The sequence below is a fragment of the Calothrix sp. NIES-2098 genome (genome assembly GCF_963875125.1).
Classification (GTDB): Bacteria; Cyanobacteriota; Cyanobacteriia; order Cyanobacteriales; family Nostocaceae; genus Aulosira.
Genome location: NZ_CAWNKJ010000001.1, coordinates 8,557,342 through 8,615,012, shown reverse-complemented (window position 1 = coordinate 8,615,012; position 57,671 = coordinate 8,557,342). Strand labels below are relative to the sequence as shown.

37 protein-coding genes and 1 CRISPR repeat array (2 of these 38 only partly in view) are annotated in these 57,671 nt (G+C 41.3%); of the genes, 19 read left to right on the top strand and 18 right to left on the bottom strand.

What is annotated here, in order from left to right; translation table 11 throughout:
• The 3 genes from AACU33_RS36170 to AACU33_RS36160 form a co-directional block, all read right to left on the bottom strand.
• Positions 1–1,821: the 5' portion of a CHAT domain-containing protein gene (locus AACU33_RS36170; RefSeq protein ID WP_096595042.1), read on the bottom strand. The gene continues 876 nt to the left of window position 1, outside the view; only the first 1,821 of its 2,697 coding nucleotides appear in the window; its start codon is at positions 1,819–1,821; the stop codon falls past the left edge of the window.
• Positions 1,822–1,898: 77 nt separating this feature from the next.
• Entirely contained in the window at positions 1,899–3,638 is a 1,740-nt protein-coding gene (locus tag AACU33_RS36165; RefSeq protein WP_096595041.1) for a ShlB/FhaC/HecB family hemolysin secretion/activation protein, read from the bottom strand.
• A 49-nt stretch (positions 3,639–3,687) separates the two neighbouring features.
• Entirely contained in the window at positions 3,688–7,359 is a 3,672-nt protein-coding gene (locus tag AACU33_RS36160) for a two-partner secretion domain-containing protein (protein ID WP_096595040.1), read from the bottom strand.
• Between the two features lie 142 nt (positions 7,360–7,501).
• Between AACU33_RS36160 and AACU33_RS36155 the strand changes: the two genes are divergently transcribed.
• The gene (locus AACU33_RS36155) at positions 7,502–8,020 is read left to right on the top strand and encodes a COP23 domain-containing protein (RefSeq protein ID WP_096595039.1); all 519 of its coding nucleotides are present in this window, start codon (positions 7,502–7,504) and stop codon (positions 8,018–8,020) included.
• A gap of 19 nt (positions 8,021–8,039) precedes the next feature.
• Here the strand turns inward: AACU33_RS36155 and AACU33_RS36150 are convergent, their stop codons facing one another.
• A complete protein-coding gene (locus AACU33_RS36150) occupies positions 8,040–11,006 on the bottom strand; it encodes a tetratricopeptide repeat protein (RefSeq protein ID WP_096595038.1) in 2,967 nt (988 codons plus the stop codon).
• 748 nt (positions 11,007–11,754) lie between these two features.
• Positions 11,755–14,727, bottom strand: a complete 2,973-nt coding sequence (locus tag AACU33_RS36145) for a methyl-accepting chemotaxis protein (protein WP_339376475.1) — start codon at positions 14,725–14,727, stop codon at positions 11,755–11,757.
• Positions 14,728–16,171: 1,444 nt separating this feature from the next.
• Here AACU33_RS36145 and AACU33_RS36140 point away from each other — a divergent pair.
• The 3 genes from AACU33_RS36140 to AACU33_RS36130 are packed head-to-tail and all read left to right on the top strand — an operon-like array spanning position 16,172 to position 18,684.
• Positions 16,172–17,170, top strand: coding sequence for a S1C family serine protease (locus tag AACU33_RS36140; RefSeq protein ID WP_096595037.1), 999 nt, complete (start codon positions 16,172–16,174; stop codon positions 17,168–17,170).
• A gap of 42 nt (positions 17,171–17,212) precedes the next feature.
• Entirely contained in the window at positions 17,213–18,055 is an 843-nt protein-coding gene (locus AACU33_RS36135; RefSeq protein WP_096595036.1) for a S1C family serine protease, read from the top strand.
• Positions 18,052–18,684, top strand: coding sequence for a response regulator transcription factor (locus AACU33_RS36130; RefSeq protein ID WP_096595035.1), 633 nt, complete (start codon positions 18,052–18,054; stop codon positions 18,682–18,684). Before AACU33_RS36135 ends, AACU33_RS36130 begins: the two co-directional genes overlap by 4 nt.
• 82 nt (positions 18,685–18,766) lie before the next feature.
• On the opposite strand, the gene AACU33_RS36125 is transcribed toward AACU33_RS36130, so the two are convergent.
• From AACU33_RS36125 to AACU33_RS36095, 7 genes are all read right to left on the bottom strand, one after another.
• Positions 18,767–19,525, bottom strand: coding sequence for a hypothetical protein (locus AACU33_RS36125; protein ID WP_096595034.1), 759 nt, complete (start codon positions 19,523–19,525; stop codon positions 18,767–18,769).
• A 435-nt stretch (positions 19,526–19,960) separates the two neighbouring features.
• A complete protein-coding gene (murJ, locus tag AACU33_RS36120; RefSeq protein ID WP_096595033.1) occupies positions 19,961–21,565 on the bottom strand; it encodes a murein biosynthesis integral membrane protein MurJ in 1,605 nt (534 codons plus the stop codon).
• A 282-nt stretch (positions 21,566–21,847) separates the two neighbouring features.
• Positions 21,848–22,186: a CRISPR direct-repeat array (repeat unit 37 nt; unit sequence GTTTCAATCCCCTTGCGGGGAAATGATTGATGGAAAC).
• A gap of 309 nt (positions 22,187–22,495) precedes the next feature.
• On the bottom strand, positions 22,496–24,649 hold the full coding sequence (locus AACU33_RS36115; protein WP_096595032.1) for a serine/threonine-protein kinase: 2,154 nt from the start codon (positions 24,647–24,649) through the stop codon (positions 22,496–22,498).
• 132 nt (positions 24,650–24,781) lie between these two features.
• The gene (locus AACU33_RS36110) at positions 24,782–26,461 is read right to left on the bottom strand and encodes a serine/threonine-protein kinase (RefSeq protein WP_096595031.1); all 1,680 of its coding nucleotides are present in this window, start codon (positions 26,459–26,461) and stop codon (positions 24,782–24,784) included.
• Between the two features lie 535 nt (positions 26,462–26,996).
• Positions 26,997–29,318, bottom strand: a complete 2,322-nt coding sequence (locus AACU33_RS36105; RefSeq protein WP_096595030.1) for a tetratricopeptide repeat protein — start codon at positions 29,316–29,318, stop codon at positions 26,997–26,999.
• Between the two features lie 60 nt (positions 29,319–29,378).
• Entirely contained in the window at positions 29,379–29,753 is a 375-nt protein-coding gene (locus AACU33_RS36100) for a hypothetical protein (protein WP_096595029.1), read from the bottom strand.
• Positions 29,754–29,908: 155 nt separating this feature from the next.
• Positions 29,909–30,307, bottom strand: a complete 399-nt coding sequence (locus tag AACU33_RS36095; protein ID WP_096595028.1) for a helix-turn-helix domain-containing protein — start codon at positions 30,305–30,307, stop codon at positions 29,909–29,911.
• Between the two features lie 112 nt (positions 30,308–30,419).
• Here AACU33_RS36095 and AACU33_RS36090 point away from each other — a divergent pair, with 112 nt between their 5' ends.
• Positions 30,420–31,940 carry a phenylacetate--CoA ligase family protein gene (locus AACU33_RS36090; protein WP_096595027.1) on the top strand — a complete coding sequence of 507 codons (1,521 nt, stop codon included), beginning with the start codon at positions 30,420–30,422 and terminating at the stop codon, positions 31,938–31,940.
• Between the two features lie 20 nt (positions 31,941–31,960).
• Here AACU33_RS36090 and AACU33_RS36085 read toward each other — a convergent pair whose 3' ends face one another.
• The 3 genes from AACU33_RS36085 to AACU33_RS36075 all read right to left on the bottom strand — a co-directional run bounded on the left by AACU33_RS36085 (position 31,961) and on the right by AACU33_RS36075 (position 36,157).
• On the bottom strand, positions 31,961–32,653 hold the full coding sequence (locus AACU33_RS36085; RefSeq protein WP_096595026.1) for a sugar transferase: 693 nt from the start codon (positions 32,651–32,653) through the stop codon (positions 31,961–31,963).
• 1,124 nt (positions 32,654–33,777) lie between these two features.
• Complete coding sequence (locus tag AACU33_RS36080; RefSeq protein WP_096595024.1) at positions 33,778–34,455, bottom strand: response regulator; 678 nt, start codon at positions 34,453–34,455, stop codon at positions 33,778–33,780.
• A gap of 175 nt (positions 34,456–34,630) precedes the next feature.
• Positions 34,631–36,157 carry a HAMP domain-containing sensor histidine kinase gene (locus AACU33_RS36075; protein WP_096595023.1) on the bottom strand — a complete coding sequence of 509 codons (1,527 nt, stop codon included), beginning with the start codon at positions 36,155–36,157 and terminating at the stop codon, positions 34,631–34,633.
• Positions 36,158–36,648: 491 nt separating this feature from the next.
• Here AACU33_RS36075 and AACU33_RS36070 point away from each other — a divergent pair, with 491 nt between their 5' ends.
• The 14 genes from AACU33_RS36070 to AACU33_RS36005 all read left to right on the top strand — a co-directional run bounded on the left by AACU33_RS36070 (position 36,649) and on the right by AACU33_RS36005 (position 54,295).
• Positions 36,649–37,872, top strand: a complete 1,224-nt coding sequence (locus AACU33_RS36070) for a glycosyltransferase (RefSeq protein ID WP_096595022.1) — start codon at positions 36,649–36,651, stop codon at positions 37,870–37,872.
• Between the two features lie 94 nt (positions 37,873–37,966).
• Positions 37,967–39,148, top strand: a complete 1,182-nt coding sequence (locus tag AACU33_RS36065; RefSeq protein ID WP_096595021.1) for a glycosyltransferase family 4 protein — start codon at positions 37,967–37,969, stop codon at positions 39,146–39,148.
• Positions 39,149–39,269: 121 nt separating this feature from the next.
• A complete protein-coding gene (locus AACU33_RS36060; RefSeq protein ID WP_096595020.1) occupies positions 39,270–41,483 on the top strand; it encodes a GumC family protein in 2,214 nt (737 codons plus the stop codon).
• A gap of 6 nt (positions 41,484–41,489) precedes the next feature.
• Positions 41,490–42,878, top strand: coding sequence for an oligosaccharide flippase family protein (locus AACU33_RS36055; RefSeq protein ID WP_096595019.1), 1,389 nt, complete (start codon positions 41,490–41,492; stop codon positions 42,876–42,878).
• Positions 42,868–43,815: a glycosyltransferase family 2 protein gene (locus AACU33_RS36050; RefSeq protein ID WP_339376474.1), complete on the top strand. Its 948-nt coding sequence runs from the start codon at positions 42,868–42,870 to the stop codon at positions 43,813–43,815. Before AACU33_RS36055 ends, AACU33_RS36050 begins: the two co-directional genes overlap by 11 nt.
• A gap of 68 nt (positions 43,816–43,883) precedes the next feature.
• The gene (locus AACU33_RS36045; RefSeq protein WP_096595018.1) at positions 43,884–45,173 is read left to right on the top strand and encodes an O-antigen ligase family protein; all 1,290 of its coding nucleotides are present in this window, start codon (positions 43,884–43,886) and stop codon (positions 45,171–45,173) included.
• Positions 45,166–46,284, top strand: coding sequence for a glycosyltransferase (locus AACU33_RS36040; RefSeq protein ID WP_096595017.1), 1,119 nt, complete (start codon positions 45,166–45,168; stop codon positions 46,282–46,284). The genes AACU33_RS36045 and AACU33_RS36040 overlap by 8 nt, the downstream gene beginning before the upstream one ends.
• Positions 46,268–48,187 carry a hypothetical protein gene (locus tag AACU33_RS36035; protein WP_096595016.1) on the top strand — a complete coding sequence of 640 codons (1,920 nt, stop codon included), beginning with the start codon at positions 46,268–46,270 and terminating at the stop codon, positions 48,185–48,187. The genes AACU33_RS36040 and AACU33_RS36035 overlap by 17 nt, the downstream gene beginning before the upstream one ends.
• Before the next feature lie 31 nt (positions 48,188–48,218).
• Positions 48,219–49,331, top strand: a complete 1,113-nt coding sequence (locus AACU33_RS36030) for a glycoside hydrolase family 5 protein (protein ID WP_339376473.1) — start codon at positions 48,219–48,221, stop codon at positions 49,329–49,331.
• A gap of 322 nt (positions 49,332–49,653) precedes the next feature.
• On the top strand, positions 49,654–50,880 hold the full coding sequence (locus AACU33_RS36025) for a glycosyltransferase family 87 protein (RefSeq protein WP_096595014.1): 1,227 nt from the start codon (positions 49,654–49,656) through the stop codon (positions 50,878–50,880).
• 73 nt (positions 50,881–50,953) lie between these two features.
• Positions 50,954–51,952, top strand: a complete 999-nt coding sequence (locus AACU33_RS36020; RefSeq protein WP_096595013.1) for a decaprenyl-phosphate phosphoribosyltransferase — start codon at positions 50,954–50,956, stop codon at positions 51,950–51,952.
• A gap of 40 nt (positions 51,953–51,992) precedes the next feature.
• The gene (locus AACU33_RS36015; RefSeq protein WP_096595012.1) at positions 51,993–52,607 is read left to right on the top strand and encodes a YqeG family HAD IIIA-type phosphatase; all 615 of its coding nucleotides are present in this window, start codon (positions 51,993–51,995) and stop codon (positions 52,605–52,607) included.
• Entirely contained in the window at positions 52,604–52,978 is a 375-nt protein-coding gene (locus AACU33_RS36010) for an SMR family transporter (protein ID WP_339376472.1), read from the top strand. Before AACU33_RS36015 ends, AACU33_RS36010 begins: the two co-directional genes overlap by 4 nt.
• 144 nt (positions 52,979–53,122) lie before the next feature.
• Positions 53,123–54,295 carry an ATP-binding protein gene (locus tag AACU33_RS36005; RefSeq protein ID WP_096595010.1) on the top strand — a complete coding sequence of 391 codons (1,173 nt, stop codon included), beginning with the start codon at positions 53,123–53,125 and terminating at the stop codon, positions 54,293–54,295.
• 340 nt (positions 54,296–54,635) lie between these two features.
• Here AACU33_RS36005 and holB read toward each other — a convergent pair whose 3' ends face one another.
• The 3 genes from holB to argS all read right to left on the bottom strand — a co-directional run.
• Complete coding sequence (gene holB, locus AACU33_RS36000; RefSeq protein WP_096595009.1) at positions 54,636–55,604, bottom strand: DNA polymerase III subunit delta'; 969 nt, start codon at positions 55,602–55,604, stop codon at positions 54,636–54,638.
• Positions 55,605–55,637: 33 nt separating this feature from the next.
• Complete coding sequence (tmk, locus tag AACU33_RS35995; RefSeq protein WP_096595008.1) at positions 55,638–56,279, bottom strand: dTMP kinase; 642 nt, start codon at positions 56,277–56,279, stop codon at positions 55,638–55,640.
• 257 nt (positions 56,280–56,536) lie between these two features.
• On the bottom strand, positions 56,537–57,671 hold the 3' portion of the coding sequence (gene argS, locus AACU33_RS35990; RefSeq protein WP_096595007.1) for an arginine--tRNA ligase. Its footprint extends 632 nt past the window's final position; 1,135 of the gene's 1,767 nt are visible here — the last part of the coding sequence; the start codon falls outside the window, past its right edge; the stop codon is at positions 56,537–56,539.

Here is a 57,671-nt window from a genome sequence, read left to right as displayed (position 1 = left end):
TTCTAATTCTTTGGGATTGGGGTTAGAAGTCGAGAGAATATTACGTGCAGAGTTATTAATACTCAGGTTGTCTAAATTATCGTACAGCCGATCTAAAGTCTCATTAACTTCCTTTTCGCTGATGGGAATTTTGACAGACTCCAAGGGTTTCCCCGATACGGAAAGGATAACTTCTAAGCGATCTGGCAAAACGATGGGATAGATAACAGCCGCATTAGCATCAATATTATCAATTTGCACTGCGACATTTGCTGTTTCCGAACAAGGGTCTTGAAAGAAGTTATCTAGTTCTGCTAATTGCAGAGATTCTACAATCTGGCGGGCTAACTCTAAACGTTTTTGAGAATTTTTCGTTTCCGTCTTTTCTTGTTTAATCCTCGGATCGAAGACTAACAAAGAATTTAATTCATCATCACCTAGATTTGATTTCAATAGCAAATCTGCTAATTCTAAATAAACAGGTCTAACTTCTTGGAGAAAGTCAAACTGCACATCTTGATTGTTAGCATTTAAATCGCTACGTAGAGATTGCAGCGTATTAAAGGCGGCAGTGTAAGCTGCGATCGCTCCTTTGGCATCTCCCTGTTTTCTGAGCAAACTACCTAACTGCGATTGCCAAAGATAAATAATTTCCCTAGCGTCCCCAGTAATATTTTGTTCTTGAGCTAAGATTAAAGCTTGCTGAGTCAGTTTGGTTGCTCGATCTAATTGCCCTTGTTTATGGTAGAGTTTGCCCAAGTAGCCTAGAGTGTAGGTTTCGGCTCGTCTATCTCCTAAGGTACGTGCCTGTTGCAACGCATTTTCTAATATCGGTGCAACCTGGTTTAATTGTGCGCTTTGCATCAAAGATTCAGCAAAATTAATCTGAGCGTAAATTGCGGCGCGACTGGGTGTAAGATTTGCCAGGTTAGATGTAATTTGACTTTGCAAATTTTGTGTATCTTGACTTAGTTGTAACTCTAACTGAGAGCTAAAATCTTTTGCTCTTTGAATTAATTTAGCTTCATTAAATCTCGACCAAGAAGCGATGCGGCGTTGCGTCTGTTCGCGCCACCATTTTTGCGTTTCTAGTAATAGCTGAAAGTGATTGAGTTGAGCTTGAATTTTGGGAATTGCTGGCGCTGATGCAATATTTACTGCTTGAATATAGTAGTTAACAGCTTGTTGGTAAGGTGCTAGCGCATCAGACAGAGATTTGCGATCGATAATGTCCGTCACTGCATCATAATCCCAGCGATCGCGAATTTGGTTTCCGAAAGTGCGTTCGGTGTTACCCAAACTCAGTAAGACAGCACTTTTCGCTGGCGATGCTGCAATTGATGACAGACTTAATTGCAAGATTTGTTGAGACTGTTGTAATAAACCTTGTCTGCGCAGAACATCACCGAGGCTTTGCAAACCAATCGCTTCAGTTAAAGAAAGGGAATTTTGTTTTTCTGCAAGGGTTTTGTAGACGCTATCGATTTGGGTTTGGCTACAATCTGGACTTTTAACTTCTAAAGCTTGAAGTAAGGTCTTGCAAGCTTTGGGATACAGTCCTAAATCTTGCAAAGCTTGGGACTTGTTAATTAGGCTTTTAGTTATACCCTCGCGATCGCCAATTTTTTGATAACCCTCAGCCGCTGTTTGCCATAACTTGATAGCTGCTTCCAATTCTCCAGCATTGTAGCGTTTTTCCCCTTCCCTCGCTATCTCTAAAGGACTGGCTGTGACTTGTAAACTAGAAGAATTCGACCAAGCAGGAATACTAAGACTTGATAACAGACCCAATAAGCCTGAAAAGATGAATATCAATAAACGACGATACTTTTTATAAATCATAATAAATTCAAAAGTTAATCAGAAATCTTGTTTTATCTTTGTGTCTTCGTGCCTTTGTGTTTAACTTTTGACCCTTGTTAAAACGCCTTATACTCCAATTGAAAATACACGCCATTTTCTTGCCATGTCCGCTTGCTAGAATCAATACTTACTAAAGGAATCCCCCAATCGAGGCGGGCTGTAAAGCGATCGCCCATTTGCCAAAGTAGCCCGAATCCCGTACCTGCAATGGTATTGGGTTTGGGATTTTCTCTTCCCGTGTTCCAGACAGTGCCAATATCAATAAATGGTGCGACTTGTAAAGTTCCTTGCACTTCGGGGAAACGGGCAATGGGTAATCGCAATTCTGCGGAGGCAAAAATACCATTATCGGTAAGCAAAGCATCTTGGCGATAACCCCGCACTGTTCCTTGACCGCCTAAACTAAACTGTTCGATGGAAAGCAGAGAATCGCTTGCCAATTGCATATTAGAACGCAACAACAGAGTAGGAGCGATCGCAGTTTGTCCTTTTGCTTGACTGAGGAGGCGCAAATATATTAGCTGTCCCCGCCAAAGGAAATATCGGCTATCTGGTTCGTTGTTATTAATCGTGGCGTTAAAGGCTCCAACCCCCAGGTTAAACTCCGAACGAGCTGCTAACACCTCCTGACGACTTCGCTGTAGCCATTCTTGCGCAAAACTCAACTCAGATATGCGCGTTTCTCCTTGGTTATCAGCCCCAGGAAATAGAGGAAAATCCACACCTTGAATCGAAGAATTGCTTTCCCGTCTAGCTGCGGTGAGACTTAGAGTGAGTTCTTGGCTAACTTCTGGTGTGGCTTTTTGCAGCACTGGCTGACGAAAAGACAATTCAAACTCGCGAGAATTGACTTCGATATCCAGATTGTTAAAAGGAGGTTCAATAATTCTATTGTCGGTAATGCGATAGTTAAAGCCAATACTGCCATTGCGGGCATTGATTGGTAGGATATAGCCACCCTCAAAACTATTGCTACCATCAGTATTTTTGTAAGCAAAAGTGAAGCGATCGCCTAATCCCAACAAGCTAGCTTCTGATATTGTAATCCCGCGCTCAAAACTACCAACACTGGGGTTGCGGTTATTATTCAGATTGAGTTGAGTAGTAAAAGTTCTCGCACCCTTAACTGCAACTGTCAGGGAATTTACACCTGGTCTAGTACCCGCAGTCAATTCCGCATCTAAGCTTTCAATTAAAGGATTGAGTTGCAGCAGTTGTAAAGCTTCTTGTAAGCGATTGATATTCAGGGGTTTGCCAGTAGCGATCGCAATTCGACTGCGCACATAATTAGGATGCAATCGTCCTTTGATGACATTAACTTGAATATCTTCCAAACTGCCTTCTACTACCTGAATTTTGACGATCCCCGAACGAAATTCTTGAGCTGGGATATAGGCTCCCGAAGTGATGTACCCCTTTTTTACATACAGTTCGGTAATTTGATTGGCAGCTTTGAGTAGTTCAGCAAAGGTAATTGGTTTGCCTGTAAAATTGGCGATCGCAGATTCTAACTCCCTTTGACTAAATGCCGTATTGCCCACAAACTCAAACTTTTGCACGGTAATAGTCCCTGGAATATCCTGCACTTCCTCCGGCGTTGGCGGTGCTGAAGGCGGTATCTCAATCGGTGCGTTTGTTGGAGGTAGGGGGTTAGGTGGAAGTTGTTCTGGAGGCTTGGGGGTGACAGGATTCGGCTGGGCGTAAGCAGAGTTTGTCGAAGACAGCACAAGTAAGAACAACAGATAAGGATATAAAACACTCAACCTAACACCAGATTTCAGACTACACTCTTGCATTCTTCTCTCTCTGCGACTCCGCGGCTGGGCGTGACATAAAAAATCTATTTCATTGACAATTAGCTGAACTTAACCCAGAACCATAAGGACTCGGAGTAGGCGCTTGGCTGGCGAGAACTACCACACCTTGGGCGTTCACATACCAACCTCTTGCAGGTAACGGTAGTTGCGAGCTATTTTGCACCTCGGTAGCAGCACTTGCACCAGCAGGCTCAAAACTAATCAAAGCACCACTACTTAACTGTTCGCTGGGTCGAGGTGGTAAGCCTCCGCGCCCAGTTATCGTAAATTCGCTTTCATTCTCTCTTCTGGAGGCGCGACAAGCCTGCGCTACTACTTGTTCTGGTTTCGCTACCTCTTGCGGTAAATCAATAACTTCAAAGTTATTTTCTGCCTCTGGTGTATTAATGCTGATTTGTCCAGCAACTCCCAGTTGGGAACTAGCAGTAATTTGGCAAGTCGGACAGACAAAGAATCCTCTGGTATTGATGCTGATATTTCCTCCCGCCCCCTGAAAAGCATCGGCTGTAATCTTACTGCCTTCCAGCAAGGCCACAAAGTTGGTAGGGCTAAAGCCAGTAATGTTGATATTGCCCCCGTTAGCATTTCCACCAGCAGTAGCAGATATCTGACTGTTATGACGCATCAGTAAGGAATGTGTTTGCAGAGAAATGTTGCCACCTTCACCAGATGTAGTAGCAGCAGATATGCTTCCTTGATTATCTAGCCGGATAGAGTTAGCAACGACTTTCAAATTGCCTGCATTTCCCTGGCCTAAACTTTCCACACCAATTTTTGCCCCATTCCGAACAATCAATTTGTCTGTAAACAAATTGATGTCACCAGAAGCACCCGTGACCTTCAGTTCTGGTGAGTTCACCCTTCCAGCCGCAGCTGATAAGCCACCTAGTGTCAAATTTCCGATTTGGGTGCCACTGAGTTCTATAGATTCGGAAGCGTTGACAGTTAAAGTTCCTCCTTGGCCAGCACCTAACGTCGCAGTCGATGCATCTGCCCCGTCACGCAGAATTAGCTTCTTCGTCGAAATCGTCAAGTCTCCTGAGCGAGATGGGCTAAAACCTGTAGTACCTAAACCACTAGGAAATCTGGGATCGGGTAAAATGCCAGCTATTTCTACAGAATCGCTGGCATTGACGATGACATTTCCCCCTGGCCCCCCAAAAGGGATAACAAGTGTTGGTAGAGAAGCTCCTGTATTACTGCCAATGACGCCATTTTCAATAAACAATTTGCCTGTATCAATTGTGATATCGCCACCCTTGCCTGTACCGAAGGTAGTGTTAGTGTAGATGCCTGTTAAAATTGCAGCTGTTGGTGGAGTCCTCTGTATTTGTACGGCATCGGTGGCTTTAATTTCTACATTTCCGCCCAGACCATTTCCTAAGGTCGCACTAACAATATTGCCCCCATCTTGCAATCTCAATTGCTTAGTATCAATTTTGATGTTACCTGCTGTGCCAGTACTGCCTATAGTATTTCCTGTTTGAATGGCAGAACCAGTTGCTTCTACTAACTCAGAGGCACGGATATTCAGATTTCCGCCGACTCCGTTACTAAATGTCAGATTAGATACGATCGCTCCGTTACGCATCAGTAGGAAGGGAGTCTCAATAGTTAGCTTCCCTGAAGCGCCCGTACCGACAGTTTCAATAAAAATACCAGTTCCGCGATCGGTGGGTTTGAGCGTTCCAGCTAGCGCGCCGACTTGAAAAATCCCTTGCATCTCCTCAAATCCAGTGCCTAACATTTCTACTGAGTCGGCAGCACGGAGATTAATATCTCCTCCCGTACCATTACCAAAAGTTGATGCCGATAAGAAAGCGCGATCGCTAATTGTTAACTTACCAGTCTCAATTCTGAGGTTCCCCCCAGATCCGCTACCTAGATTGTCTGCCGTGATCTTACCTCCGCTATTGAGCAAGACAGAGCCAGCATTAACCTGTAGCGTTCCGGCATTCCCCTTGCCATCATTTCTCACTGTCAGTTCGGCACCATCTGCAACCGTCAATTTTCCCGTGTTAATAGTTACATCACCAGAGTTGCCACTCGGTACAGCGGGCAATTCCAATAACTGTTGTAAGCTCGGATCGACGATGTTAGCTGAGGAAACGATCAAACTGGGATTGACTGAGCCTGGGACAGTCCCACTCACTTCTACCGCATCCTTGGCATTGATGGTAACGCTACCAGCGGGGCCGCTAGCTAAGGTGGAAGCATCTACTCTCCCGCCATCTTTGACAACCAAACGCTCAGTATTCACGGTGACGCTGCCAGCCTTTCCCGGGCCGCCAGTCCCAGCAGTGATTTGGCTAGGAGTGAAAACAAATGGTGTGACGCCTATTAGTTCTACCAACTTTGAGGCATTGACAGTCACGTTACCACCGGAGCCAATGCCATCTTTACCACCAGTAACAGAGGCAATATTTCCTCCTGAAAGTGCCGTCAACTGCTGTGTTGTTACTGTGAGAGTTCCGGCATTACCAGCACCAAACGTTGCCGCCGTGATATTACTGAAACGACTGGGGTTAATTGAGGAAAATCCTATCACTTGTACGGAATCAGCCGCTTTGATATCAATATTGCCACCGGGAGCAGGAGTATATGTAGCCGCAGATATGGCTGCTCCATCTTGTAGCAGTAAACGGGGGGTGACAACATTAATATCGCCACTCTTGCCAGCACCGAGAGTTTCGGTAAACAAGTTGCTGGAAATCTGTCCCGTTGCTGTCGTACCAATCAATGCCAAAGACTCAGAAGCGTTGACATTAATTCCGCCTGCTGCTTGCGCTCCTTGGGTTTGAATTAACGCAACTGAGCCATCGCGCAGAGAAATATTTCGCCCTTGCAACTGAATTGAGCCACTACCTGCACCGCTGGTATCTGCTAATGCTTTTTGCGATAGGGCAATATCTTGAAAATTCGTCACTCCTTGATAACTTAAATTCCAGCCTTGAGAACTGGGATTGAGACTCACCAAGCCTCCGGCTACGCTACCTAAATCGATGCGTCCGCCTTCGGCTGTCAGCGTCCCACCTTCAGAGATAATTCCCCCGCCTACCAAGGCTAAAGTATTACCAGGCTGCACCTTCAAGCCAGTGGTGCTTCCTCTAGTAAAGGGCGAGAATATCGGGCGTTCCAGACTGAGGTTATGTCCTTGCCCTTGAAGGCGAATTGCTTGGGGATTTTGCCCAAATTGCAAGCCGACTGGCACGCTAATTGTGAGTCGAGGAGAAACTGAAGTGTCTGTAGCGCTAAACTCTGCACCATCAGCAAATTTGACGCTATTTGCCGTACTTGCCAAAAATGAGCCACCAATATTGAGTTGGGCATTGGCACCAAAGTTAATGCCGCTAGGATTGATCAGGATGAAATTAGCGCCGTAGTTTTCTCTAATTAAGCCATCAATATTAGAGATTGAACCACCTGTAACTCGGCTAATAATGTTAGTAATATTAGTTAGGTTTGTCGCGTTGTTGAAAAAAGCTTCGCCACCAGTGGGAACAGAAAATTCTCGAAAGCTATGGAAAAGATTGTTACCAACTTGTGCCCCTCCCGTAATTTCAAAGATGTTACCACTTTGACTAATATTGCCAGGAAGTGTGTTATCTGAAGAGATTTGCGCTAAACCAGGAGAAGCAGCAATTAGACAGCAGATGTAAGCACTGCTAAGACAGAAAATTTGGCGAGGGACTTGTTTCATTTTGCACAGGGAAAAATCTACCCTAATGAAAAATTACCTGAAGCTTTCTTTAGTCTAATTTAAGTAAATTCAACTAAAAAAGATAATAATATTGAGTCTATAATCAAGCCTAAATTTTGGTCAATCAAGGAAGTTAAGTAATATGAACAAATGGCAGTCTTGGGCAACTAGAGGAACGGTACCAATATTAGTGCTGGGTACTATAGCAGCACTCTCTCAGCCCAGCACAGCTAGCAACGTGCAAGTCACCTGTAAGACTAACGCTAGTACGCCAACGGTGATTGTTACTTTAAATCGAGAAGGTAAGACTCAAGAACACGCTATCTTGAAGTTTCTGCCGAAATATTTCTCAGCGGCGGATGCTTTGCAAAACTGCCAGAATACGGCTGGAAGTTTGCAGGCTGTCTATGATACGGGTAATTATAAGTATTTGACGACTGATAAGTTGAACGATCGACCTGTTGTTTGCGCTGTAGAACGCAGAGGTATCGGTTGCAATCATTACAGCGCTCAGGTTTTATTTAGTTTCAAACCCATCGAGAACCCCTCCCAAGCTTTCTACGAAATGTTAGGTAAGGATTTTAAACAAGCACAACGTCCCGATGTTCGGACTATTAGCCGTACTTACACAGATACCAAACCTTTTTGGTGGCCTTTTTAATTGAAGTACTTAACTAGATTTATTGATAACAAGCTTGTTTTCCTTGTTTTGCGGCTGCGTAATCGGGTTTTAGTTTGAGAGATCGATCGAAAGCCGCGATCGCTTTTTCATATTGGCGAAATTCACACAAGCTTAATCCCAAATAATACCAAATTTCGGCTTTTTGCGGATTAGTTAGCTGGTGGCGTTCTAGGAGAAAATAAAATTGAGCGATCGCGCGATCGTCTCGCTTTAAGGCTTGTAGCGCCAGTCCTTTACCGCGCAAAGCCGCGAAATATTGGGGATTATATTTTAATGCTTGCTCGTAAGCTTTTAATGATGCTTCGTATTCCTGTTTTTGCGATAGCACCTTCGCTTGATAGGTAAAACCAATAGCTAACTCTTTGGCATTTGCCTCTTTACGTTCAGCTTCCCACACTTCTTTTAAAAGCTCAATCGCTTGATTAACAGTAATCAGCGCTGTATCTGGTTGTTTGAGTGCTAGTAGTGCTTCAGTTTTGTTGATCCAGAATACAGGGTCTTTGGCATTGAGCATAATCGCTTTATCAAAAGCAGCGATCGCCTCATTATACTGTTTGAGGTTATATAGCGCTTCCCCTCGGCAATTCCAGGCATAAACAGCTTCCGGGTTAATAATAGTTGCTGTCGTGCAGGATTCTAGCATCTGGTTGTAGTCTTTTAGCCCAGCTAGGGCGTAGCCGCGGTTAGTCCAAGATTGGTAGTAGTTGCTATCGAGTTCTAAAAGTTTGTTGTATTTGGCGATCGCTTTTTGATATTCTCCTTGGTGCAATAGCTCGTTACCGCGTTTAAAAATTGTTTCTACTTGTAACCATCTAAATAGACTAAAACCTAAAACCATCAAGCCAGAACCACAGACCATCAAGCCAGCTATTAACAGCAACACCCAAAATCGTTTAGCTGCTCCAGGTTCGGGAGGTGTATAAGTATTGCTAACATTCAAAGTATTGGCTGATGGTGTAGGTTCGTAGATGGCTGTTTTTGCCAAAGAAGGCAGTAGTATCTTCTCTAATTCTCGCTCTACCCAAGCGCGATCAAAAACCAATTGGTAAATCCGATTCCCCAATTTCAGTTTGTCTTGATGTTGCACTGCTAATCCAAAGCGCAATAGTTCTCCCTGTTCTCGGCTTGCATTGATTGGAACTTCACCTTGCTGCCAAATTTTCTGGTATATTTCCAGCACTAATAAGGGATCGCATTGCCGATTGTGGATAATACCTAAGTGAATTTCTTGTAAATGCTCAGATGCTATTTGAGTTTCCCAATTATTAATCAAGCGCATCTTGACTAGCTGTTGCACTGTTGCTGCTTCTGCACCTGCGGGAATAAACTCTTGTGATTCCGCCAATAATTGACAAACTTTTTGAGTCAGAATCGGCTGTCCATCTGTCCAAAACAGAATCTCCGACAGCACAGTCTCCGGTGAAATAGCTTTTTCGTCTAATTTAAATAATTGAATCGTACCACGGCTCAACAGTCTTAATCTTGCTGATTCTCGATTTATCCAATTGGTATCAAAAACTAATTTGTAAATCCGATTTGCAACTCTTATTTGGTCTTGTTGTTGCACTACTAATCTTAAACGCAATAATTCTGCTTGTTCGGGGCTATTATTAGTAGGAACTTCTCCCTGTTGTAAAATTTGTTGGTACAATTCCAGCAAATATAAAGGGTCGCATTGTTGATTATTAATTATACTTTCACGTATCCCTTGTAAATGTTCGGCTGCTAGTTGAGTTTCCCAACTATCTATCAAGCACGTCTTAACTAGCTGTTGAACTGTGGCTGCTTCTGCACCTGCGGGAATAAACTCTTGTGATTCCGCTAGCAATCGACAAAGCTTTTGGGTAAGAATCGGCTGTCCTTCTGTCCAAAACAGCACTGCTGACATCAAAATTTCTGGACAACTAGCTTTTTCTTCTAACTTGAATAATTTAATCGTATTGTGGCTCAACAGTCTTAACTTTGCTGCTTCCTGCTGCACCCAATTGGCATCAAAAACTGATTGGTAAATGCGGTTTGAGACTCTTAATTGTTTCTGTCTTTGCTTTACCAAGCCTATTTGCAAAAGTTCTATCTGTTCGGAACTATTATTAGTGGGAATTTCTCCCTGTTGTAAAATTTGTTGGTACAATTCCAGCAAAGATAAAGGGTCGCATTGCTGATTTTGGAGAATACTTTCGCGTATTCTTTGTAAATGTTCGGCTGCCAGTTGAGTTTCCCAATGATAAATTAAACGAGTTTGTACCAGATGTTGTAAAGTTGTGGCTTCTGCACCTGCGGGAATAAATCCTGGCGAATCTGCTAGCATTCGACAAAGCTTTTGGGTAAGAATCGGTTGGCCATTTGTCCATGACAGCACTTCTGTCATTACCACATCTGGACGACTAGCCTTTTCATCTAATTTAAATAATCTAATAGTACTGCGGCTAAACAGTCTTAACATTGATGATTCCTGTTCTCCCAATTGAGAATCAAAACTCGATTGCTCAATTGAGTTCGCGGCTCTGATATTATTTTTCTGTTGTAATATCAATTCCTGCAACTGCTCTGTCTGCGTTAGGCTGTTAGGTGTTGAGATTTCGTCATGCTGCATTTGCTCTTCCAAAGCCAGATTTTCTAAAAAAAATTTGATGGTAGTGGGTTTCAACCAACCCTTAAGTACAGCTAATTCTCCGAAGCGAAGTTTTTTGTCTGGCTGTTCTGCGAGGATAGTTGCTATTTGCTGCTCATTTAATAGTCCCGCATCTTGTAAATACTTACCCAAGGACTGTTTTGGTTTTTGCTCTAGTACAGCTGGCCACTGCTGAGAGAAGAAATCAGCCGTTTCTTGTTTCAGCCAACCATGCGAGGCTAAAATTTCACCAAGCCGCGATCCATTAAATTGGCTCTGCTCTTTTAGAGCTATCTCTATCTGTTCGGATGAAATCAGATCGGCCTGTTGTAAAATTTTACCAAGCGGCTTCATAGAACAAGTAATATTAAGCTAAAAAAGAATATAGGAAGATCCAATTAAATTTTTAATTTGATGATTAAAGAGTTATCTTACCATTCACTTCAGTAGTTCGACTAATATTAATTATTAATTAATGGAATTTTGATTAAGATTAAGCTTCTGCCGCACAGCAGTTTGACGTTCAGGAAGCCAGCATGGCGGATTCTCGTGAGTACTGAGTTCAAAGCTTTGGGTGCAATGTCTATGACAAGCACCAGAAATTCCCTAAGTACCTTTAATGTTGACGCTCTGACATCACTAGTGTTTCGCTAACACACAGTTAAAAACAGGCTTCGTTGCTAATATCAGGCCATTCATAGAGAATATCCAGGCATTTGTGAACAACATTTTGATGTTTTTTATTCAAGCTCATATCATGTCCGTTTTAACACTTGTCATTGCGACTGTAGGGAAGCAATCGCAGAGACCTTGTGATTGCTACTCTACCCTTCGGGAACGACTTCGTCGAACGAGAAGCCGCTAGCCTGCGGCAACGCTTCGCGAACGCGTCTACGTTCCACTACGTTCCACTCGCAATGACATATCGCAACTAATTTAGCGGACATGATATTACCCATTGATCAAGCCAGCTTGAACGTTAAAACACCGGAGTACGGTGCTTGGTTTCAGCCATAGTGCCTACACCCAATGAAGCAAGGAACTTTTCATCAATAAATTTGTTGCTGAATATTCAGACAAATTTTTCTTCCTGTTCCCTCGATCAATTGACTTTGAAAGTTTCTACAGCTGCTTGTAATTCCTGGGAAATTTCAAAAGTCTGTTTTAGAGATTGCGAAGCCAGGCGCGAGTAGTTGCTAGTAAGTGTAGAAACTTGGGAAATTTCTTGCATTAGTTTGCTCACTGCTTGCGATGTTTCTACCTGAGATGATGTTGCCCAAGAAATTGATTGTACTAAATCATCAATTTGTTTGGAGACATCAAGAATCTGACTCAGGGAACTTTTAGCCTGTTCGACGATGTTAGTACCTTCTACTACCTGATTAGTTCCTAATTCCATTGCTGTGACAACTTCACTAGTTTCCCGTTGAATTTTGGCGACAATTTGGGCAATTTCTTGAGTAGCATCAGAGCAACGAGCTGCTAGCGAAGCAACTTCTTCAGCAATAATCGCAAAACCTTCACCTTCTACACCCGATCTTGTGGCTTCAAGTCCGGCGTTGATCGCTAAAAAGTTAGTTTGAGTAGCTATTTGGTTAATTAAGGCCACTACATGAGAAATTTGTTGCGAAGATTCTCCCAGACGCTTGACTTTTTTTGCCGTGTCGCCAATGGTTGAGCGCAGTTTTAAAATATTTTGTACAGCCAGATCCATAGCTTGGCCATTTTCTTCAGCAGTACAGGATGCTTGATGAGCAACTAAGGCAGCTTTTCTCGCGTTTTCTGCTACAGATTCAATCGAACTTTTCATTTGGTCAACACTAACCAAACTGAGGCTGATATCGTCTGCTTGTTGGAGTGCTTTGGCCGCAAGTTGGCGGATAGCTACTTCGTTTTCGCCAATGGCTGTATTTACCTGGATAGCTGATGTTTTGACTTTAGTGACTATCGCTCTGAGACTTTCCACAATTGAGTTAAAAAAGTCAGCAACAGTACCAAGTTCTCCAGATGTGACTTCCGAACGCACAGTCAAATCGCCTTGGGATGCACCTTCAATATCTCTAAGGAGAGTGAGTATTTGTTCTTGTAGTGCTTCATTTTGTTGGCGTTGCTCAATAGCAGCAGTTTCAGCACGGGAACGAGCTGTCTCTATTTGTTCTAGAAGATATGATTGCTCTAATGCATAGCCAACTGGAATTGCTACTTGCTTTAACAACTCAATTTCCAATTGTTGCCAATTCCGAGTACTGGAACATTGGTGTGCTATCAGCAAGCCATATAGCTTGTTATCGAGCAAAATGGGTGCAACTATATTCGCTTTGACTGCAAATTGTTCTAGTTGGTGAAGATGACACTCGGTTAATCCAGCTGCATAAATGTTTTCTAGCGCTTGAACTCGGCCTTGCTGGTATTTATGAACATAATCACTGGCAAAACAAGGGTCTGCAATCTCTTTTCCTAAGGCTTTAGGCCAATCCCTACCAACGGATTCGGCAATAATCTTACCTTGCCAATTGTCATCAAAGCGATAGACGATCGCGCGATCGACTGCGATCGCTTCTCTGATACTGGTGACTGCTACATTCAGGATATGTGTAGTGTTGAGCGATCCCCGAAAACGAGCCGTAATTTCATTGACGACTTGCGCTAATTTTGCTTCATTTTCTTGGCGGATGAGTTGTTGCGTCATCCGATCGGCGATTTGGTTAAAAGTGTTAGCTAATTGTCCGATTTCATCATTAGCAAAAATCTCAGTACGAGCAGCGCGATCGCCTTGATTAAATTTTTTAGCTGTTTGCCCTAGCTGCTGGATAGGTTGAACAACTCCCCGCTTCAAAACGAATGTCCAAAATAAAATGAGTGTTAATGCTAAAATAATTGCAATTAATTCTAACCAAAAATTATTTTGTAGCAATTGACTCAGAGCAGTTTCTGGAGTTCCTCTCACTAAAATAGCTACCGATTTTTCATCAAAATTAGCGATTGATTGCTCGTCTGTTTCCACGATCGTATTGGGTACAGCTTTAGCAGCCATTGCATAAGTTTTGTTTCCTAAATTTAACTTTGTAGTAACTACATTACCTTTGGCTGTTGCTGCTGCTTCTAAGAAAGATTTTGCTGCTTGGGGTAATTTGATATTAGCTTGTGCCCGATCTAAATTCTGAGATTTACTTTGTTCTAACGCTGTTGCTAAAGTAAATTCACCTGTTGGTTGACGTAAATATACAGCACTATAGCCGCCATTTGTAGCTTTTAATGTGTCTCTAACAATCTGGTCTTTACCATTAACAATATCACCAGTTACTAAAGCACCAACAACAGCTTGTGTAGTTGGATTTTTGACGGGCGTTACTGTGTAACGAATCAGAGCATCTTGATTGTTAAGAGCATTCGCTAACAAAGGTAATTCTTGACTAAGCTCCGATGCACTAATAATTCTCGTAGCTTTCATCTGTTGAAGATTATTGAATACTTCACTCACTAAATTATCGGGATTAAAAATTTCAGCTTCCCGATTAGCATTGGCATTTGCAATAATCTTAAAATCTTTACCCACTAGGGTAGCATAATCAATTTTTCCAGCTTTGATTTCGTTTTCTAGGATTTGCTTGACTTCGGCTTGCAATCGCTGACTTACTGCTTGTCCAGAAGAATGCAAAATCGCAGATTTAATAATTGTAGGGTTATCAGATTGACTAAGAGATACCAATCCCATCTCATCGATCTGAATATTGTAATTAATATCTGTAACAGCCAATTCTGACTTTGCTTGTTCAAGCAATGTATTTTGAAAATTGTGACTAATTAACCATCTACTTACTACGCTGAGTCCTAAAATAGTAATGACTTCAGATACTATTAAAGCAATTAGTTGTTTGCGGCTAAGAGAAAGGTTATAAAATCTCTGCAATAAAGATTTCTTTTCTGTGTGAGATGTACTTTTGTTATTTTGAGTATTCGCAATATTTTCCGCAGCAGAACCGCGAGCGATATCAAGAGTAAATGGTGAATTTAAAGCAGGGGGATGGTATGTTGATTTCATCCCATTTTTCTCGGCATGAAGTCCATTATTCATATATCATTTTTACCTTTTAGTCAATTGGTATACCCAACCCAAGTCGTTAATATTAATCAGCCAATTCCTAATGAAAATAGAAAAGTGAACTACAAGCCTGCCAAAACCAATAGGGAATCAAAAAATCTGATATTTTTGCCTAATTTCGTCTGAAATCATCTAAAATCATTAGATATTTGAGATCGATAATTTAATAGCTTACTAGAAAATAGGTAGAAATTAGTATAATAGTGGGATTTTTGTCAGTAAATCATCCTCTTCACAAAATTGTAAATTTTACTTGAAGAATAACTGTTAATCGTTGGTTCGCTATTCTTAAATATTGCATGACAAAATCTGTTAGATATTGGCCTATCGGAGTGAATATTGCAATAAAAATTGCAACACTTCTCGTTAATATTGATGGTTTATTGGCAACCCACAATTGCTGCGATCGCCAAATCTGACATCTCAGCTTGGCAATACCTGGAAAATTTACCATAGATATTATGTTAATATCAAGCTTGTAAATTGATAGACAGTGAGTTAACATAATTACTATGAGCTAACAGCTATTAGTTTGCTATTTTTTTTTAACAAATATTCTATAAGTAGTAAATTATCTCGTCTATTTCTCACCTTTTTTAGTAAACTATTTAACTAACAAGAAATATAAATACCTCAATTAAAATTTACAATTCTCTGAGTAATTCTGTCAAGCAAAGATAGAATGTGCTATTTTTTACATAAAGTTTATAAAAAAGATGACTTACTTTCTTGTGTTTATATTGATGCTAAAACTATAAAATTAGCAGATTTAGAGTCAAAATTCAGAAGAGAGAATTCAGGAATTAGAAGATTTAAAGAATTAATTTCCTATAGGAATTCAGGATTTTGGGTTCTGAATATTGGGCGCTGAATTTTACAATTTAGCCCCTATCACAGTCATAAATGAGCTATGAACAAAAAGATACCCGAATTCTTGAATAAGTTGGGTATCTGAGACTTTTGATGTTTAATAGACCACTCCTAAATTTTGGCTACTGAATGCTGAATTATAATAATTATGATTTAATCAAGATAGATAAGATAGCAATAAAGTTTAAATTGATTTTGCTTGTTTTTAATATTAATTAAATAACCCAAATAATATAAATAAATTTACTTGCATGTAAGGTTATTACTTGATTTTTAATATATGCATATTTGTGAATCACCTCTCTGGGCAAGGTTTTGATTTATCCAGTTTAAATTTTGAGTAATATTGTAAATAATCAGAAGGCATTGAAATACTTTGATCTAGAATGCATTAATTAAGTGTTGCAACTGTTTTAGAGGCTATTGCAAATTTTGCGCTTCGATACTAGCCATTTTTCTAGGTTACATTCTCCCCAATTTTCTGATGCCAGTTATCAGTAAAACAAGACAGGATATGAGCATCTGAAAACGTTTGTGGAGAAATTAGATGTCTTCATTACTAGAATTGTCCAATAGTTTAGCTGATACCGTAGAACAAGCAGGAAATGCTGTAGTTGCAGTGAATGCTGGCACGCGCATTTCTTCTAGTGGAATTCACTGGCGTCAGGGTATTATTGTTACTTCCGATGAGTCGCTTCAGCGTTATGACGAAATCACTGTCACTCTGTTTGATGGTCGTTCTGTCGCTGCTACGCATTTGGGACATGACTCTAGCACTGATATAGCTGTTTTCCAACTCCAAGATGGGGAAACTCCGGTGGCGAAAATTGGCGATGCAACAACACTGAAAATTGGCCATTTAGTCTTAGGAATAGCGAGAAGCAACGCAGGCGAGTTGCGTGCGGCTTTAGGTACTGTGAGTGTAATTAGTGGTGCTTGGCGCAGCATGAGTGGTGGTAATATCGACCAATTCATCCGTCCCGATATGACTCTTTACCCTGGTTTTGCGGGTGGGGCGCTTGTAGATGCGGCTGGTTATGTGGTAGGCATGAACACATCAGGACGGCGCGGTACTGCTTTAACTATTCCCGCAGCTACAGTCAATCGTGTAGTCGATCAATTGTTAGCCAAGGGACACATTGCACGCGGTTATTTAGGTGTAGGAATGCAACCTGTACGCTTACCTAATAATCTGATCGCAGCTTTGAGTTTAACTTCTGCTACTGGTGTAATTGTTGTCAATGTCGAGCCTGCTGGCCCTGCCGATCATGCAGGTGTACTGCTTGGGGATGTGTTGGTAGCATTCGATGGCACAACCGTGAGTGATACGGGTGATGTAATGGCGCTGTTAAATAGTAGCGATCGCGTCGGTAAAACTGTCCCACTGCAAGTTATCCGGGGTGGGGTGTTAGTTGAATTAGCAATTACAGTTGGCGAACGACCATTTGAGCAGTACTCAAATCAAGAAGATTCGGAAAAATCTAGCGATCGCTCTCACCACAGAAGAGGGCGACATGGTAGGAGAGGTTCGTCCCATTCTCGTTAACTAATTAAGGCAGAAGCAAGAAAGCAGAGGGCAGAAGGGAATATGATTACTACAAAAATTACAAACCTTACCGATGAATTGGCAACTCTCGCTGCTAAGTTACGCCACAGTACAGTCAAAGTTCAAAGCAATTCTCAAGGAGTTGGTTCTGGTGTCATCTGGCAAAGTGATGGGTTAATTATTACCAATGCCCATGTCGCAACCAGCAACCAAGCAAAGGTGGAATTGGCTGACGGACGAGTATTTGACGCTGTGCGTACCCACTTTGACCCACAGCAAGATTTAGCGGCTCTGAAAATTACTGCTACTGACTTACACACTGCAACTATTGGTGATTCTGATGCATTGCGAGTGGGTGAGTTAGTGTTGGCGGTGGGTAATCCGTTGGCTGATAGTGGTGCTGTTACTTTAGGGATTATTCACGCTTATCATCAAAAAGCAGTTATGGCTGATATCCGGCTGTATCCGGGTAATTCTGGAGGGCCGCTGGCTGATTGTCTCGGTCGAGTTGTGGGGATTAATACAATGGTTGTTAACGGTTTGGCTGTAGCGATCCCCAGTTTAGCTGTCAATCGCTTTTTGCAAGCTCCAAATCGTCCGCGATTGGGGGTGACTTTACAACCTGTTTGGGTGGGTAGACGCAACCTCGGTTTATTGGTGTTGTCTGTTCTTCCTGAGAGTACGGCGGCGATCGCAGGTGTAGAAATTGGTGATGTGTTAATCGGAATTTCTGGGCAATTATTTACTAACAGTGATGACCTGGGCAAATATCTCCAACAACACCAAAATCAAGAATCAATTCCTTTACAACTCTGGCGTAGCGGTCAACAACTTGTGGTTTATGTGCGATTGCAGAGTGATAAAACTGCGGTGGAGGCTACATGATCCGGGTGTTGGTAGTTGCTACTTCCCCGGTGGTACGGGCGGGTTTATCGGCTGTAGTTAGTAGCAATTCCCAGTTGAATGTTGTGGGGAGTGCATCAAATTTAGATACCGCGATCGCGGAAGTTGGGCAATTACAACCGGATGTAATACTGCTAGATTTAAGTAGTAATGCACAAGCATCTATGTGGGAAAAATTGCTACTTTTTCAAGAGGAGCAATACCCTGTAGGATTTCTCACGATCGCAGAGGAAATTGAAAGCATTGATATAGAAGCAGCATTCCGTTCTGGCGTTCGGGGTATATTGCCTAATGACAGTAGAGAGTCAGAAATTATCGCTGCTGTCATTGCGATCGCAGATGGTTTAGTGGTGCTACACCCAGATTTTTTGGATTTATTGCCTATGCGGGAAAAAGTAGCGACTACCCCCGTGCAAACTCTGACGCCAAGAGAAATTGAAGTATTAGAAATGCTCGGTTCTGGTTTAGGTAATAAAGCGATCGCTAAACATTTGCAGATTTCTGAGCATACTGTAAAGTTTCATATCTCATCGATTTTTCAAAAGCTGGCTGTCTCAACCCGTACCGAGGCTGTGACTGTTGGTGTCAGGCTAGGTTTGATTATGCTGTGATCGTTAAAAAGTTTGTAGTAAGAGCTTTAGTCCTGTTCTTCGGGCTAAAGTCCTTACTACAAGAAAATCTGATTCAGCTTAATTACTCAGCTAATGATTGACCAGCTTTGCTCAGTAACTTACCCAGCCTTTTCAGAGGGCCTTTAAATCCTCTTGCAGCTTCAGCACCAGCTTGTTCGGTTTGTTCGCCTAATTTTGTCAGTACTGGTGCAAAGTCTGCACCTTTAGCAGTTTTGCGCTTCAACAGTTGCTTAAGTTCTTTCAATCCATTGGCGATTTCTTGGAGATTTTCATCCTCCGACTTGTGCAATAAGGTGTACCAAGTATCTATTGCACCTTGCGCTACTTCCGGCTCAATCTCTGTCAGATCTCCCTCAAGTGTTTCTACCAGCGAGTCTATTTGTTCAATTTGCTCGCGGTCTTCTTGTTTACCTAAGGAAACACCTATTTTGCTGAGTTGCTTACCCAATCTCTGCAAAGGAGTCTTTAGTTCTTTGTTAGCGTCAGAACCGAAGTCGCTTGTTTGGTCGCCAATTTCGATGAGGACTTCACCAATTTCATGACCTGTGGCTTTACCACTTTTCACAAGTTGCTTGAGGTTTTTGAGACTATTGGCAATTTCTTTGATTTCTGGTTCTTTGGCTTTGTGCAAAGAACTATACCACTGGTCAATTAAATCAACAGCAGCTTCACTATCTAGAGAAGTTAAGTCTCCTTCAAGTGCTTCAAAAAGTGAATCTAGCTCCAAGTTATTGTTTTCATTGGTTTTTGTTGCTGTTGCACCTTCTTTTTTAGAGGCAGTTTCACTTTGTTTGTTCTTGCTTTCTTGTTGAGAAGCCATCTGTAAATTCCGTAGTTAGGTATGTACAGGTAACACTTTATAAAGTTCCTGAGAGCTTTCCCTCATTCTCAAGAGTCAATATTCTGCCACTTGTATATAGGCCTTAGGATAGAAACAATTTCCCAAGATGATGCGCTAGGGATTTGTGGAAATACTGTTTGGATAGAAGAAGTAAGGATTGTTATTGATGAGGCGATCGCCAATTGTATCTGTCTTGTTCAAACGACCGTCATTGCGACCGAAGGGAAGCCACTTCGTGTCTACGTTCCACTACGTTTCACTCGCAATGACATATTGAGGGTAATTTGTCGGACACCATATTACTTATGTTGGATGTCGTCTATGAAAACTTAATACAGTAAGGGCATGGCATTGCCATGTCCCTATGAGAAATCTATCTGTATCAAAGTTTTCGTTAATTGGTACAACAGCTATTTATTGCTTCAAAAAGCGCTGACGCATTCGAGATACAAAACTATTGATCTCTGGTATTTTCAACCATGAGGCAAAAATAGCAAACACACCCAGCCCTACTAAGCCAGCTACAGATAACTCTATCAACAGAATTAGTAAATTTTCTTTACCTAAAACCTGGCGACAACCAACCAAAGCTCCATAGCTAGCGACTCCAGATACTATGCTACCAGCTGTTAAACCAATAATTGGTAGACTCCATTCTCGCCAAGGTAAGCCATTAAGTTTGCGATCGAGCAACCATAACAGCATTAACATCGAGCTACAATTTACGCCAACTGTTGCTAACACTAAACCCGGAGCGCCAAACGGTTTCACAAAAAACCAATCTAGTACGATATTAAGGAAGATATTAAAAGCACTAATGCGAAAAGGTGTTTGACCGTCGCCTAAAGCATAAAATACTCTGACTAAAACATCACGTCCTAAATAAGCAAACATCCCAATACCATAAGCAATTAGCAACGAAGAAACTAATTGTGTAGCTTCTTGCTTGAAAGCACCGCGCTCATAAACTACTTGGACTATGGGAACAGATAAGGCTACCATTAAAGCCCCTAAAGGTAGCATGGTAAAGGCAGTCAGTAGCAGTCCTTGGCGAATGCGTAATTTGAGATCGTGCCAATTTTCTGGTGCAGCGAGTCTAGCAAACATCGGCAATAGGGGCAACAAAATAATATTAGAAATAATCCCTAAAGGCGTTTGCACTAAGAGATTGGCATAGTTAAACCCAGCCGCCGCACCGGGAATGGGACTGGCAAAGTAAAGGTCTGTAGCAACATTAATTGGCATCATCCCCGAAGAAATGGTTGCCGGAGTCATGATGTTAATTACTTCTCGAACTGCGGGGGATTTAAAATCAAATCGTAGCCTTAATGTGCCTAATCCTAAGCGCCACTGCACAATTAACTGCACCAACCATTGGAGAACGGCTCCTGCTAGAGTTCCCCAAGCTAAGACCATGCCACCAATGTAAGCGTATTCTGGCAGAATAATATTTTTGCCATATTGCAAAGCCAAAATTCCAATGCCGACAACAACGGTAATACTCGATAGTAAGGGACTGATGGAGAGTAACCAATATTGATGAGCAGCATTGAGAGTCCCAAAGCCAATGCCGATTAAGCCGGAAAATAAAGCCATTGGAGCCATGATGCGGATCTGTTGGATCGCGATCGCTCTGGTGGTTTCTTTTAAACCATGACCGACGAAATCGACGATCGTATCCGCAAACACAACTTGCGCTAAGGTTACGATTAAGAGTATTCCCGCGACTAGGGTTGTTACTGTTTCTACTAAAGGAGCAGCTTCTTCTTGTTTGCGCTTGGCTAAAACACTAACAATGGCGCTGTGTAACGGCCCGTTGACACCGCCGAGTAAAATTAATAAAAAACCAGGAATAATGTAGGCATAACTATAGGCAGTGGCAGCAGCACCAACACCAAAAGCCGCAGCGATCGCTTGCTGCCGTACTAAACCAAAGATTTTACTAATTAAGGTAGCAATGGCAACAATGCCAGCAATTCCAGCGAATGAACGAGTGGGTTTTTGGTCTTGTTTGGTCACGAATAGTACCCGACAACTCTTGCTGAGTTCATATCTGAAAACATTAACCTGAAATTGTAAAGTCTATCAGGTAAATTTTCACTAAAAGGCGATCGCAAGTCTATTTTTTCTCCAGGTTTGCCATTCATAATTTAGCTCGGAACTCAAGGATACTGTTGCCGAACTACCTGATGGGTCAGACCCATCAGTATAATATCTCCAAGATTAAGAGTGCGTTTCAACGCACTTAAGCTATTAGCCCGCAATTTATTGCAGGGCGGGAATTATCGCAAAACGAGATAAGTTTTAGTCCCCTTGCGGGGAAATGATTGATGGAAACTGCCGGGTAAAGACGGGATAACAACCGTCGTGCAAGTGTTTCAATCCCCTTGCGGGGAAATGATTGATGGAAACAATTAATGGAGTACATGATCACCTAATATGCGCAAAGTTTCAATCCCCTTGCGGGGAAATGATTGATGGAAACGACGTTCCTACTAGTGTTACTGGTGCTGTCACTGACATGTTTCAATCCCCTTGCGGGGAAATGATTGATGGAAACTTTGTACTGCGCCTAAGCCAGATTCGTAAGGCGAAATATCAGTGTTTCAATCCCCTTGCGGGGAAATGATTGATGGAAACGCTCGGTTCTGAAACTTAACCAGAGCAAGGTTTTTGGGAAGGGTTTTCGCGAACCGAAAAAAATGGTCTTTTTCAGCCTACCTTATTGCAAGGCATTTGCAACTAAACAAATTCTTGAAACGCTGAAATTATTAACTTATCAAGGTTCTGGCGATTTTCGTGAACCCCCGGTGTTTTTGCCCCCGCTTCAGTTCACAAAGAACTTAGCTGGTAACTAAAATCATAAGTTACTCATTGGCTGTTGTCGAGAAGTTTGAAATTTGCACAGAGCAATCTACAACTATAACTAAGTTGGGCTTTAAGGTTTAATCATTGACTATTAGATGTTGGGGTGGGTGTAGGTGTAGGAGTGTCGGTGACAGTTGGTGTCGGTGTTGGTGTTGTTGTGACGGTGGGTGTGGGTGTAGGAGTGTCGGTAACAGTTGGTGTCGGTGTTGGTGGGGTGGGAGTTTGGGCTGTGATGGTTAGTTGATAATCTGTTGCTTGCGATCCTGTATTTACAACCACAAATTCATAAAATCCATCTTCAGGTAGCTTGATTGACAAACTGCGCTGGGTAGAATCTTCTAAAAATTTGATTTTGCCAGAGGGTGAATATATTGATAGCAAAACTTTAGAATTGGCTTTGAGATTCACTTCTAAAGATTGCTCTTTGGCAAGTCCAGCAATAAAAACTTTGCCATTACTGGGGCTAAGATTACCACTAACTGTTTTACTGGTAGCACCTTGATCAAAGACAATTTTTTGAAAAGCGCTACCAGCTAAAATCGCACTCAGCTTGTCACTGACAAAGCCATACCAAACTTGTCCAATGGGTTGATTGACAAAATCTTTGTTGCGCTGGGTGGGGAAAGCAGCAAAGAAAGCAGCATCTCCTAAATCGTATAACGAACGACTACCAACGTTGACTTGGTTAACTTCCACTTTCCAGCGATCGCGTTCTGCTGATGTGTAAGTTCCGAGTTGCTGGCGTGCTTTGGTACTCAGTTGTGCAAGTTTGTCTAATACTTCGCCTGCTAGTCGATCCCATTGTGCCCGCAAATTTTCATCTTCAGGGCGATCGCTCAGAGTTCGTCCTTTTAAACTGGGATTTTGTTCCCAAAACAGTTGATTTACCAAGTTAACGTAGAAATTATTGTCTATACCCAACTGTTGACGGCGATCGCGCAATTTATCTTTGCGTTGCTGTTCTGCTGGGGAATACTGCGGCGGAGTAGTAGTGGCTGTAGGTGTGGGTGTAGGTGAAATTGTAGGATCGCCTCCATTCAAATCCGATCGCAGCAAATTATTTACTCCCCACAAACCCACTCCCGCAATCCCAGCTGTTACTAATACAATGAGAAAGGTTTTGGTTGGTGTCCAAGAATTTGTCGGTTGAGGTGGAGGTGACGAGATCGGAACTGGGGGAGATGGGTAACGCGGAGAAGCGATCGCAACAGTCTCAGATGTGGTGGGAGGTGTAGGTGCTTGGGTAGGCGGTTGTGTGGGTACATAGCTTATCGCCTGCTGGGGGTTGAGTGCTTCTAAGACTTGACGAGCCGATTGATAGCGATCGCCTGGTCTAGGAGATAGCATTTTATTTAAAATTTGCCCCAAAGCTGGACTCAGGCTAACTTCTCTGTCCCATTGCCAATTTAGGGTATAAGTATCAATTAATTCTTGTGGTTGCTTTCCTGTCAGTAAAACCAACATAGTAGCTGCCAAAGCATATAAATCGCTGTGGGGAGACACCAAACCAGTTTGCATTTGTTCTGGGGGTGCAAATCCCACCTTACCCAGTAAAGTTGCTCCTGCGGGAGATCCAACAACACCAGGCTGGTAATATTCAGAGGCGACCGTTGCTACTACTTGTTTCACGCCGCCAAAATCAATTAATACTGGTAATTGATCGAGCTTACGCAGAATCAAATTATCGGGAGAAATATCGCGGTGAATTACGCCTAGAGAGTGTATGTATTCCAAAACTGGGAGGATTTGCTGCAACAACTGTCTAATTTCCGCCTCTGTAAACCGCAAACCTTGCGATCGGCGAGTATTTAGTAAAGAGTTGTAAGTTTGCCCTTCTACATAATCTTGCACCAAAAACAGGTATTCTTTACCATCCAAATTGATGCGGAAATTTTCCCGAAAGCGCGGAATTTGGGGATGTTGCAGCTTGTAGAGAACGCTGGCTTCTCGCTGAAACAGTTCTTCCGCTTTTTGTAAAACGTAAGCCGTTTGAACTTGAGGAGAAAATTCTTTTAAAACACAAAGTTCGCGAAAACGGTTAACATCTTCAGCTAAATAAGTACGTCCAAAACCACCTTGCCCAATTTGACGCACAATTAAATAGCGATCGCCTAAAACTTGTCCCGGTTGGATACTGTAATTTACAGGCGTATCTAATAACTTCTCACCGCAATTCAGGCAAAAGCGGCTCCCTGCGGGATTTTCGTGTCCTTTGGAGCAATAGACAGGATGCATATTAATTAGTTAATAGTCATTAGTCATTTGTCATTCGTCAAGAGTCCAGAGTCAAGATTTATTAGTGATTTCTCCCCACACTCCCCACACTCCCCACAATCTCTCATCCTCCTCATTCCCCTCATCTGCTCCTTAGTTGCCAGATTGTACCTTACTTACTCGATCGGCTGCGATCGCATACCAAATCTGACCGTAAGTTTGTTGATTCAGTTTCCCACGCGGCTGACCGGGAAACAAGCGATCGAATTGTTCGTATGTATCTTTTGTTAATTGATTTATTGTATAGTTACCAAACTGTCCATTGCGTGCTTGTTGCCTCCAAGTATCGTAATCTCTCTGACTGTAGCTTCCTAGTTTACGACGAGCCGCTGAACTGAGATTAGCTTGTTCCAGTTTTTGCAACAAGTTTTCGGCAATACCATACCATTCATCTCGTAATGCGGCATCTTCTGGTTTAGAGGTCAGGCTGCGTCCTTGTAATTCTGGCTTTTGTGAATAGAACAAATTATCTACCATGCGGATGAAAAATCCTTCGGGAATTTCCAGTTGTTGGCGGCGGCTTAAAATTTGACTAATGCGACTCGTTCCTTTATCGCTAACTGGTTTACTTGCAGGAAGCGATATTGATGGGATTTTTGGGAGAGAAATTGACGATATACTGCGAATAATGCCATTTACTACCGCAAAGCTGCCTACACCAACTAAAACTACTACAGCCGTTCCTCCCAGACTCACAGCAAAAGGACGCAGCCAAGCAGGAAGAGGCATTTTATTAGCTATTAGTTGCGTTTTGCTATGGATTTTACTAATAATTTGATTAGTCTGTTTGCGCCCTGGAGCAACCACCATCGTCTTAATTTTGGTAATGTAAGGATTTGGTTGTTTAGTAGCAACTTTTGAAGGTAAATCTTTCAATACTTGACTAGCATTTTGATAGCGAGCGTTAGGTTGATACGCCAACATCTTTTTTAACACTGCTTCTAGCTTGGGACTGACTTTGATTTCTTTTCCCCAAAGCCAAATTCCTTGGTAGCTGTCATAAAGCATTTGTGGTTCCTTTCCAGTCAGCAGCACCAAAGCTGTCACTGCTAAAGAATATAAATCGCTACTAAAAAAAACTTTGCCTTGTCTTAGTTGTTCTTCTGGAGCATAGCCTTTTTTCCCTAATAAAGTATGATTTACCGCCAACTGGGTAAACCAAAAACCTTGAGAAGCTGGTAATTGTTTCACTCCACCAAAGTCAATTAATATTGGTAAATTATCAGAACGCCGCCAGATTAAATTCTCTGGTGAAATATCGCGATGAACTACATCTTTGGAATGCAAATAGGACAGCACAGGTAAGATTTTTTCTAATAATGTCAGTACTTCTTCTTCACTAAAAGTCTGTCCTTGACTTTGACGCTGTTCTAACAACTGGCGATAATTATCACCATCTATATAATCTTGTACTAAAAAGAAAAAATCTCTACCCCCTAACTTCTCTTGTAGCGAGGCGTGAAACTTAGGGATTTGCGGATGCTGGAGTTTTTTGAGGACATTTGCTTCACGCTCAAATAACTCTTTAGCTTTTTGTAAATCTTGCTGTTCTTGTACTTGCGGTGCAAATTCTTTAAGTACGCATTGTTGGTTAGATTGATTTCGATCCTCAGCCAAATAAGTACGCCCAAAACCACCTTCACCTAATTGACGTATAATTTTGTAGCGTTTATCCACCAGCTGCCCTACAGGAAGAGGCAAGGGTTCACCGCAGTGCGTACAAAAACGGTTACTGCCATTATTTACGTGTTGTTTTGTGCAATAGACTTGCATGGCGTTGAAGGATAAACTAGGTTTTTAGAAATTGCTACAAGAGCGAAAGTTCCATTTACAGAAATTTTCGCAATTTCTCACACTGTGTAGCAAGTAGGTATGGCTTGTAAGCAACAACAATTATTCATGTGAAGCAATCGACTGGTTCGAGTCAGGCAATTGCCTATAGAATCAAGCGATCGCACCGATTCACTAAAATGAGACTGATGTAAGCTGAAGTTTTGCGATCGCACAGCATATCATAGAGAATTTTAAGGGAGCGATCGCCTTCTTAACTCCATCATTCCACCTCAGAACACGAAACTTCGAGCTAAAAATAGGAACGTTCTCGTTTGGAACATAAAACTTTGAGTTCAGAACACGGAACTTCGAGCTAAAAACTGGAACGTTCTCATTTGGAACATGAAATTTCGAGTTCAGAACACGGAACTTGGAGCTAAAAACTGGAACGTTCTCGTTTGGAACATGAAACTTTGAGTTCAGAACACGGAACTTGAAGATAAAAGCTTGAATGATGAGGTTGAGAACTAGAGTTTTACTGTTCTGAAGAGAACTGAGCGCGAAAATATGCTAAATTTCCACGTACAGTAACACTATGGCGATGATTCACCCCTAATTGTCGCTCAAAAATATTCAAAGCTTGCACATACAAAGGTTCAGCTTCGCTGTATCTGCCTTGGGAATCGTAGAGTCCGGCGAGATTGTTCAGGCTAGTAGCAAAATCTGGATGTGATTCCCCCAGTATGCGTCGCCTGAGTTCTAAAGCTTGCACATACAAAGGTTCAGCTTCGCTGTATCTGCCTTGGGATTTGTAGAGTCCGGCGAGATTGTTCAGGCTAGTAGCAAAATCTGGATGTGATTCCCCCAGTATGCGTCGCCTGAGTTCTAAAGCTTGCACATACAAAGGTTCGGCTTCGCTGTATCTACCTTGGGAACGGTAGAGTGCCGCCAGATTGTTCAGGCTAGTAGCAACAAGTGGATGTGATTCCCCCAAGCTTCGTTGCAATAGCTCTAAAGCTTGCACAGACAAAAGTTCGGCTTCGCTGTATCTACCTTGGGAATGGTGGAGTTCCGCGAGATTGTTCAGGCTAGTAGCAACAAGTGGATGTGATTTTCCCAAGCTTCGTTGCCTGAGTTCTAAAGCTTGCACATACAAAGATTCGGCTTCGCTGTATCTACCTTGGGAACGGTAGAGTTCCGCCAGATTGTTCAGGCTAGTAGCAACAAGTGGATGTGATTCCCCCAAGCTTCGTCGCCTGAGTTCTAAAGCTTGCACATACAAAGGTTCAGCTTCGCTGTATCTACCTTGGGAAAGGTAGAGTATTGCCAGATTGTTCAAGCTAGTAGCAACAAGTGGATGTGATTCCCCCAAGCTTCGTCGCCATAATTCTAAAGCTTGCACATACAAAGGTTCGGCTTCGCTGTATCTACCTTGGGAACGGTAGAGTTCCGCCAGATTGTTGAGGCTAGTAGCAACAAGTGGATGTGATTCCCCTAAGCGGTTTTTGGTAACTTCTAGACTTTGCTGATACCAAGGTGCTGCTTTATCATATAATCCTTGACCATTATAAAATCGGGCATTGCCGATGAAAGGCCAAATTAAATCATCATCGTTAACATCTTTGATAAGATTGTCTGCTACTTCAGTTATATGAGGTATGGCGGGGGTAACATAGTTAATTTGTTCAAGGGTAGGGGTTTGAGGAATTGTTTTGGCAACTGCTATCATTACCTTGCAGAAAGAACGCTTAAATTCCTCTGCTGGTTCTAAGCTTTTAAGCTGACTTTGGAAAAACTCCCGCAGCAAGGGATGTAGTTGGTAAATTCCTTCACCTTGGCGCTGGAGTAAATGCCAACGCAGCAAATTAATTTTGGCTTCCTCAAGGGAAATATCTGTATTGAGGTGAAATGATTTGTCAGACTGCTGATGATTTTGTTTGCTAAAGAAAGTAAAAAGTTTTTGGAACCCTTTAAAAACACTATTAGAGTTGCGAGTTAAAGCGCGATATGCTTCCAGAACCTTTCCCACCAGTTCCCAAGTGATAGGTGCTGTAGCAAATAAACTCAGCAAACAACCTAATTCTTGAGTTGCTGCATCTAATTGTTGCCAACTTAAATTAAAAGCAGCTTCAACACCAAGCTTTGCTGTCATTGTTGCTTCAGCAGCATATATGGATTTATCTCGCAAGCCATCATGCTGTAATCGAGATAGCATTCTCTCTAATGTTAAATCTGGGTCTTGCTCTAAATACCGCCCCACCAACTCCAAACCCAAAGGCAAATATCCCAGCCACTCACATAACTGTAATGCTACCTGGGGGTTGCGTTGATTTTCCCTTTCAAACCTGTCTACCCCAATAATTGACTTTAATAATTCCAGCGCCGCCTCTGGTTGCAGAACATCTAAGGATAATTCTGCTATCCTTCCCCAGTGCTGGCGGGTGGTAATCAGGATTTTGAACCGAGAAGATAGCGACACAAAGTAAGGTTTAACTTCCTGGTAATCAGCAACATCATCCAACACCAGCAGCACTTCACCCTCACGCCAACGCCACCAGCAAAATTGCACTTGCGCGGGTAAATCTACATCTGTTGGCGGGTTTAAATCAAGCTGCGTCCTCGCAAACTGGACAATTTGCACGCCAATATCCCCAGATTTGGGCAACAACCAGCAAATTCCACCTTGATAATTGTCGCGGTACTTAATGGCATATTGCAACGCCAGTTCTGTTTTCCCAACACCACCCATCCCTGCAATAGCTGCAATGGCTACTTGTTGATTTTGCTGCAAAAGTTTGTGGAGGTTCTGCAATTCTTCCCCACGTCCCACAAATTCCACTACCCCACTCAGGGGCAAATTTTGCGGTATTTCACTCTGGGGATGAGACTTTACCTGTTCCCGTTCAGGCGACGGTAGTCAAAAGTTAAAGGTATTGCCAGAAATAGTATTAGTTCCGCCTTTAATATTTATCCCTTGATAATTTTCAATAGTTTGGGTTAATTGCGGTTGTGCTTCCTTGGCTAATGCTGCGACAGCTTCAGCTATTTCATCATCTTTCTTTGCTGCTTCCTCTACTTGCTGCCCAATCAGGTAAGCTTGACCGTAATCTAAAGGTTGTGTTTGAGCCAGTTCAATAGCGGCCGCCGTATTGGGTGCTTTATCCTTGAGCAAAGAGAATAACTTACCACCTTCCTCTAAAGCCTTCTCGCCCAGGATTTCACCAGTCTTTTCAAAAGCTTTTGTAATGACTAAAGTAGCAATAGCAGCTGCTGTCAGTGTTACAGGCTCCATATTTTCAGCACGAAATCCGAGATTATACTGGTAGCAATTGTAATTTAGCTCAACTCATTTGGAAAGAAATAATCCAAATTTATTAAGATTTAACTTGTAAGGCGGGTGCGATCGCCTATTATTTAATTGGATTTTTTTGTCATTTTTTAAATCAGCTAGATAAATAAACTAGCATCTACATTAAAATGGTTTGCAAGCGCTTCTGCTTGAGTCTTACTAATAGTGCGATCGCCATTAATAATTTCCCGCACAACTTCCAACGATCCAATTACATTAGCTAATGCTTCTGTCGTCACATCTTTTGCGTCCATCAGATGAATTAACATCGAATTTGGCGCACCTTGAGGAATTGGGTAATGGGTTTCTTCAAACTTTTCGATTAGCGTTAGTAGCAGTTCCAACAACATATCTTCTTCTGGTGTCCGATTGGGACGATGTTCTAAGGTTAAAGCCAGTCTGATTGCTGCTTCGTTTTCTTCTTCTGTGATAATCGTTTTTGGTTGATACTCAGCTAGCAATTTACCGTAAGATTCAGGATTAAAAGTACGGGTCATTTTTCCATTTATCCTTATCATCCTAAATACTTTTAACAATTTGAGTAGGGAGGATAATTTTTCGCTATAGTGACTACGCGATCGCATTTTGTCGCACTCTAGAAAAAGCATCATGAACAGCACATCACAACAGCAAAGAGCAATTACAGCGTTTGGTGATTTTTTATCTACACCCCTAGATACCCTACTACAACAGCATCTAGAAACACCAAAGGAATCAGCGATTTTGGCTTTATTTCGTGATGTGGCTGCTCATGTTCCAGCTTACAAAGCTTTTCTGGCAGAACGGGGAATCGATCCAGCGACTATCCAAAGTTTAGAAGATTTTCAAAACTTACCCGCGATCGCCAAAGAAAATTATATCTCGCGTTATCCTCTAGCTGACTTGTGCCGCAATGGGAAGTTATCAGAATGCGACATGATAGCGGCTTCCTCCGGTTCCACAGGTAAACCCACATTCTGGCCGCGTTTCTTCGCAGATGAACTGCAAATCGCCACCCGCTTTGAGCAAATTTTTCACGATAGTTTCTATGCAGATACCAGACGCACCTTAGCGGTGATTTGCTTCACTTTGGGTACATGGGTAGGTGGAATGTTTACCACTAATTGCTGTCGCTATCTTGCCAGCAAAGGTTATCCTGTAACTGTAATTACACCAGGGAATAATAAAGAAGAAATCTTGCGTGCCGTTCAGGAACTTGCTTTAGGATTTGACCAAGTTGTTTTGTTGGGTTATCCCCCATTCCTGAAAGATGTAATTGATACCGGAATTGCTCGAAACGTGCAGTGGCAGCAATATCATATTAAGTTGGTGATGGCAGGAGAAGTCTTTAGTGAAGAATGGCGGAGTTTGGTAGGTGAAAGAATCGGTTCGCAAAATCCCTGCTATGACTTTGCATCACTTTATGGAACTGCTGATGCAGGTGTGTTAGGTAATGAAACACCTTTGAGTATCTGCATTCGTCGTTTTTTGGCACAACATCCCGATGCAGCGAAAGCTTTATTTGGCGAATCTCGACTGCCAACATTAGTACAATACGACCCTATCAGTCGCTTTTTTGAAGTGCAGGATGGCACATTGCTGTTTTCGGGAAACAATGGTATTCCTCTGGTGCGTTATAACATCTTAGATACAGGTGGGGTAATTAATTACGATGCCATGCTGAAATTTTTGGCACAATGGGGATTCGATCCGCTTCAAGATGAACATCTCTGCGTTGACAATCAAGCCACTAGAGGTATTCGCGCCCTACCTTTTGTATATGTCTTCGGACGTTCTAATTTTACAGTTTCTTACTTTGGTGCAAATATCTATCCAGAAAATGTCACAGTAGGTTTAGAGCGATCGCCAATTCCCGACTGGGTAACAGGTAAATTTGTCTTGCAAGTTAAAGAAGACGCAGACAAAAACCGATTTTTATCTATAGTCGTAGAGTTAGCACCAGGAGTAGAAGCTAGCGAAGACAAAAGAGTTGCGATCGCATCTTCCATTCTCTCGCAACTTTTACGTCTTAATAGCGAATTTGCTAACTACGTTCCAAAAGAATATCAAATGCCACAAGTTGCATTAGCTCCCACTGGTGACGCAGAATATTTCCCTATTGGGGTGAAGCATCGTTATACCCGCAAGTAATACTATTTATACAAACCCTATCAAAAAGCACCATTCCTATTAAACACAACCTTTAGCGTTTTCAGTATCAAACTAACATCATAGGTAATAGACCATTTATATTGATAATCTAAATCCATCCGCACAATCTCTTCAAACGACTTAATACTAGATCGTCCATTAGCCTGCCATTCTCCAGTCATTCCTGGTTTGACATTCAGCCTTTGCCAGTGGTGATTTGAGTAATGCATCACTTCATCGGGAGTCGGTGGTCGAGTACCAACTAAACTCATTTCCCCTCGTAGTACGTTCCAGAACTGAGGAAGTTCGTCTATGCTGGTGCGGCGTAAAAACCTGCCTACACGGGTAATCCGAGGGTCATTCTGATTTTTGAAGATATGATGGTCTTTCGCTTCATTCTTCACCAGATGCTTGTGTCGATCTGCGCCGACAACCATAGAACGAAATTTCCAGATCCTAAAGGATTTGCCATTCAGACCACAGCGAATCTGACTGTAAAAGATGGGGCCAGGATTATCTAGTTGAATCGCTATAGTAACAGGAATTATTACCAAGCCTGTAATTCCTAGTCCGATTGCAGCACCGAGAATGTCAATTATGCGCTTCACCTTGCTGGTGACAGAAGGATGAACCGGCAGACTCGCTAAATGAGATTTATAGGCTTCGTCTATAAGCGATCCATGAATAGAGTGGTTATGAGAACGTTTAGGCATGTTAATTATAGTTTCAGTGAGTCAGCTTCCGAATTTAGCCACCTAAAAGGTCGTTTCACCTAATGACTCTGTCGGCTGCGCCAAAATACGGCTATCGCAAAAGCGTTCTTGGGGATATTTGCAATGAAGGTAGTTATTGCTTATTAATTTTGGGACATTGTTGTAATTTCCAGCCAGTAAAGTTGCTTAGAAGTAATCTCCTGAAAGTACGGCTATATGTCTAAATTGCACAAATTTCGATAAATTCCTGAGAAGTCGAACTTTAAACATAATTAGAGTATTTATCTATAAAAAGCTTGAAGTCCACTGCATTACATATTCATACTTAATGACAAAATCAAGATTTAACAGCTACTAAAAATTTTCCTAGGTGCTATTACAGTTTCCTATGCCTACAGATTGAGGAAATACTATCTAATGGCTACTTAGAGTTAGATATATACAGTATCCTTAAGTAAGCATAAACCTATCCAGCAAGTTATCCACTTGGATGTAGCATAAGGTTTATATTTAAATTCATAATAAATCTACTCTTCACAGAGATTTATTGCCTCGGTGTAGATTTTTATTAAGATATACTCAAAGCTGGAACGATAATTTTTGTGAATTAGTAGCGATTGATAATTAAAATATTTCTGTGAGAATAATTTTTAGATTAAGAATTCATAAAAATGTAGAAGTTTCCTATTTCTAGGAAGATTGTTGATTCCCATTTATTTCCTTAAAGAAATATTAAATAATTTATTTAATCTCTTGACAGATATATAATGTATAATCCAAACTCCTTGCCAAAAAAATATTTAAGTAATTTATTTGCCAATCATGCAATTACATCGAATTATGATCGTTGGTAGCAACATCACTACAGTACAGCGAGTCAGTAGTTATTGCCTGAAGAAGAGTCCACATGTGCTTCCGTACTATGGAATCCCTACTAACGAAGAGATGAATCTGTTTGCTCCCGATATCTTAGTTCTATGTTTGCCTATACCTGAGAGTTTCCAGCATCAAATACGCCAGCCTTACATTTTGTGGTCAGATAATCTCACGTTTGCGGATCTGAGGCTACCATTTGTGAATAACCCGAAAGATCTGTATGAGCTTTTATGTGAAGTTGTCCCAGTTTAAATTAACCCCTCACGTACAGCTATGGCTGCTGCTTGGACGCGATCGTCAACGCTGAGTTTATTCAAGAGCATACGTACATAAGATTTGACAGTTCCTAATGAGAGGTAGAGTTCATCAGCTATTTCTTGGTTTGAGTATCCTTGAGCAATTAATTTCAAAACTTCGCGCTCGCGACTACTAAGAATCGGTCGCTGATTCCCTTCAGATGCGCGGGTATCTTGAGAAACAAAACTTGGCTTGAGCATCCTTGCAACCTTTTGCGCTATTGAAGGATCTAGATAAGCACCACCTTGGAGCACTAATTGGATAACAGCAACCAGTTGTTCCCATTTAATGCTTTTTAGGCAATAGCCATCGGCTCCAGCTGCAAGCATCCCTACCACTTGGGTATCGTCATCAAATGCACTCAAGGCAAGAATCCGAATAGCAGTCTGGTCACTTTTGATCTTCTGCGTAGCTGTTATCCCATCTATATCGGGAAGATCGATATCCATTAAAATTACATCTGGCTGAAGTTGTGCTGCTAATTTAATAGCTTGGGCACCATCCTCTGCTTCGCCAACCACAGTAAAGCCTGTTTCTAGGGAAAATTGCCCTTTCATGCCTCGGCGGATCAAGGGATGGTCATCAACTACTAGAACTTTTATAGTTTTAAATTCAACACTATCAGCCATAATTTTCCTAGATATTGCTTTTTGTACTTGTATATTTAAGCACTTATGCTTGCCAACCCTCATAATACTATTGCCAGGCTTAGAGTCATAACTATCAAGGTTAGATGAAGTGTGTTTAAGTTTCGCTAAACTTAAGTAATTTCACCTTAAATATCAGGGAAATATGATATTTAAATCACAGTACATGTTTATCTAAAATCTGTTGTTCTTTATTCTGGATCTCAGCTTTTTCTTTAGCCACTGGTAAAGTAAACCAGAATGTACTACCTTCTCCAAGAACACTATCAACACCAATCAAGCCTCCGTGATTCTGGATAATTTGACGACACAAGTAAAGACCAAGCCCAGATTTTCCCCGCCGACCTCTTCCTTGAATAAAGCGATGGAAGAGTTTTTCCTTCTCTATCGCTGTAATACCTGGGCCGCGATCTTGGACAGAGACCTTTATTTGAGTATCTCCTAGCGTGACTACCTCAAGCACAATTTCTGTATTTGGCTGGCTCACTCGCACAGCGTTATCCAATAGATTTTGCAAAACCCGTTGGATTTCTGAGCTATTAGCATAAACAGCTGGCAGCGATGGCGAGATTTTACAAGTAAAGATTATTTTTTTATCAGAGGTGCTTTCTATTAAAGTAATTACTTTAGCCAATATGTTTTCCCAATTTAGGGAATTGCAGATTAATTTATTATGAGTCTTATTAGTATTTTCATATCGGGAAATGTCCAACAGAGTTTCCACAAGTTGGAGAAGATCTTCGTTAGCTTGTCGGTACTCTTCAAGCACCTCCTTGAAGGAATGGCTGACATATCCAAAAGCGCCTTTCAGCATACAGTCCAAAGTATTACGAGTAGCCAAGAGAGGGGTACGCAAGTCATGGGAGAGAGCAGAAATCAGATCTTCAAGTTTTTGGTTTTTTGCTTTCAGGTTTTGCTGTCGCTGGCTAGCCTTGTTAGCCATTGAATTGAGAATTTCAGTGAGGCGACCAATTTCATCAGCAGAAGCATAGCCGAGTCGGGCTTCAAGCTGACCCGCTTGCCACAGCTCGCCTATCCTCATCAAATTACGAAGGGGAAGCTCAACTCTTTGATATAAAAAATAGATATTCCCGCTGATTACTAGCAAAATCAAGATTGTACTGGCGATATTAACAACCGTGTATATACGGTATAGTTGCAGTAGATCGTGTCTGCGCTCTTGCAAAAGTTGCTCGTATTGCTCCGACAGCAGTTGAATATTATTAATTATAGATATTAATGAAACCTGTTCCTCGGTAGTAAGGCTGTGAATAGGTTCAAGGATACGCCTTTGCCTTACTTGGCTGTGCCAATTATTATAGAGATATTTAATCTTATGAATCTGTTGAGTCTTGAGAGTAGGCATATCTTGCAAAAGATGGGATAGCCTATCGAGGTTGTTTGAGAAGGTGGTTCTCATCGGGCTATAGTAAGGCTGCTGGGTAGCTCTTTCCTCATCTCTCAATTCATTAAGTAGATGTTGTGTTTCACGCTCTACCTGTAGAGTATTGGTTATACAATTAGCTGCGTTTTGATTGAGGAACAGTAACCAAAAGTTCCAGCCTTGTTGCAACACTAAAAAGCACACCAACAGACCAAAGCTAAGGTATACACGAGTCAATAAACGAATGTTACTTTGGTTTGACTTAGCTTTTAAGCTTAACAAGCTAATAGCTAATATCATCTAATACACCCCTAAACCAGTAGTTATACATCAAGCAAATAATCTCATTGAATATGATTTCAATGATTTCATTCATATTACTAAATAAATTTGGAAAAATAAAACTATCAATCCACAAGAGTTATCAAATTTTCCTTCAAGGAAATGTTTTTGTTGCAAATTAGAGCCAAATCAGCATTTTTATAAAAAAAAATATATATCAAAAATTTAAATTTTGATGAGGTAAGCCTAAAATCAAGTAAATTTTAAGTGAAGTCGAGAAATTATTCTAGGTTAATATTATCAGGTACAACCCTACTAAATTCTGTATTCCCTGAGTCACTATCCAATCGGATAACTAAGTGGATATTTTGATATCTGTGTAGGACACTATCTACAGATAGTTTTGTCTATTATGTTTTCAAGAGATGCTGTAGAAAATACTGAATACTGAGTTATGAAATAATTATCAAAAAAATATATTTAGCAAAAATACGGCTATTTTGAAAGTAATGCGTAAACCAGTTCTAACTATTTTCTACCAATTTAATCCTTGGCACTCTACTATTGGTGGCATACAAACACTTATAAATACATTGATTAAATACGCTCCTAGTGAGTTTGAGGTGCGATTAGTAGGGACAGGATGCGATCGCACTCAAAGAGTTGGCAAGTGGCAAGCAGCAGAATTAGCTGGTAGAGAAATCAGTTTTTTCCCGCTATTTACCTTAGAAAATGATAACTTCAGAACTCTGATACCAACTACAGTTAAGTATACGGCAGCACTGCTGGGACGGAGTTTTACCTCAGACTTTATGCACTTTCATCGTCTAGAACCAAGTTTAGCAGCTTTAAATTGGCAGGCCGACAAAACCTTATTTATTCATAACGATATTCACACGCAAACTCAAGCAGCAGGCGATAAAAATGCGATTTTGTGGCGGAGGTTTCCCACAGCATATTTTGCTTTAGAAAGCTTGCTAGTTAATCAGTTTAGCCAGATTTTTTCTTGTAATACTGATTCAGCCCAATTGTATAGACAGCAGTATCCTCACCTCCAAGATCGAGTCGCATATATCAAGAATTCCTTTGATAACGAAATTTTCTATCCCTTAAGTCAGGAACAACGGAAAGCGCAGAAACGAGAACTAGCAAACAAATTGGGTTTGAGCGAAGAAACAAAGTTTATCTTGTTTGCAGGGCGGCTACATCCGCAAAAAGATCCAATTTTGTTAGTACGTGCGATCGCAGCTTTAAATCAACCAGACACTCACCTCCTGATCGCGGGTGATGGCGAGTTAGCAACAGCAGTACGTACAGAAATCGCTCAATTAGGATTGTCTACTCAGGTCACGATGCTAGGAGCAATTCCCATAGAGGAACTAGCGAGATTGCATCGGATCGCTAACGTGTTTGTCCTGAGCAGTGCCTATGAAGGTTTACCTTTAGTAGTTCTGGAAGCCCTTGCCAGTGGAACACCAGTAGTTACGACTAGATGTGGTGAAACGCCAAAATTACTAACTGCTGACAATGGGGTTGTCTGCGAACAGCGATCGCCAGAGAGGTTAGCAGCTGCTTTACAGCAAGTAATTCTACATTCCGAAAATTACCCAAGTACTTCATGCGTGCGTGCAGCACAGCCTTATGCAGCGCGGACTGTGGTGAAAGATGTTTACAGTGAAATGCTAAATCGCTGGGAGATGCGAAATTATGCAGTTACATCAACTAGCAGTTAAACCCAACACCAAGACCAATCGAAAAAAAGTAGTAATACTGCTGTAAATCCACAAGTTTTACTATTGATACTTTTGCAGAAAATAACTTTTGTCTATGAAAATTGCTGTAATCGGTGCCAAGGGTCTACCTCCTAAACAGGGTGGAATTGAGCATTATTGTGCAGAAATTTATCCTCGTATGGTTGCACAAGGCCACTCTGTAGATTTATTCGCTCGCTCTTCCTATACTCAAACTTCTTGGTTTGAAACTTATAAGTTTCAGGGCGTCCGAGTAATATCTCTACCTAGTATCGATTTCAGAGGTATAGACGCTTTTTTTACCTCAGCATTGGGAGCAATAGCTGCCAATAACAGGAAATATGACATCGTTCATTTTCATGCTCTCGGCCCATCTCTATTTACTTTTTTACCCAGAATTTTTAGATCTGCAAAGATTGTAGTTACTTGTCACGGTTTAGATTGGCAGCGTGCTAAGTGGGGTAGTTTTTCTACTCGCTTGCTTCAAATGGGAGAGAAAACCGCAGTAAATTGCGCCCATGAACTAGTTGTAGTATCAGAAGCACTGCAAACATACTTTTTGCAAACCTACGGTCGCGAGACAGCCTATATACCCAACGCTCCTGCCACCTATGGAGAGTCAGACCCTAATTTTGCCTATGGTAAACAGTTAGGCCTTAAACAGGGGCGCTACATTCTATTTTTGGGCAGACTTGTACCAGAAAAACGCCCTGACTTGCTTGTAGATGCTTTCTGCGCTCTCAAACCATTTGGGTGGAAACTTGTTTTGGCTGGAGGTGTGAGCGATACTAAATCATTTACTGCAAACCTATTAGAAAAAGTTGCAAATAATCGAAATATCGTATTTGCTGGTGAACTTAGGGGACATCGTCTTTGGGAGATTGTTCGCGGAGCCGGATTATTTGTTCTTCCTTCTGATTTAGAAGGATTACCTCTATCAATGTTAGAGGCGATGCATGAAGGTATCCCAGTTCTAGCAAGCAATATCCCACCTCATCAGCAATTGATTAATGAGGAACGGGGAGTGCTGTTTGAATCTGGCAATTTAGACTCTTGTATTAATTCTTTAGGCTGGGCAATTCATCATCCCCAACAACTAGCAGAAATGGCTACTAATGCAAAAAGACATATTATGCAGATGTATAACTGGAATTTGATTACTACTGAAAACTTGAAACTATATGGAGATATTTCCAATATGCCTCATAACTTCAATCAAATCAAAAGAAAAGCCTATTTTTTAACTACGAGAAACTAGCATATCGATATATTTTCCTAGCTAAATCTAAATTGAAAATTATTTCAATCTAGTTCTAATTATTTAAGTTTTATCGAAAACTTTAGCTCTGATTCTTTGTAATAAATTCTTTAGGCTTTGCATGAAAACTAAAGCTCGAACAGTCTCACTAGATTCTTTGGAAATAGACTTACAGCAATATTGGCTGATTTTGAAGCGCCGTTGGTTTCCTGCTGTCTGTGTTTCCTCGTTCGTGCTAATTTTATCGATGTTGTCTGCTTCTTTGCAAAAACCAATCTACCGAGCACAGGGAAAACTTTTATTAAAAGTAGATCGAATTGCTTCACTTACAGGTGTGGGTACTGACTTAGGGCAATTTTCACCTTTGACTTTGCAAAGTAGTCCTATGAAGACAGAATCAGAAGTTCTTCTATCAGCTCCTTTGCTGGAAAAAGTTATTGCGCAACTTCAGTTAAAGAATAACAATGGCAATCTGCTAAAAGCAGACGATCTACAGTGGCGATTAGCGGTCAAACAAATTACTGGAACTGATATTTTAGAGCTTTCCTTTGAAGGGAAGAATCCGCAAACTGCCGCAACAGTAGTGAATAAATTGATGCAGGTATATATTAACAATAATATTCTGTCAAGCCGAAAACAGGCAGCAGCAGCACGGAAAGTTATTGCTGAACAACTGCCCAAAAGTGAAATGACAATGCAGCAAGCAAATGTAGAGTTACGTAATTTCAAAGAGCGAAATGGGATTACCAATCTAGAAGAAGAATCCAAAGCTCTTGTGGCAAATGCGTCAGAATTAGAAAAAGAAATTACGAAAGCCCAAACACAGCTTGCCGATATTAATTCTCGGCTAGCATCCCTGCGGGATAAAGTCGGTTTAAGTAGCGATGCAGCGATCGCGCTTAGTTCCCTGAGCCAATCTCCTAGCGTGCAGCAGGCAGTCAAAGAATATCAAGACGTCCAGAGTCAGTTAGTTAGCGCGCGAGCAATTTATCAAGAGCAGTCGCCCATTATCATTACTATCAAAGAAAAAGAAACTGCACTGCGAGCCATCTTGCAAGAACGTACTAGAGATATTCTGGGTCGCTTTAATTTAGCCAATAGAAACTTACAGATAGGTGCAATTGAACAACAACTAATTCAAAAATTTGTCGATACCGAAGTAGAAAGATTAGGTTTAGTTAGCCAAGTTAAACTCCTCTCTAATACCAGAGAACTTTATCAACGGCGTTCCAGACTTTTACCTAAGCTAGAACAGGGGCAGCGAGAGTTACAGCAACGCTTACAGGCAGCGCAATCGAGCTACGAAAACCTGCTGAAAAAACTCCAAGAAGTGCAAGTTGTAGAACAGCAGAATACAGGCAATGCCAGCATTGTTGAGATGGCTTCAGCCCCAGATAGCCCTGTAGAGAAGCAAAAAATACTGACACAGGTATTAGGTGGATTGCTGGCAATACTAGCAGCTCTCATCAGCATAATGGTGCTGGAGATGAGTGACAGAACGGTCAAAAGTGTTAGAGAAGCGCGCCAGTTATTTAATCATCCTTGGCTGGGATCGATTCCGCAGTTTGGCAAGTCTACATTACCTCATGGTAAGAATACTGACTGGTCAACTCCCGCTTTACCAGTGCGAGATTCTCCTCGCTCATCCGTGAGTGGTGCTTATCGTTTATTACAAGCAAATCTGAAGTTCCTGGATATAGAAAAACAGTTAAAAACCTTAGTGGTAACTAGTTCAGTGCCAAAGGAAGGTAAATCTACTGTTTCCGCAAATCTGGCAGCAGCGATCGCTCAACTTGGCCGTCGCGTTTTGCTGATTGATACCGATCTGCACCATCCGCAGCAACATCACATTTGGAACTTAACGAATGCAGTGGGATTAAGCAATGTAATTGTCAAGCAGATTGACTTTGCTGCCGCTGTCAACAAAGTCATGGACAATTTGGATGTGTTGACTGCTGGTGTGATTCCTCCTAATCCCCTAGCAATTCTGGATTCCAAACCGATGCAGGCATTAGTTGCTGCGGCTGCGCAACAATATGATTTTGTCATTTTAGATGGCTCGCCTCTCATAGTTGAGGCCGAAGCATTGACTTTAGGCAAAATGACTGATGGCATCTTGTTAGTTGTCAGGCCGAGAGTGCTTGATTCCAGCAGTGCTAATACTGCAAAAGAATTATTACAGCAATCTGCACAAACTATTCTTGGGATAGTTGTTAATTGTGCTGCTTCAGAAACCGAATATCACCGCTTTGACTATTACAAGCAGGATCGGTCGCAATTTATTAATCCTGGTACTTCACCAGGATTAAGCAATGGCACAACAAGCATTCATTAAGAAATTATGAACCTACGATCCCAAGTCCTGCGTGGAGGTGTCTACCTGGCTATTCGCCAGGGAATGGGCATGGTCATTAGTTTAGTTGGGGTACTCCTTCTCACCCGCGCCATTGGCCCGCAACAGTATGGTCTTTACACTGCGGCATTTGGACTTTTTTACTATCTGCAAAACGTCAGTCAGTTAGGCATTACCGTCTACTTGGTTCGCCGAGAAGGAGAAGAAAAAAGCACAGTCTACCATCAAGCGTTTACATTGTTGCTGCTGGTTAGTCTGATTGGAGTTGTGCTAAGTCAATTGGCTGTGCCGCTACTGGCAGGCTGGGTGAACTTAAAGGGCTTCCAACCGATTTTTCAGGTATTGTCTTTGAGTCTACCAGTTGTATTACTTAGCCAAGTGCCAATGGCAAGACTGGAGCGACAGCTAGATTACAAACAGGTCGCCTGGATCGAATTCGTAGGACAGATTGCTTACTTTTTGGTGGCATTACCAATCGCTTTTCAAGGAGGTGGTGCTTGGGGCCCAGCGGCAGGCTGGTGGGTACAGCAATTGCATTTGTTGGTGCTTTTTTTCTGGGCCGATCGCTATCAACCACGACTGTGTTGGCAACCAGATTTAGTCAAGCAAATGCTGGCTTACAGCGTTGGATACTCAGCCTCGTTTTGGGTGTGGCAACTACGCTCTTTGGTAAACCCGCTACTGGTAGGACGATTGCTGGGTGCAGAAGCGGTGGCCTACATAGCGCTTGCAAGTCGGATGGTGGAATTGTTGGGATTCGTTAAGTCTGCGACATATCGCCTGTCGATCGCAACGCTAGCTCGTTTACAGGGCGATCGCTATCGGATGATGCAGGCAATTACAGAAGGCATGGCATTACAAGTGCTGGCATTAGGCCCATTTTTGGTGATTGTCAGTTGGTTGGGCCCTTGGTTTCTGCCCTTGCTATTTGGTGCCAAATGGTCGCCTGTGATGCATATCTATCCTTTCATTGCCCTCAGTCTACTAGCCAATGCTCTATTTAATTTGCATTCTTCTGCTCTTTACGCCCTAAAACGTAACTGGGAAATCACCCTCTATCACATCATTCACATTACCCTATTTTTTGTTGTCGCATTATTGCTAATTCCCCGATTGGGGTTGATTGGTTATGGTTGGGCAGAGGTTGCCACAATCTTGAGTTATGGTTTGATTCATTCTTTCCTGGTACGTGATGTCAGCAGTCCTGACTACAGTTTTGCGGGCTTGTTAGCAGTTGCCTTTGGACTGGCGTTGTTTCCCTATCAATTAGGGTGGTGGGTCGTTATCGGAGTAGCGATCGCTTTGTTATTACCGAATACGCAGCACAAATTAATTGAACTCTGGAAAAACTTCAGGAGTGTGAAAAATGCCAGTTAACACTTTGAATGGATTACCGCTAGTCAGTATCCTCATCAACAACTATAACTATGGGCAGTTTTTAGCAGATGCGATCGATAGCGCATTGGCGCAAACTTATACTCACGTTGAAGTTATTGTGGTTGATGATGGCTCAACCGATTGCTCGCGAGAGGTAATTGCCAGTTACGCAGACAAAATTATTCCTGTGCTCAAACAAAATGGAGGGCAAGCCTCAGCCTTCAATGCGGGATTTGCTGCCAGCCGCGGAGATATCATTTGTTTCTTAGACGCGGATGATACTTACCAACCTGAAAAAGTGTCTGAGGTCGTTCATGTCTTAAAGAACTATCAAGAAAGCTATTGGTGTTTTCATATGCTGCAATTTGTTGATGCAGATATGAAGACACCAGTCAACGATCGCTACGACAATCGTGATTCAGGTTTTGTATATAACTGCGACGTGACACAAGATATGCGTAGAGGAGGAATTCGGGGTAAATTACCATTTGCGATCCCTGCCACTTCTGGTATTTGTTTTACTCGTACACTACTACAAAAAATTCTGCCTATGCCAGAGGCAGAAGGGGTTTTATTAAACGATAGTTATTTACAATTTACTGCTCTTGGCTTATCAAAGGGATTTTATTTAGCCAAAAAACTTTCACTTCAACGAGTTCATGGCGATAATATTTTCACCCATCGGACAGATACGAAAAAAATACTAATTGCAAATATTCATTGTCTGACTTCCTATTGGATACGAACCAATTTTCCTTTTCTCTCTAAATTCACTGATAAATTATTTGCATCAGGTTTAAGCGCTTATTGGCATACCAAAAAAAGCGAAACCAAAATTGATATGACTGTTGATAAATATCTCTCCTCTACTACAGCATTACAGCAGCTATGGATTAAAACTAGAGCTTTATATTACTATATTTCTAATAGGTATTAACAAAGAAATTAATCGTTTAAATTTAATATTTTATGTTTTAAATGTATTATTAATTATTGTTTTAAAACATGAGAAAAAAACTACTTTTTTTAGAAAATTTATTTGTGGTTTTCTCTTTTCTTTATTACAGTGGAACTATTAATTTTCTGGGAGGAGTAACATCAGCAGAAAACCCAGCACTGCAAGAAGCAGGTGATGGGTCTCCAATAATGAGTTTGATTCAGTATGGAATACTTGCTGTCACTATTTTATTAGTAGTGCTACGACGTAATAAGATTACTTACCTTGTAAGCAAACGCAAATTTATCTTGGCATTCACAGGACTCATTCTGATTTCATTCCTGTGGTCTCCTGTGCCTGATTTAACTCTGCGAAGAGCTCTTATATTTCTTGGAGTATCTTTATTTGGATTGAGCATTTCTGCCCGATACACATTAAGAGAACAGTTATATCTTTTTGCTTGGGCAATGGGGATTATTGTGATGATTAATTTTTTGTTTACCCTGGCATTACCCTCAGTAGGTATTGAAGGTGGAGAACATGCAGGGGCATGGAGAGGCGTTTATGCCCAAAAAAATGTATCATCTCGAATGTTTGTGCTATGTTCTCTAATTCTTTTGCTGGCAAAGATTGGCACCCAAAAATACCGCTATATTTTAGCAATAACTTTAGGGCTTTCTGTAGTATTAACTATTCTAGCAGCCTCTAAAGGTGGTCTGGTTATTTTATTAGTTATGTTTGCACTCGTACCTTTATTTAAAGCTTTGCGATTAAATAATAGTTGGATATTGCCATTATTAATATCGTTCTTACTTATTGTTAGTAGTATTGCTATTTTTTTAATTGATAATTCAGAAATAATTGTGAAGTTATTAGGACGGGATCTAACGTTAACAGGTAGAACTGGAATTTGGTCGGTAGTAATTAGTAAAATCGCGTTACATCCCTGGTTAGGATATGGCTATAAAGGTTTTTGGCGTGGCATGGAAGGGGATTCCGCAGATGTTTGGTATGAAACATTATTTATGGCACCTAATGCCCACAATGGCTGGCTAGATGTCACAGTGCAATTGGGGTTAGTGGGTCTTTTCTGTTTCCTCATGAGCTATATCAAAAATTGTATCCGTGCGATCGCTTGGTTGCGTCTCAATTACACAGTTGAAGGGTTGTTACCTGTCATATATCTAACATTTATTTTTTTGTACAACCTGGCAGAGACAACTCTGCTAGACCCTGCCCAATTTATCTGGGTAATGTATACATCGATTACAACTACTGTTTTGACTCAGCCTATTTTAGTCAAAGATCTCAATTCACAATATGGCAACAATAAACTTGGAAGGCTAAAGAATGTTTAAGCGACTCGCTATTTTTGTTCATAGCCTCTATGGTGGTGGTGCTGAAAGAGCAATGCTGAATCTAGCACGCGGGTTTTCTCAGCAAGGGATTCAAGTAGATTTAGTACTACTGCGAGTAGAAGGTAATTACCTGTCCCAATTACCCCCAGAGGTAAAAATTGTTGATTTGGGTGGAGGGAGACTATGGCAGTGTTTTCCAGCTTTGGTTCGTTACCTACAGCAGGAAAAACCATCAGTTATGCTATCGACTTTGGATGATACCAATATCGCAGCACTATGGGCACGGCGTTTAGTAGGTAGCAAAACCCGCTTAGTAGTCAACGTACAAAATACGATTTCGCAGGATGCGAAAAATGCAAAGCAGTTAAAAACCCGCTTCATGCCACAGCTAGTACGCTGGTTTTTTCCTTGGGCAGATGCGGTAGTTCCAGTCTCTTATGGTGTTGCTGAGGATTTAATGCAAATTGGTGTCTCGAAAGAATGCATTCAGATCGTTCCTAATCCAGTCGTTACACCTAATGTCTTTCAAAAAGCGCAGGAGGAAGTAGATCATCCCTGGTTTTCTCCAAACCAACCACCTGTGATTTTGGGCGTGGGACGACTGAACAGGCAGAAGGACTTTCATACCCTGATTCGGGCATTTGCTCTGTTACGACGACAACGTCCTGCTAGACTCGTCATTCTAGGTGAGGATGAGGGTGAAGAGGCAGCGCTAAGGACATTGATTCAGGAATTAAATTTAACTGAAGATGTGGATTTGCCTGGATTCGTCAGCAATCCTTACGCTTATATGGCAAAGTCTGCTGTATTTGTACTTTCATCTCTGTTTGAAGGGTTGCCGAGCGTGTTGATTGAGGCAATGGCAGTCGGAACGCCTGTTATCGCAACAAATTGTCAGAGCGGGCCTCTAGAAATCCTAGATAACGGTAAGTACGGCAAGTTGGTAGATGTAGGAGATGCCTCAGGGTTAGCAACTGCCATTTTAGAAACATTGAAAGCACCGCTAGATTCTGACGTACTACGGCAACGAGGAAACGAGTTTTCGTTGGAGCGATCGCTAGCACAGTATTCTCAAGTATTAGAGGGAGCAGATTGTGGTATCACCATTTAAGACATGGCACAAATGGCTAAAACTCCTAAATTTATCGAGAGTTTCGCCCTGGTTGCTTGCTTTACCGTTTTTACTACTGACAGTTTACGCTACCGCAGATGTCATTCGTGAAGGCGATCAAGCCTCTCTTCTAGATGGTTCTCTTCAGCTGGCATCTGGGGCCAATCCTTGGAGCACAGAATTTTACAACTACGACAAACAATATATAACTTTCTGGGTGGTGGCGCTGGTATTCTGGCTGAGGCGCTTCCTAGAACTTCCTATTACAGAAGTTTACCTTGGAAATCTTTTCTCCTGCTTGTTCTTGTGGAGTGGGGTGCTGGCACTTCTAGCAGTTGCCCGTCGCAGTCGATTTTTGGTGCTAGGGGTTCTCTGCGTCATCACTGCACCATCTTTTCTGTTACAAACACCATTTCTAAGTACAGCAGCCGTATCTTCAGCATTCCTGCTGTGGTTAACCTGGTCTCTTCTAAGAGATAACCGTTCTTTACAGATATTAGTTCCTGGAATTCTGGCGTTTGCAGCGGTTGGAGCCAGGGCTGATGCAGTTTTAGCAATTCCATTTCTGCTGTGGTTAACTACACCGATTCCAGATTTGCGTAGTTTGCTCAAGCGTAAAGAAACTTGGATCGTCATTGTTGCGAGTATTTTGTCAGTTACCTTGGGAGGACTGATCTACGCAGGGCAAGGTCTGGCAACGAATAACTTCTTTTTCTACCCAAAAATCTTTTTAGCTTACTTCGCATTTGGATTGGGTGGAGCTGGGATATTGTATCTCTTCTGTATTGCGGCAATTGCACGTAAAACTGTTAGTACTAAAATTTACTCTGAGCAGATGTACATGGTAGTAGGCTGTGTATTGATGCTACCGCCCTTTTTATTTTACGCTGCACAGTTACTCTCCACTCGCTACTGGATGCTGACTGTAGACGTGTTGTTTTGCTTTGTCTGTAGTTACCGCGGACAGGAGATTGTTAAGAGCTTTAGATTTCCTAAGCAGTCTTTAAGTTTAGCGCTAACGGCAGTCTGTTTATTTCCTCTGGTATTGGGATTACATCTTCCTTTTCCCAGTTCTCCCCGTTTGACACTGACCCATCCTACTCTATTTCCCACAGCAGATGGGGTTATGCCAATGGGAACTTACGCTTACTTTTTAGTTCCCCGACTGCGTAATGCTCATTCCCAGTTTGTCGATCATAATCAGGTTGTTTGGCAGGCTGCTGAGAGTACACAATTTGAACTAGGAAGTAATGGCACAGTTCCAATTCTAGAAACCCATCTTCCAATGTTCTTAAGACTGGCTGCTACTACTCAAGGAAAGCGATCGCAACTGATTCCGCCATCTGCAATAGCCAGTTATCCATTTTTCTATGCAGAGAGCCGATCTTTTACAAAGCAATGGGTTGAATTAAATAACCCAAGTGGATACAAAGACAAAAACAAACCAGTAATCCAGAGTTTGCTGTTTTCGCCAGCAGAATATCAATCAGAACGCCTAATGGGTATCGGCGTACTCAAGTTTGGCCAAGGCGATCGCCAATGGTCACAAGAATTTTTGAGCTTAAACCCCCTCTTTCAAGGAAATGAATATCACCTATTACCCGCTAGCAAGGTTCTTCAAGGAAACAGTTTCATAATGACCCCAGAAGATTACGGTAAAACGCTCGTCTTCTACTCGCCTCAATCTTTTTCGCTGACTTTAATCAATCAGCAACAGCGTCAGATATTACAATCAACACGCGAATCTGATTCAGCTTTGGCAACGATTAAATTACGAGGGAATGACTGGTTTGGCAAGCAGTTATCGATCGATGAATCAACTTCATCACTAGAGGATTTAAAAATAGCAAAAAGTGTATTTACTGATTGGATGTCAGTGGGAACAGTAAGTAGAAATAAGTGATAAACTTACTATGAAAATAATAAAATTTTCCGTGCTTTTTGTAATCAGTTTTTTGGTTTTACTGCTAGCCAGATTGCCTCATCAATATACAGCATCTGTAACTCCCAATCAAATTAATGGAAATATCAATTTAAGCCGAGGCATTAATCTATCTCATTGGTTTTTTCAACCAACATATGGCTACACAAAAAAACATTTAGAAACTTGGATAACAGAAAATGATTTTCGTCTACTGGCACAAACTCAGGTGACACATATTCGTCTACCAGTTGACCCGGTATTTCTACAGCAAAAAGAATACCCATACCAAATCAACTATCAAAACTTCAATTATCTAGACCGTGCTTTGCATTGGGCCAAGAAGTACAACCTCAGTGCTATTATCGATTTGCATCCAGACGAACATCTAGATTTACAAGCAGGAATTAACTCCCAAGCATATAAAAATTTGGAAAACTTGTGGTTGACAATTGTTAAACGATATCAGCATCAATCTTCAACAGTACTTTTTGAACTATTAAACGAACCAAATGTTGATAATCCCAGAGTATGGCATGAGATTTCTCAAAAGCTTGTAGATGCAATTCGCCAAATAGATCGCAAACACACATTAGTTGTAGCAGCTCCAGGAATGAGCGGCCCGAGTGAGATTGCCGATCTGATTCCAGTTAGCGATCGCAATATTATCTATACGTTTCATTTTTACAATCCCCTAGCTTTTACCCACCAAAAAGCATTTTGGGTAACTGCCTTGAGCCAATTAGAGAACGTACCTTATCCTTATGATGCCAAGCGTTTAAAAAACATTAAACAAAATGCTACAAATGCTTTAGCAATACAAGAATTGCAACAGTATGAAAAAGTCAGATATAACCAGCATAAATTAGCAGAAGATTTACAGTCTGCTCTGCAATTTCGCCGTCGCTACCATGTTCCTATTTACTGTGGAGAGTTTGGTGTTTATGAATTTGCTCCTCAGTTAGACAAATATCGTTGGCTGCAAGATATTACCCAACTATTACGACAAGAAAATATTGGTTATGCAATGTGGGAATACCACGGCAGCTTTGGCGTTATTGGAGAGAAAACAAAGACATTTGATTGGCGGTTAATGGAATCTGCTGGACTAAGTTCGGAGAGTTAAATTAACACCACTCACTTCCTATATCTTTGGTTACTTTAGATATGAGAACTATCCTATCTATTCATACTAGAGAATTAATTCTCCCCGTCTCGATAGAAACAACGATCGAACCGCAGATTTTGTTATTAAGCAGAAAATGTTTGCCTGTTTAAATCCTTTTCTTTAGTTTTTTGAAATTCACATTTTTATTCATTGAATCTTAATCATCAAATGAATTTAAATTCAGTACACTAATCTTATCGATGATTAAATTGTGAGTAACTGCCAAATTAATCTTCTCCTCATTTTAATAGCATCATAATAAAAACTTTAAAACTTACAAATGTTGAGAACTCTACGCGACTTTTTAGTACCTTTTGTACTAATTATTGTTTTTCTCTTCGTAGTGTGGTTTAGGTTAAAGCACGATCTACCTGCTATGCCAGACTTTTATCGAGCTTATTATCCAGCAGGACGTTTAATTTTTGAAAATCCTGAAAATCTCTATGGTGTTACTAAACCAGTTGTTTATGGATTTGTTAATCTTCCAATTTTTGCCTACTTATTAGCCCCATTAGCAGTATTTAATGAAAAAACTGCTGGTTTTTTATTTACTATCTTTGGGGTTGCATCTGTATTATTATCTGCATTTTGGTTAATAAAAATTACAGGTTTATATGGATGGAAAAGAAATTTACTATTCGCTTTTTTTACCTTTGGAATCCCCTTTTATAATAGTATTTGGTTAGGGAACTCTACTCATTTTATTCTTCTATTAGTTATAGGATCTTGGGTTTGTTTCCGAAGCGGCAGAGATTTATGGAGTGGATTTTTTCTAGCGCTTGCAGGACTAATCAAAATACCACTTCTGTTTCCCATCATTTACTTTATCCTGAAAAAGCGCTGGTATGTTGTTTTTGGGTTTTCAGCAACTTTATTAGGTATCGTTGGCTTATCTATTCTTGTGTGTGGTTTACCTCTAAACTTGACTTGGTTGAAAGAATGCATTTTGTCATTTTCAGGGACTGCGATCGCAGCTTACAATGTTCAATCTGTTGATGCTTTTTTACTCAGACTGCTAAGTGATAGCCCTATCAGTAGTTGGGAATTAATCCAAGTTGTACCTTTGTTTAAAGTTCTTCGCTATATTCTGTTTTCTATGTTCATTGGGGGCACAATTTTTGTCTGTTGGCATTCGCGCTTTTCTACAGCACCCAAGACTGAAAATTTAGAATTTTCTAGTTTTCTTTGTTTAGCAATACTCATCAGTCCTGTTTCTTGGAGCCATTACTATCTACTTTTGGTATTACCAGTTGCTCTTTATCTAGGAGGGCAATTAGGTATCCCTGATAATTGGTATTGGAAGGTTTGGATGGCTGTAAGTACTGTTTTAATCATCCTGCCACCAGTAAAGAGAGATAGTTTTAATCATCCTGTGATTGCAGCTTTGGTTCGCAACATTTTAGTGTCGCATTATTTTTGGGGTGGAGTATTGCTCCTAGGTTGTCTATTAGCTACTAACTTGCAGATCAATAGAAAAGTTTGGAAGTTAGAGAAAGAAACAGCCTAATTTTTGATGATTTTCCCATCTTGCTAACACTGTTTTAAAAGATCAATTTCACTACCATAATTAACCATCCACTATGAAATTATTCAAGATTGATAAAGCCTTAACACAGAATAATTTTTCTCTTGCACAAACAGTAGAAACACAACTTTCCTGGAGAACTTATCTAAAATTGCTCCGTCCGCGACAGTGGACAAAGAATTTGATTGTCTTTGCTGCTCCTCTATTTGCATTTAGTATTAATCTACAAACGCTGTTAGGGGCGCTACTCGCATTTGTGTTATTTTGCTGTACCTCTAGCAGTTTCTACATTATTAATGACACGATTGATGCAGAGGCTGATAGGCAGCATCCTGTGAAGTGTAAGCGTCCGATTGCCTCAGGTTTAATTCAAGTTCCAGTCGCCATCGCCATCGCCGCTATTTTGCTAATTAGCGCTTTATTCATAGGCTGGCTGAGAAATCCTGGTTTAGGAATGGCAATTACTAGTTATGCTGCATTGCAAGTTGCTTATAATTTGCGGTTGAAGCATACAGTGATTTTAGATGTCGTTGCGATCGCGATCGGCTTTGTCCTACGAGCTTATGGTGGAGCATCTGCTACACATATTTCTTTATCCCCCTGGTTTCTGATTTGTACCGCGATGTTGGCGCTGTTTTTAGGTATCGAGAAGCGTAAAGCAGAACTGCGTCTAGTTGAACTTAAGGGAGGAAAACGGCGTCCTGTCCTGTGGCGGTATTCTCTTCCACTTCTAAGCCGCATGGAGAGTACAGTCACTACAGGTACTTTAATGACCTATGCCTTATGGAGTTCTGGATCTCAAGTTCAAGGAGCTTCAACGCCTTGGATGATGTTGACTATACCATTTGTGCTGTACGGGATGTTTCGTTACCAATTTCTCAGCGATCCACAAGAAATTGCCCGTCGGACAGATTTGACCGAAGAAGGCGGCGGACGTACTGAACGCCCTGAGGAAATTCTATTAACAGATCGCCCTTTACTGATGACTGTTCTAGCTTGGGTAGGAACAACAGTTATTGTGCTCTTGCTAAAGAGCAAAGGAATTATTCATTAAGTTCTTTCTATTGACTGTTGTGAAGCCATTATATGTCTCTATGATTAGAAAGCGTTTTTTTCTCATACCTCTTGTTCGGTTTTTAAAGCATTTATTTAGGCGTCGCGGTCGCTTTATTTCCTATCGTTTTCCCAAGCGATCGCACAATCTCGCTACCATCGATTTGGCATTGTTAATGCACAGTGGAATTCGCGGAGTAATTCTTGACTTAGATAATACTATCGTTTCCGAAGACGATCGCTATCTTTCACCAGGAGCCGAGGAATGGATTCAAGAAGCAACGCGAAAAGGCTTGAAATTTTTTATCCTATCTAATGGAAAACGTCGTTATCGTGTAGAGTTTTGGTCTCATCGTTTAGGAATTCCGGCAATCAGTCCAGCCAGAAAACCCTTTCCGCATTCATTCAAAACAGCGCTAGCTAAAATGCAGCTCTCTCCTGCTCAGGTTGTGGTAATTGGCGATAGCCGTCACACTGATCTGCTGGGAGCTTGGTTGGTTGGTTGTCCAAGTATTCAAGTTGCAACTCTACCGCATCCTTTTCACTGGTGGGAGAAACTTTTAGGCAAGCGAGTTCAAATTCCCTATCCAAATCACTTAGAACTATGGGATTGCGATCTTTATTGCAGGACTAGCAATAAAAAATCTATTACTTGAATTACTCAACTTCACTGGCTATAACAATGCTTTCTCAATTTGCATTCATCATTTTAATTTTGGTTACTGTAGGACTCAATACCATAGCGCAGATATTACTGAAGCTTGGCTCTGGGCAAAATCCACTCAATGTATTTGTTATATGTGGTTTATTAGCTTATGCTTTTAGTACTATTTTTTATCTCTTGGTTTTAGGTAAATTCAATCTTTCTGTAGCATATCCAGTAGTAATTGGTTTGACAATTATTGCAACGACATTCGCAGGAGCAATTTTCTTAAGAGAAAAGGTAGCTATGAGCCATTGGCTGGGAATTGGTTTAATGCTGAGTGGAATCTCAGCTATTGCTTTTGCTAAAGTATATCCCAAGTAATAGTTTTGGTATTTTTGAAATCAAATATCTATAGCTTGGATACTGCCAATCAAAACTGGAATCATGTAAAAATGCCCAGCATAAGTATGATTTAAAAATCAAATAGTCTGCTTTTTAAAAATACGAAATTGCTGACAATGTGAGATGAACGCAAGACCTTTAAGATTACTAATTTTTTCTATCGACACCAGCTTTTTAGGGCTTGCCCGTTTACCCAAAGCTTTATCTCTAGCTGGATTTGAAGTGGCTGCGCTCTGCCCAGAAAATGCTTTTCTGTCTAAGACTCGTTATTTAAATTTGCACTTTCCTTTAGCTACAACCAAGAATGCATCTAAACTTCTAAAACAACTAGTTAATACTGTTCAAAAGTGGCAACCAGATATGCTCATTTATGGCGATGAAACTACGGTTGCTTTCGTTCATTACATAATTCATAATCTTGAGAAATTTATATCGATCATTCCGAATACAATTCTCAATCTACTTAAATCTTCATTAGGAAATCCGCAATTTTTTGCAGCTACTCTTCGTAAACACCTCACTCTTGAACTGGCAAGTGAACTAGGCTTAAGAACGCCTGCGATCGCGCGGGTTGCTACACCCGAACAAGCATTGCAATTTGTAGAAGCTAATGGTTATCCTGTAGTTTTGAAAAAAGACTTTTGCTGGAGTGGTGTGGGAGTAAAAGTTTGCCGCAATGAATCTGAATTGTTATCCGCAATCAAAGATTTTCAGCCTCACCCACCATCTTTGCCAAAATCCTTTGCAAAGAAATTTTTGCAGCAAGACTGGTTTCCTACTACTGAGGTACTCAGCGTACAGCAGTTTATTCAGGGAAAGACAGCGATGCATCCGATAGTTACTTTAGATGGAGAAGTCTTAGCCGGTTTTGTAGCCATCAAGGAGCTAACTTGTTCGGAAACAGGGCCTAGTAGCCTGATTAGGCTTACTAATCATGCAGAGATGCGTGCAACTGTCCTGAAGTTAGCCAAACATTTTCAATATTCGGGGTTTGCAAGTTTCGATTTTCTTATAGATGAAAATACAAACTATGCTTATTTAGTAGAGTGTAATCCCAGACCCGTTCCCATTTGTCACCTAGGAGCAAGGGTTAGTGTTGATTTATGCCAAGCTCTATTTAATCGATTATCCGGCAAGTCTTTAGAACCTCAATTGACAGTACAACAAGAAGAGCTTGTTGCCCTATTTCCTCAAGAGTGGAGGCGCGATCGCAATAGCCCTTACCTGCATCAGGTCTATCATGATGTTCCTTGGGATGATACGTCACTTCTTCAAGCTTATTTGACACAAATGTAACTTAGGGTGTTGGATCATTGTGTTTTATAGAGAGTTGTTCGTAACAACTTCTTGTAGCATTCACCCTGATATGCAAATCAAATAATTGAACTCTCTACTCTGTTTCTTTAGCGTAGTACTTGGTTGCTGTTTTGCCTACAGAGTAGATTCACAGATTCCCAAATCTATCAATTCAATTGCAACTATCAATTACGATATGCAACCACCTCACGAGGGGATGCCTCATGGAGTTCCCAAGTCTTACGACTGGGCAACTCAACCTCGTGTAGGTAGCAACAACCCGAAAAAATTTACAGCAACGATCAATCGAGTCAAAGCAAGTACAGAACTTAAAGATAGTTCAAGTTTGTGTATTGCATTGTTGATACAGAGATAACAGGGTGCACTCCCAGACAAGACGAGGTTGGGCGTAACAAAGTAGAGATTTACGAGCTTGTTCTAGCTGTTTGATCGTGCCTGTTCGATACAACTGCTGCCAGTAAGACTGCTGGAGATAATCTACTAACCAGAGTTGTGCTTCTGGATCTAAATCTTTATCAATCTTCTTAGCTAATTCTAAAGCGTGACGGTAAGATGAAGGCGCTTTAGTCAAATCTTGGAGTAAGTCAGGAGGGATAGCCTGTAGTTGTTGGTAAGATGCGATCGCACTTCCTGGACTACCAGCTGCAACGTTCAACAATGGCTGATTTTGTAAAATTTCCTGATGTCCGGTTTGAGTTAATACCTGAGCTAAAGACATTGCATCTAAGCGATAAAAAGGAATGCGTTGACAGCGGGAGACTAAAGTTGGCAACACTGAATCTGGAGAAGGTGCAATTAAAATCAATGTCGCTTGTCCGGGTTCTTCCAACGTCTTGAGCAAAGCGTTGGCTGCTGCTTCTGCCATTGTTTGAGCTTGTTCCAACACTACAACATTTCTCTGTGCTTCTAAAGGCGGTCGTCCCAGAAATTCAATAATTTGCCGAATTTGTTCTAGCCTAATTACTGGCGGTGCTTTGCGCTTCACTGCTTTTTCGGCTGCTTCGGCTGCTGTTAGTAGTTGTCCTTGGTATTGGTAAGTCGGCTCTAGCCACAATACATCTGGATGGTTGCGTTGCCGCAAGCGACTTTGCAAAGATGCAATTAATCTTGTCTCGACACTACTAGAAAATAGTAACTCTACAAAACACCGTGCTGCTAAACTCCTTCCTACACCATCCGGCCCCACAAATAAATAGGCTGGTGCAACTCGGTTTTGCTTAACAGCCTGAGTCAGCAATTCGATAGCTTGTTGTTGTCCTACCAGAGGTGCAAAGGGATCGTCAATCATTATTCAATTGTAAATGGCGTGCTACCAATTGATTTAACGAGCAAGCCAAGGTTGGAAGCGATCGCGTAAATTGTCCTGTATTATTTGGTGTACTGCTTCCTTACTCAAATTCCCATCTATCCGAACTATGCGTTCTGGATATAATGCAGCTAACTCTACATATCCTTGCTGTACGCGGTGATGAAAGGCAATTGCTTCTTGTTCTATGCGGTCAAATATTTGTTCATCTCCTCGTTTCCTGGCCAGTCCCACTTCAACATCGACATCTAGCCAGAGAGTTAGGTCACTTTCTAAACCGCCGGTAGCAATATAATTTAACTGCTTAATTAAACTCATATTTAAACCTCGACCATAACCTTGGTAGGCAATGGTAGATTCAGTGTAGCGATCGCATAAAATATATTTCCCTTTTGCTAAATTTGGCTTGAGTTCTTGTTCCACGTGTTGCGCCCGATCGGCAGCATATAATAATAATTCTGTCAACTCTGCAATTGGTTTGTTATCAGCCTTTTCCAGCAATAAGCGACGAATATCTATGCCTAACTCTGTTCCTCCCGGTTCGCGCGTCAGTAAAACAGAGATACCTAAACTTTCTAACCACTGGGAACAAAGCTGCATTTGGCTAGTTTTGCCGCAGCCTTCTACTCCTTCAAATACAATTAATTTACCATCCATACGTTGTTAATTTTGCTTTATAGATATCATTAAAGTTAATCTAGATGTGTCAAGTATTAATTGTCTAGAAGCAATTCTAATAGTTACCAGATGATTACAGAAAAACAGTAGGGTAAGATTCAATGTTTTTCCACCCTTGGTAATGGTAAAGAATGTGTGATTAAAATTCTATAAGATCGATGAAAACATCAAAGCGATCGCACTTTAGTTCTGCCTTGTTATAGCATTGGCGATCGCCTTTTCATCAATCCCAGCTTCTACATCCTCTCTAATACTTGAATTCCCAACAGAGATAGACCTAATTTTAAGGTTCTGGCAGTCAGATCGCACAGAACTAAGCGAGATGTCCGCAGAGGTTCCTCTGCATTTAACACCGGAACACCGCGATCGCGATCGTAAAACTGATTAAACTTTTTACTTAGTTCGTACAAATATTCGCACAACCGATTGGGCATTAAGTCTTGCTCTACAGTACTAATAACCTCATCAAGTTGCAGTAAATATTTTGCGAGTGCTAACTCTGTTTCATGCTGTAATATGACTTTGGCGTTGTCTCCCAACTCACTAAAGTTAATATCACCCTTGCGACTAATTCCTTGAATCCGTGCATAAGCGTACAGCATATAAGGTGCCGTATTGCCTTTAAGATCCAGCATTTTCTCATAGCTGAAAATGTAGTTACTTGTACGGTTTTGGCTTAAGTCAGCATATTTAACTGCACTAATACCAATTACCTCAGCAACATTATTAATAAATTCTTCGGTTTCTTTGCGCTCTTCTTCTTTTAATCTAATTTCTAAGTCTGCACGCGCACGAGAAACGGCTTCATCCAACAAATCCCGCAACCGTTCCGTATCTCCTGCACGAGTTCTGTACTTCTTACCATCTTTCCCCAGCACCAAACCAAAAGGTACGTGAACCAATTCCACATCATCGGGAATCCATCCAGCTTTACGTGCTACTTGGAAAAATTGGGCAAAGTGGTTTGATTGTCCAGCATCAGTGACATAAATTATCCGCTTTGCTTCATCTTGTTGAATCCGGTAGCGCAGGGCTGCTAAATCTGTCGTAGCGTAGTTATAACCACCATCAGATTTTTGCACAATCAAAGGCAGAGGTTCGCCTTCTCTGTTGGTAAACCCTTGCAAAAATACACACTTCGCACCTTGGTTTTCTACAAGTAACCCAGATTGTTCTAAATCTTCGACAATTCCTGGTAGTAAAGGATTGTAGAAAGATTCGCCCCGTTCTGTCACCTTAACATCCAGCAAGTCATAAATCACTTGAAACTCTTGTCTTGATTGTTCGCACAGCAATTTCCAAGCATGAATTGTATCTTCTGCACCTGCTTGTAATCTGACAACTTCCTGTCTGGCTATTTCTTGAAATGCT

What these genes read in the sequence shown, in the direction of transcription:
- AACU33_RS36165 (WP_096595041.1), bottom strand. Translation starts at nt 3,638, where the DNA reads ATGCAAGAGTGTAGTCTGAAATCTGGTGTTAGGTTGAGTGTTTTATAT.
- AACU33_RS36160 (WP_096595040.1), bottom strand. Translation starts at nt 7,359, where the DNA reads ATGAAACAAGTCCCTCGCCAAATTTTCTGTCTTAGCAGTGCTTACATC.
- AACU33_RS36155 (WP_096595039.1), top strand. Translation starts at nt 7,502, where the DNA reads ATGAACAAATGGCAGTCTTGGGCAACTAGAGGAACGGTACCAATATTA.
- AACU33_RS36150 (WP_096595038.1), bottom strand. Translation starts at nt 11,006, where the DNA reads ATGAAGCCGCTTGGTAAAATTTTACAACAGGCCGATCTGATTTCATCC.
- AACU33_RS36145 (WP_339376475.1), bottom strand. Translation starts at nt 14,727, where the DNA reads ATGAATAATGGACTTCATGCCGAGAAAAATGGGATGAAATCAACATAC.
- AACU33_RS36140 (WP_096595037.1), top strand. Translation starts at nt 16,172, where the DNA reads ATGTCTTCATTACTAGAATTGTCCAATAGTTTAGCTGATACCGTAGAA.
- AACU33_RS36135 (WP_096595036.1), top strand. Translation starts at nt 17,213, where the DNA reads ATGATTACTACAAAAATTACAAACCTTACCGATGAATTGGCAACTCTC.
- AACU33_RS36130 (WP_096595035.1), top strand. Translation starts at nt 18,052, where the DNA reads ATGATCCGGGTGTTGGTAGTTGCTACTTCCCCGGTGGTACGGGCGGGT.
- AACU33_RS36125 (WP_096595034.1), bottom strand. Translation starts at nt 19,525, where the DNA reads ATGGCTTCTCAACAAGAAAGCAAGAACAAACAAAGTGAAACTGCCTCT.
- AACU33_RS36115 (WP_096595032.1), bottom strand. Translation starts at nt 24,649, where the DNA reads ATGCATCCTGTCTATTGCTCCAAAGGACACGAAAATCCCGCAGGGAGC.
- AACU33_RS36110 (WP_096595031.1), bottom strand. Translation starts at nt 26,461, where the DNA reads ATGCAAGTCTATTGCACAAAACAACACGTAAATAATGGCAGTAACCGT.
- AACU33_RS36100 (WP_096595029.1), bottom strand. Translation starts at nt 29,753, where the DNA reads ATGGAGCCTGTAACACTGACAGCAGCTGCTATTGCTACTTTAGTCATT.
- AACU33_RS36095 (WP_096595028.1), bottom strand. Translation starts at nt 30,307, where the DNA reads ATGACCCGTACTTTTAATCCTGAATCTTACGGTAAATTGCTAGCTGAG.
- AACU33_RS36090 (WP_096595027.1), top strand. Translation starts at nt 30,420, where the DNA reads ATGAACAGCACATCACAACAGCAAAGAGCAATTACAGCGTTTGGTGAT.
- AACU33_RS36085 (WP_096595026.1), bottom strand. Translation starts at nt 32,653, where the DNA reads ATGCCTAAACGTTCTCATAACCACTCTATTCATGGATCGCTTATAGAC.
- AACU33_RS36080 (WP_096595024.1), bottom strand. Translation starts at nt 34,455, where the DNA reads ATGGCTGATAGTGTTGAATTTAAAACTATAAAAGTTCTAGTAGTTGAT.
- AACU33_RS36075 (WP_096595023.1), bottom strand. Translation starts at nt 36,157, where the DNA reads ATGATATTAGCTATTAGCTTGTTAAGCTTAAAAGCTAAGTCAAACCAA.
- AACU33_RS36070 (WP_096595022.1), top strand. Translation starts at nt 36,649, where the DNA reads ATGCGTAAACCAGTTCTAACTATTTTCTACCAATTTAATCCTTGGCAC.
- AACU33_RS36065 (WP_096595021.1), top strand. Translation starts at nt 37,967, where the DNA reads ATGAAAATTGCTGTAATCGGTGCCAAGGGTCTACCTCCTAAACAGGGT.
- AACU33_RS36060 (WP_096595020.1), top strand. Translation starts at nt 39,270, where the DNA reads ATGAAAACTAAAGCTCGAACAGTCTCACTAGATTCTTTGGAAATAGAC.
- AACU33_RS36055 (WP_096595019.1), top strand. Translation starts at nt 41,490, where the DNA reads ATGAACCTACGATCCCAAGTCCTGCGTGGAGGTGTCTACCTGGCTATT.
- AACU33_RS36050 (WP_339376474.1), top strand. Translation starts at nt 42,868, where the DNA reads ATGCCAGTTAACACTTTGAATGGATTACCGCTAGTCAGTATCCTCATC.
- AACU33_RS36045 (WP_096595018.1), top strand. Translation starts at nt 43,884, where the DNA reads ATGAGAAAAAAACTACTTTTTTTAGAAAATTTATTTGTGGTTTTCTCT.
- AACU33_RS36040 (WP_096595017.1), top strand. Translation starts at nt 45,166, where the DNA reads ATGTTTAAGCGACTCGCTATTTTTGTTCATAGCCTCTATGGTGGTGGT.
- AACU33_RS36025 (WP_096595014.1), top strand. Translation starts at nt 49,654, where the DNA reads ATGTTGAGAACTCTACGCGACTTTTTAGTACCTTTTGTACTAATTATT.
- AACU33_RS36020 (WP_096595013.1), top strand. Translation starts at nt 50,954, where the DNA reads ATGAAATTATTCAAGATTGATAAAGCCTTAACACAGAATAATTTTTCT.
- AACU33_RS36015 (WP_096595012.1), top strand. Translation starts at nt 51,993, where the DNA reads ATGATTAGAAAGCGTTTTTTTCTCATACCTCTTGTTCGGTTTTTAAAG.
- AACU33_RS36005 (WP_096595010.1), top strand. Translation starts at nt 53,123, where the DNA reads ATGAACGCAAGACCTTTAAGATTACTAATTTTTTCTATCGACACCAGC.
- holB (WP_096595009.1), bottom strand. Translation starts at nt 55,604, where the DNA reads ATGATTGACGATCCCTTTGCACCTCTGGTAGGACAACAACAAGCTATC.
- tmk (WP_096595008.1), bottom strand. Translation starts at nt 56,279, where the DNA reads ATGGATGGTAAATTAATTGTATTTGAAGGAGTAGAAGGCTGCGGCAAA.